Origin of the sequence: Brevibacterium metallidurans, from assembly GCF_037101285.1 — a bacterium.
Classification (GTDB): Bacteria; Actinomycetota; Actinomycetes; order Actinomycetales; family Brevibacteriaceae; genus Brevibacterium; species Brevibacterium metallidurans.
The window spans coordinates 173,014-230,684 of sequence record NZ_BAAAAF010000006.1; the positions used below are offsets into that span (position 1 = coordinate 173,014).

The following is a 57,671-nucleotide window of genomic DNA, read 5'->3' on the forward strand; positions in this document are numbered from 1 at the left end:
CAGTGTCGGGCGTGCGGCGCCGACCTCTTCCCCTCGGACACGAAGTTCGCCTCCCACTGCGGGTGGCCGTCGTTCTACGCCCCTCTCGCCGAGGATCGGGTGCGCTACATCAAGGACTCGTCCCTGGGCATGGACCGCATCGAGGTCCGGTGCGCGAACTGCGACTCCCACCTCGGTCACGTGTTCTCCGGTGAGGGCTACGACACGCCGACCGATCAGCGCTACTGCATCAATTCGATCTCCCTGCGGCTCAACGAGGAGGGCTGAGTGTCCGACCTCGTCCTCAAGCGCTTCGCGGAGCTGACGACGACGGAGCTCTACGGCCTGCTCCAGCTGCGCTCGCAGGTCTTCGTCGTCGAACAGGACTGCGTCTTCCTCGACCTCGACGGCGTCGACACCCTCGAGGGCACACTCCATGCGTTCTATCCCGGTGAGGGAAGGATCATGGCCGATACGCACGGTGAGCAGGGCGGTCGCAGTCTCATGCCGGCCGCGTACGCACGGGTGCTGCCCGCCGACTTCACCGACGGGCCGGCGGCGGAGCCCGGCGCCCGCAGCATCGGACGGGTCGTGACCGATCCGGACCTGCGCGGGGGCGGCTGGGGCAGGCGACTGCTCGCCGACCTCGTCGCCGCCTTCCCCGGTGAGCCGCTCACCCTCAACGCGCAGTCGCACCTCGAGGGCTTCTATGCGGGGTTCGGGTTCTCGCCGAACGGTCCGCGCTTCGACGAGGACGGGATCGAGCACACGCCGATGTCGCGGCCCATCGTCGCCGAGGTTCGCTGAGCGGGTCGGCTCAGGGCTTCCCCGCCTCGGCGGCAGATTCCGTTGCGGCAGCCTCGGCGGCGTTCGAGGCGTCGACGGCGGCGATGAGGTCGGTCATCGTCGCATGGAGCGCGCGCAGGCCGGCCTCGTCCATGTCGAGCTTCTTCATCATCGCCGGCGGGATCGCCTCGGCCTGCGCGCGCAGCGCGGCCCCGGTCGCAGTGAGGTCGACCTCGACGATGCGCTCATCGGCGGCGCTGCGCGTGCGGGTGACGTAGTCGAGGGCCTCCAAGCGCTTGACGAGCGGCGAGACCGTGGCCGGTTCGAGGCGCAGCATCTCCGCGATCCTGCGCACCGGCAGGCGACCGTGCTGCCAGAGGGCGAGCATGACGAGGTACTGCGGATGGGTGAGGTGCAGCGGGTCGAGCACCGAACGGTACGCGCCGATGACGCTGCGCGAGGCCACCGCGAGGGCGAAGCAGATCTGGCTCTCCAGATCGAGTGGATCGTGGTCGGTCATCGTGTCATTCCCCCAATTAGTTAGTGCACTAATATTCAGTGTACTATTGAACTGTCGGAGCGTCCGTGCACACCGGGATCCACCCGGTCGGAGAGCCCGAGGAGGACAGCCCCATGACCGAGGAACACGATCCCCAGCGCCACGTCGCGTGGCTCAATCGATTCTTCCGCAAGATCGTCGGACCCGCCCAGGTCGACAGCACCCGTCCCGGCGGCTACTTCGAAGACGCCGACCGCAGCGCCGAACGACTCGAGGCCCTCGGCCTCGAAGTCCGCACGGACGCCGCCGGCCATTCCTACGTCGTCAAGCGCACAGCGCAGACCGAGTGAGCGCTTGAGCAGCACCCACGGTGAGCGCGTGAGCACCGCCTGAGCTGAGTGCGAGGCAGATCAGCTGAGAAGGGGGCCGAAGCCATGATGGCTTCGGCCCCCTTCGTCGTCTCCGCCGGCGCGAACCCTCAGCGCCAGTCGGTGATGATGTCTACGAGCTCGCGGCGCGGTCCCGTGTAGAACGGGATCTCCTCGCGCACGTGGAGGCGGGCCTGCGTGTTGCGCAGGTCGCGCATGAGGTCGACGATGCGGTGGAGCTCCTCGGCCTCGAAGGCGAGCAGCCACTCGTAGTCGCCGAGCGCGAACGCCGAGATCGTGTTCGCCTTGATGTCCTTGTACGGTGCCGCGGCGATGCCGTGGTCACGCAGCATCTGCGACCGCTCCGCCGGGTCGAGGACGTACCAGTCGTAGGAGCGGACGAATGGGTACACGCAGATGTAGGAACCGGGTTCGTCGTCGGTGAGCAGGGCGGGCAGGTGGGCCTTGTTGAATTCGGCGGGACGGTGGAGTCCGACGACCGACCACACGGGTTCGAGGACTCCCCCGAGCAGGGTCCTCCGGAGTGCGGAGTACGCGGCCTGGACGAGTTCGATCGTCGGCGCGTGGTACCAGAACATCACATCGGCGTCGGCGCGCAGGGCGGAGACGTCGTAGATGCCGCGGACGACGAGTCCCTGCTCACGCAGGGGCGCGAGCGCCTCGTCGACCTCGGAGGCGAGTTCGGCCCGGTCGGCGTCGCCGAGTTCGGCGGCCGCGGCGAAGACCGAGTACGCGATGTAGCGGGTCTCCTGGTTGGCGCGTTCGATCTGCTCTTCGGTGGGCTGCGTGTAGTCGCTCATGGCGTCTCCTTCGTCTCGTGTGTCTTCTCTGCGGTGGTCGGGTCGGTGTTCGATTGTCGGGTCGGGCTCGATGGTGCTCAGGCGGTCGGGGCGAGCGTCAGGCGCTCGGCGACGGTGTGTGCGCGGGCGATGCAGGCGGGGATGCCGACACCGGCGTAGGCGGATCCGATGAGTTCGAGGCCGGGGATCCCGGCGATCTGCGCATCGAGGTCGTCCATCGCGCCGAGGTGGCCGGGCACGTACTGCGGCAGCGCGCGGTCCCAGCGCTTGACCTCGGAGACCGCGATCCGGTCGCCGGGGCGTCCGGTGATGCGCTGCCAGTCGGCGAACGCCCGGGCGGTGAGTTCGGCGTCGTCGAGGTCCTGCCACGTGCCCGGCGCATCACCGAAGCGTCCGATGCTCATCCGCACGAGCGCGGTGTTCGCGGGGAGGCGATCGCGCATCCACGGCCATTTGTTCGAGGCGAACGTCGACGCCTTGATGAAGGCCTCCTCGGTGGGAGGAACGAGGAACCCCGATCCTTCGAGGTCACCGTCGCCGAGTTCGACGAGGGCGACGACGAGGGCGGTCGAGGCGTAGGGCACCTGACCCAGCGTCCGGGCGGGTCCGGGGGCCGCCTCGGCGAGGAGACCTGCCGTGACGTCGGCGGGGGTGGCGAGGATGACGATGTCGGACTCGATCGGACCGTGGTCGGTCTCCACGCTCCAGCCGTCCCCGGGCCGGTGCAGCCCGGTGACCAGGGTGTCCGTGCGGATCCGACCGCCTGCCCCGGTGATCGCCTCGGCGAGGGCGGGGATGAGGGCCCCGATGCCGCCGACGAGGCTGAGGAAGACCGGTTCGGGTTCGGGGCTACCGGACTCAGTGCGGGATCCCTCGGTCCGAGCTGCCTCGGCACGCGCGGCGAGCAGGGTCGCCGCCCGGTCGAGCACGGAGGTGCCGTCGAGGGCTGCGGGCAGCAGGGCGGGGACGGTCGCTGCGAGGGAGAGGTCACGGCAGCGGCCGGCATAGACACCGGCGAGCAGGGGGTCGACGAGCGTGTCGACGAGGGCGTCGCCGAGGCGGTCCGCGAGGAACTCCCCGACCGAGGTGTCCTCACCGGGGATCGGTGCGGTGAGCTCCTCGGCGGCGACGCGGGCGGTGGCCTCCGGGCCGAGGAGCTCGGCGACGGTCTCGGGATCGCCGGGCACACCCATGATCGTGGCCCGCGGGATCGGCTGGAGTCGACCGTGACTGAGCACCTGCGAGCCGTGCTCCAGGGACGGGAAGACCGGGTCGAGTCCGAGTGCGGCGACGAGCTCCCGCGTCTCGGGACGGCGGAAGAGGCTCGCCTCGGCGCCGAGGTCGATGCCCTCGGTCACGGATCCTCCCAGCGTCGACGATTCCAGGCACCCGCCGAGGCGGGAGGCGGATTCGAGGACGAGCACCTCATGGTCGGGCGCGAGTCGGTGAGCGGCGACGAGACCGGAGACTCCGCCGCCGACGATCGTGATGCGGCTCATCGGTTCGCGTTCGCCTCCCCGAGGATCTCCGCGGACACGCGGTGGACCTCGGCGACGACGCGGCCGGGCACCTCGGGGTCGGTGTCGGGCAGGACGCCGTGACCGAGGTTGAAGACGAAACCGGGGTCGTGGGCGAGCCCGGCGCGCACGATCTCTCCGATGCGCGGGGCCAGTGCCTCCCAGGGGGCGAAGAGCAGCGCGGGGTCGAGGTTGCCCTGGAGGGCCTGGTCGGGCTTCACCCGGGTTGCGGCGTCGGCGAGGTCGACGCGGAAGTCCACGCCCATCGCCGTCGATCCGGCCAGTGACATCGAGGTGAGCAGCTCACCGGTCTGGACGCCGAAGTGGATGCTCGGCACATCGTGGCCGGACAGTGCGTCGAAGACGGCGGTCGAGTGCTCGAGGACGTGCTCGTCGTAGTCGCGGCGGCTGAGGTAGCCCGCCCACGAGTCGAAGAGCTGGAAGGCTCGGGCGCCGGCGGTCAGCTGCACGTCGATGAAGGTCGCGGAGATCCGGGCGAGCTTGGACAGGAGGAGGGCGAAGGTCTCCGGGTCGGCGATCATGAGCGACTTCGTCTTCTCATGGTTCTTGCTCGGCCCGCCTTCGATGAGGTAGCTCGCGAGCGTGAACGGGGCTCCGGCGAAGCCGATGAGCGGGGTGGCCTCGCCGAGCTCTGCGACGATGCGGCCGATGGATTCGGCGATGTCGGGGATCTGCGCGGGATCGAGCTCCGGCAGGGCCTCGACGTCGGCACGGGTCCGGATGGGTGAGGCGAGGACGGGCCCGCGTCCGGCGACGATCTCGACCTCGACCCCGGCAGCCTGGAGGGGGACGACGATGTCGGAGAAGAAGATCGCGGCGTCGACGCCGTGCCGGCGCACCGGCTGGAGGGTGATCTCGGTGACGAGTTCGGGGTCCCGGCACGAGGCGAGCATCGAGGTGCCTTCGCGCAGCTGCCGGTACTCGGGAAGCGAACGTCCGGCCTGCCGCATGAACCAGACGGGGGTGTGGTCGATCGGCTCTCCGCGGAGGGCAGGCAGCAAGGTTGAAGTCATGGCCCCATCCTCCCATTCCAGGTGCCTCGTCGCCCAACCGCGCGCGGTTTCAAGACGCAGCGTCTTGCGTCTGTCGGGCCGGGCCTGGCGCACGGGGGCAGGCCCGGCCGGTGCGGCGTCGCACGATGACTTCGTCCCGCCTCGGCGTGGATGATTCCGCAGGCTCGCACGCTGTTCTATCGTGTCGAGTGTGGTCAACACCTCGCCTCTCAACCGCATTCCGGCGGAGTTCAGCGCAGTGACATCGGTCCTGCGCGAAGCCCGGGACACGAACAACGTCTCGATCTCGGAGATCCCGGCTCCCGCGAAGCTCGCCCCCTACTCCTACGCCCTCGGCGCCGAGGTCACGGCCGATGAGAACTTCATCGCCGCGAGCGGCGAATCCATCGAGGAGCTCGCCACGGGACGCATCGTCGTCCTCTTCGACCCCGACGCCCCCGAGGAGTGGGAGGGGTCGTTCCGGATCGTGTCCTACATCCGGGCCGAACTCGAACACGAACTCGGCAACGAGACGATGCTCGGTCATGTCGCCTGGTCGTGGCTCGAGGACGCCCTCGAAGCCAACGACTGCGAACTGCTCGCCGCGGGCGGGACGACGACGCGAGTGCTCTCGGAGAGCTTCGGCACCTTGGCCACGCGGCCGGCGACGATAGACTTGGAGCTGCGCGCCTCGTGGACCCCGATCATCACGGAACCGGAGATGATCGGCGATCACCTCGAGGCGTGGATCGACCTGCTGTGCACCGTCGCAGGTCTCCCACCGCTTCCTGAAGGAGTATCAGCCCTGCCCGGGCGCCGTCGATGACTACCGAACCACCGCTTCTCACCGCGCCCGCCCACGGCGTTCCCCCTGTCGTCGACTCCCCCGCGGCCTTCGCCGCGGCCCGGGAAGCTCTGGCCGCAGGGACCGGGCCGATCGCGATCGACGCCGAACGCGCGTCAGGCATCCGCTATGGTCAGCGCGCCTTCCTCGTCCAGCTGCGCCGGGAAGGCTCGGGCACCGTGCTCCTCGACTCCGAGGAGCTCGGCGACCTCTCCGGTCTCAATGCCGCCCTCGGGGACGACGAGTGGGTCATCCATTCCGTCACCCAGGACCTCCCCTGCCTGCGGGAACGCGGCATGGTGCCTGCGGTGCTCTTCGACACCGAACTCGCCGCGCGGCTCCTCGGGTGGGAGAAGTTCGGGCTCGCCGCCGTCGCCGAACGCACCCTGGGCGTGCGTCTGGCCAAGGAGCATTCGGCGGCGGACTGGTCGACCAGGCCCTTGCCCGAGGAGTGGCTCAACTATGCCGCCCTCGACGTCGAGGTGCTCCTGCCGATCCGCGACGTCCTCGCCGCCGAACTCGTCGAGGCCGGACGGTGGGAGTATGCCAAGCAGGAGTTCGACCATCTGCTGTCCTTCCAGCCGAAGGTCCACGCCGAGCCGTGGCGGCGCACGCACGGTCTGGCGAAGCTGAGCACTCGTGCGGAGTTGGCACGGGTGCGGGAGCTCTGGCAGACCCGCGACGATATGGCCGCGGAGACCGACATCGCGCCCTCGAAGGTGCTGCGCGACCGGGAGCTCATCGACCTCGCCCGGTCCCGTGCACGGTCGAGCGATGACATCCTCGCCCGCTGGCCCAGGCTCTCACGCGCCGATTCCGCGAGGCTCTTCCGTGCCCTGCGCCGGGCCGGACGGCTGACCCCCGAGGAGCTGCCGCCCAAGCGCGAACCGAGCAGGCTGCCCCGGTCGCCGTTCAGTCACACGGAGATCAAGGAGCGCACCGCCGCCCTCAAGGCTTCCGTCGCCGAGGTGGCCGAGACCGAGGAGATGCCCCACGACGTGCTCCTCCAGCCGGCGCTCGTGAAGTCGTTGGCGGCGTCTGGGCGTACGGATGTCGAGGAGTTCCTCACCGAGCACGGTGCCCGCCCGTGGCAGGTGGGACTCACCGCACCGGCGCTGAGCGCGGCCCTGGACTCCCTGCCGAACGGCTGAGACTCAGACGGCGCGACGGCTGCCGTGTTCGGCGCGTCCGCGGACCTCTGCGGGCAGGGCGTTGACGATCTCGGAGACCATCGAGTCGACGTCGAGGCCGATGTACTCGAGGATCTCGTCGCGGGTGCCCTGCGGGAGGAACTCGTCGGGCGCACCGAGTTCGACGACGCCGATGCGCGAGTCCGCGGCCCGCAGGTCGCTGCGGATCCTCGAGCCGATGCCGCCGAGGCGCACCCCGTCCTCGATGACGGCGACGAGACTGTGCTCGCTCGCGAACTCGATGACGCTGTCCGGGACCGGCAGGACCCACCGGGGGTCGACGATCGTCGAGGACAGACCCTTGGCGGCGAGCACCTCGGCGACCTCCTGGGCACGGGCTGCGAAGGGTCCGACGGAGACGATGAGGACGTCCTTGGCCGCCCCTGCGGGGATCTCGCGGATGACGTCGACGCCGTCGGCGGTGCGGGACAGGGCCGGGATGTCGGCGCCGACGCTGCCGCGGGGGAAGCGGATGACGGTCGGGGCGTCGGTGACGGCGACGGCTTCGCGCAGCTCCTCGGTCAGGCGGGCGCCGTCGCGAGGGGCGGCGAGCTTGAGGCCGGGGACGATGCGCAGCATCGCCATGTCCCACACGCCGTGGTGGCTGGCGCCGTCGGGACCGGTGATGCCGGCCCGGTCGAGGACGAAGGTCACGCCCTGCCCGTGGAGGGCGACGTCCATGAGGATCTGGTCGAAGGCGCGGTTGAGGAAGGTCGCGTAGATGCACACGATCGGGTGGAGTCCGCCGTAGGCGAGGCCAGCCGCCGAAGCGACGGCGTGCTGTTCGGCGATGCCGACGTCGAAGACCCGATCCGGATACGCCTCGGCGAACTTCGCGAGTCCCACGGGCAGGAGCATGGCCGCGGTGACGGCGACGACGTCGTCGCGGTCGCGGGCGATCTCGAGGACTTCGTCGCCGAAGACCGAGGTCCACGAGGTCTGCTTCGACGGGGTCGAACGACCGGTGACGGGGTCGATGACGCCGACGGAGTGGAACTGGTCGGCGTCGTCATTGACGGCCGGGTCGTAGCCCTGGCCCTTCTGCGTGATCATGTGGACGATGACGGGGCCGCCCTCGTACTGCTTGGCCAGGGTGAGCGCCTTCTCGACGCTGGTGAGGTCGTGGCCGTCGACGGGGCCCAGGTACTTGATGCCGAGTTCGTCGAACATGCCGGTCTGCTCGGCGCTGACCATGTCCTTCAAGCCCTTCTTCACCCCGTGGATCGCGGAGTAGGCGGCGCGGCCGGGGGCACCGGACTGCTGCAGGGTCGACTTGCCCCAGGACAGGAGCTTCTCGTAGCTCGACATCGTCCGCAGCTCGTCGAGGTGGGCGGCGAATCCGCCGACGGTGGGCGCGTAGGAACGGCCGTTGTCGTTGACGACGATGATGAGTTTGCGCGGCGGGGTCGAGGTGTCCGCGGCGATCGTGTTGAGCGCCTCCCACGCCATGCCGCCGGTCAGGGCTCCGTCGCCGATGACCGCGACGACGTGACGGTCGCTCTCCCCTTTGAGCTGGTGGGCCTTCGCGATGCCGTCGGCCCAGGACAGGGACGCCGAGGCGTGCGAGTTCTCGATGACGTCGTGTTCGCTTTCGGCCCGGCTGGGATAGCCGGAGAGGCCGTGGCGCTGGCGCAGGCTGGAGAACTCGCTCATCCGCCCGGTGAGGAGTTTGTGGACGTAGGTCTGGTGGCCGACGTCGAAGAGGATCGTGTCGTGCGGGGAGTCGAAGACCCGGTGCAATCCCATCGTCATCTCGACCACGCCGAGGTTGGGGCCCAGGTGGCCGCCCGTGCCCGCGACCGTCGTGACGAGGAAGTCACGGATCTCCTTCGCAAGGACCTCGCACTCGGCCGAGTCGAGTCCGCGCAGGTCCGCAGGGCTCTCGATCGACTCAAGGAATGTCATGCGGCCTCGCTTCTCGGGTTGGACGGCGATCGACGATCGGTCGACCGCTTTGGTGCGGGTGTTTCCACTCGGAACATTTTAGCGCGTTCGCTTGTCTCCACCCATCCCACCCGGCAGGATGTTCGCCCCGTCACACATTCCGCGCTCGTCTGCGCCGGCGATGCCGCGCACAACGCACCCTGCGTTAAGCGCGGGAAGAACCCCCACCTCGGCGAACGTCCGCAGCAACACACACCACCCGGGGCTCCACTCACCACCCGGAGCACCACAACCTCGGTGGCGCTCCGCATCTCCTACCCGCAGCTCCACACACCACCCGTGCACAGGTGGTTTATGTCGCTAAGCATGACGGTTGCGATCGTGCGCCCGCCACAGGCCCACCCCGCCGAGGCGGTCGTCCGTCCCAGCGTCAGCCCGCCGAGCCCAGGGGTTGCGTTCCATCACGCCGCCCGCACACGCGAACGTCCCCCGCCCGGGCCAAGGGCCTGGACGGGGGACGTCGGTGGAGCGGATCAGGCAGTCGCGAGCTGGCGCAGCACGTACTGGAGGATGCCGCCGTTGCGGTAGTAGTCGGCCTCACCCGGGGTGTCGATGCGGACCACGGCGTCGAAGTCGACGGTCGTGCCGTCGTCCTTGGTCGCCGTCACCTTGACGGTCTTCGGGGTCGTGCCCTCGTTGAGCTCGGTGACACCGGAGATCGAGAAGGTCTCGGTGCCGTCGAGGCCCAGCGACTCGGCCGATTCGCCGACGGGGAACTGCAGCGGCAGGACGCCCATGCCGATGAGGTTCGAGCGGTGGATGCGCTCGAAGCTCTCAGCGATGACCGCGCGGACTCCGAGCAGCTTCGTGCCCTTGGCTGCCCAGTCGCGCGAGGATCCCGAACCGTACTCCTTGCCGCCGAGGACGACGAGCGGAATGCCCGCCGCCTGGTAGTTCACCGAGGCGTCGTAGATCGTCGTCTGCGGACCGTCGGCCTGCGTGAAGTCACGCGTGAAGCCGCCCTGGACTCCGTCGAGGAGCTGGTTCTGCAGGCGGATGTTGGCGAACGTGCCGCGGATCATCACCTCGTGGTTGCCGCGACGCGAGCCGTAGGAGTTGAAGTCCTTGCGCTCGACGCCGTGCTCGACGAGGTACTTGCCGGCCGGGGTGTCGGCCTTGAACGAACCTGCGGGCGAGATGTGGTCGGTCGTCACCGAGTCGCCGAGCTTCGCGAGCACCCGGGCGCCCTCGATGTCGGTGACCGGAACGGTCTCGAGCGTCATGCCGTCGAAGTAGTTCGGCTTGCGCACGTACGTCGAGTTCTCGTCCCACTCGAAGATCGCACCCTCGGGCGTCTGCAGCGCCTGCCAGCGCTCGTCACCGTCGAAGATCCGACCGTACTCGGTGTCGAACATGTCCGTCGAGATCGAGGAGTCGATGACCGACTGGACTTCCTCCGGCGACGGCCACAGATCCTTGAGGTAGACGTCGACGCCCTCGGAGTCCTTGCCCAGGGGCTGGTTCTCGAAGTCGAAGTCCATCGTTCCGGCCAGCGCGTAGGCGATGACGAGCGGAGGCGACGCGAGGTAGTTCATCTTCACATCGGGGCTGATGCGGCCCTCGAAGTTGCGGTTGCCCGAGAGCACCGCGGTCACCGCGAGGTCGTTGTCCTGGATGGACTCGGAGATCTCCGCGTCGAGGGGACCGGAGTTGCCGATGCAGGTCGTGCAGCCGTAGCCGACGACGAAGAAGTTGAGCGCCTCGAGGTCCTCGATGAGCCCGGCCTTCGTGTAGTAGTCGGTGACGACCTTCGACCCCGGTGCGATCGAGGTCTTCACCCACGGCTTCGAGTTCAGTCCGCGCTTGCGGGCGTTGCGGGCGAGGAGGCCTGCCGCGAGCATGACCGAGGGGTTCGAGGTGTTCGTGCACGAGGTGATCGAGGCGATCGCGACGGCACCGTTGGCGAGTTCGAAGTTCCGTCCGTCACCGGTGGACACGGGCGCGGACTTCGACTCCTCGCCGGGGGCGGCGTAGTTGTGGATGTCCTTGGCGAACTGGTTCTTCGCATCCGTGAGCTCGATGCGGTCCTGCGGGCGCTTCGGTCCCGAGATCGAGGGCACGACCGTGGAGAGGTCGAGCTCGAGGTACTCGGAGTAGGCGACCTCGTTGGCCGGATCGTGCCACAGGCCCTGGGTCTTCGCGTAGTCCTCGACGAGCTGGATCTGCTCGGGCGAGCGACCCGTGAGCTTGAGGTAGTCGATCGTGACGTCGTCGATCGGGAAGATCGCGGCGGTCGAACCGAACTCGGGGCTCATGTTGCCGATCGTCGCACGGTTGGCCAGCGGCACCGAGGCCACGCCCTCACCGTAGAACTCGACGAACTTGCCGACGACGCCGTGCTGACGGAGCATGTCGGTGATCGTGAGGACGACGTCGGTGGCGGTCACGCCCGAGGGGATCTCCCCGGTGAGCTTGAAGCCGACGACGCGCGGGATGAGCATCGACACGGGCTGGCCGAGCATCGCGGCCTCGGCCTCGATGCCGCCCACGCCCCAGCCGAGCACGCCGAGGCCATTGACCATCGTCGTGTGCGAGTCGGTGCCGACGAGGGTGTCGGGGTAGGCGCGGAGGACTCCGCCGACCTCGCGCGGCATGACGACGCGGGCGAGGTATTCGATGTTGACCTGGTGGACGATGCCCATGCCCGGGGGGACGACCTTGAAGTCGTCGAAGGCGGTCTGGCCCCAGCGGAGGAACTGGTAGCGCTCGCCGTTGCGCTGGTACTCGATGTCCATGTTGCGCTCGATCGCATCAGCGGTGCCGAAGGCGTCGATCTGGACGGAGTGGTCGATGACGAGCTCGGCCGGGGCGAGCGGGTTGACCGTGTCCGGGTTGCCGCCGAGTTCGGCGACCTTCTCGCGCATCGTGGCAAGGTCGACGATGCAGGGCACGCCGGTGAAGTCCTGCATGACCACGCGGGCCGGGGTGAACTGGATCTCCGTGCTCGGGTCAGCGCTGGGATCCCACGAGGCGAGGGCCTTGATGTGGTCCTCGGTGATGTTGGCACCGTCCTCGGTGCGCAGCAGGTTCTCCAGCAGCACCTTGAGGCTGAACGGAAGCTTCTGCGACCCGTCGACCGCGTCGAGGCGATAGATCTCGTAGTCCGTATCGCCCACGGTCAGGGTGCTCTTCGATTTGAACGTATCGACGTTGCTCATCGTGATTCTCCTGTTTCATTCGACACTCATCCAAGAAACCGGGCACAGCCCTGCGCGCGCACCGATTTACGCGACACAAATGTTTCCAAAAGTATCTTGACGTCAAGATAAATTCTAGCGCATCGTCGTGCTCTTGACCACCTCGGCGAGTCGCCATTCGGACAGTGCGGAATCGGGTTTTCCTCCCCCGAGTCTCCGGTTCGCACGAGCGCGCGGACCGTGGTCGCGCGCCTACGCTGGAGGCAGATCCTCACACCGTCCGCCCCCTCGCAGGACCCGATCAAGGAGAGACCATGGATCCGTTCACCCTCGGCGCCGGCTTCGGCTTCGGCGCCCTGCTCGTCGGCATCATCTTCGCCGTCATCTGCAGCACCATCGCCAAGGAGAAGGGCCGCTCGGGCGGCTGGTGGGGGCTGTGGGGCTTCCTCACGACGTTCATCGCGCTCATCGTCCTGGTCCTCATCCCCCGCCGGTCCCGGGTGCACTGAGACCCACCCTCGCCGAGGCGGTCCCGGGACTGCGGTTCATCGCCGCCCCAGGTGCGCAGGGGTCCGCCGAGGCGGTCGCTGGGATCCTCTCGGTCACCGCCTGAGCACGGTGACCGTTTCGACGTGCGCGGTGAGCGGGAAGAGGTCGAGCCCCTCGAGGCTCTCGATCCCGTACCCGCCGGCGGTCAGCGCGGCGAGGTCGCGGGCGAGCGTGCCCGCATCGCATGAGACATAGACGATCGTCTCCGGACCCTCATCGATGAGACGTTCGGTCACGGCCGGACCGGCACCTGCGCGAGGCGGGTCGAGGAGGACGACGTCGGAGGCCGGCACGGGCACCGCATCGACGCGACCGGCGGCGAACTCGGCATCGATGCCCACCGCATTCGCGCGTGCGTGCTCGATCGCCGGTCCCACTCCTTCGACCCCGTACAGCGACGCTCCGGTCGCCGCTGCGGCGCCGATGCCGAGGAGCCCGACCCCGCAGTAGAGGTCGGTGATGGTGCGCACATCGCTCGGCAGGGCAGCAGTGACAGCACTGCTCAGCAGTCCGGGGGCGGCCCGGTGCACCTGCCAGAACCCGTCGGCGGAGACCCGGAAGTCCCGTCCGCCCACGGTCTCGAGGAGGCTGTCCTGTCCACGGACGACGCGCAGTCCGCGATACTCATTCCCGCCTCGGCGGGCGACGCGGTGCCGACGACCGCGACCCCTGCCTCGGTCGCCGCCTCGGCGGGCGGTCGAGCGCGCCGGTGCGCTGGACCCGGTGAGCAGCGACCAGTCGGCCGGCAGCCGGGCCGCGAAGTCCTCCAGTGCCGCCGCCTCGACCGCGCCGCGGACGATGACGGCCCCCGACTCCCCCGCCGAGGCGAACTCGACGCGATCGGCACCGCGCAGACGCAGCGAGCGCAGGTCCACCTCGGCGATGGGATCGACGGCGAGCGGAGCGGAACTCACGGCGACGACGTCGTGGCTGCGGGCCCGGAGCATGCCGAGCGCACCATCGGGGCCGACGGCGAGCTGGACACGGGTGCGCCAGTCCATGCCCGTCGTCTCCCCCGGCGCCGCGGCGACGCTCACCTCACGTTCGATGCCGCCGATGCGCTCGAGCTGATCGGCGATGACGCGGGCCTTGAGCTCACGACTGTGGGCGAGGTCGACGTGGGCGTACTCCATGCCCCCGAAGAGGACATCCCCGGCAGACTCCTCTGCGGCTCGGCCGGAAGGGTCGACCGCCTCGGCGAGGAGACCGGCGCGCCGGTCGGGCACCCGGTGGGGCGAGGGTTCGAGCACCTCGGTCACCTCGGCCCGGAGCACCTTCCCCGGCCCCGGCACGGTGCGGGCCCGGACGAGTTCGCCGGGCAGGGCATCGGAGACGAAGACGACGCGGCCCTCGGTCCGGGCGATGAAGGCACCTCCGGCGGCAGGACCCTCGATGCGCAGACGGAGGTCCTCCCCGCTGGGATGTTCGGGGTGGGCGGTCATCTCATACCTGTCCGTAGAGGGGGAGCTCGGAGTCGGGGCCGTTGCCGCGGTGCTGGCGCGAGAACGACCGCAGCCGCCACGGCACGGAGACGACGACGACGTTGGGCACGAGCAGCAGCCTGGTGCGCAGCTTGATGGCGACCTGGTTGTGGAGGATGTGCTCCCACCAGCGGCCGACGATGTACTGCGGGATGTAGACGATGACGAGGTCGCGCGGGGAACGCCGGCGGATCGCGAAGACGTGCGCGAGCAGCGGCCGGACGAGTTCGCGGTACGGGGAGGCGAGCACCGTGAGCGGCACAGGCAGCTCCATCTCATTCCACCTCCGCTGCAGCTTCTCAGCGGCCTCCTCGTCGACGGCGACGGTGACGGCCTCGAGCTGGCTCGAGCGGGTCACCCTCGCATACGCCAGCGCCCGCAGGGTGGGCTTGTTGATGTCGTTGACCACGACGATCGCGTGCGTGTTCGACGGGATCGTACGCGAGTCGATCTCCGCGTCGGGGGCGAGTTCGCTCGCGACCCGCGCATAGTGGCGGTGGATGGCGCCCATGACGATGAAGAGCACAGCCATCGCGGCGACCGCGATCCACGCGCCGGCGAGGAACTTCGAGACGATGACGACGATGAGGACGCCCGCGGCGATGATGCAGCCGGCGCCGTTGATGAGTCGGTTGACCCGCATCCGCAGCCGCGCCTTCGGGTCGATGACCAGACGCAGCCGCTTGTTCCAGTGGAGCACCATGCCCAGCTGACCGACGACGAAGCTCGCGAACACGCCGACGAGGTAGAGCTGGATGAGGGTCGTCGCCGAGGCGCGGGTGGCGATGACGAGGACGATCGCGGCGACGGCGAGGAGGAGGATGCCGTTGGAGAACGTCAGCCGGTCGCCCTTGCTCGCAAGCTGCCGCGGCAGGAACCCGTCGCGGGCCAGGCGGGAGGCCAGACCCGGGAAGCCCTCGACGGCGGTGTTCGCCGCGACGATGAGGACGAGGGCGGCGACGAGGACGACGATGAAGAACATGATCGGGGTGTCGGCGAAGATCGTGTGGGCGAGCTGCCCGAGCACGGGCTCCTGCTCGTACTCCGCGGACACCGGGCTGCCGTCGGCGCGGACGAGGTAGAGGTGCGGGTCGTCGACGTACTTCACCCCCGTCACCGAGGCGAGGTACGTCAGCCCCGTGAGCATGATCGCGGCGAGGAACCCGGAGAGGACGAGCGTGTTGCCCGCGTTCTTCCCGCGCGGCTTCTCGAACGCGGGCACCGCGGTGGCCACGGTCTGGACGCCGGCGAGGGCGACCGAACCGGAGGAGAACGCGCGCAGGACGATGAGGACCGTGGCCAGTCCCAGGGTCGCCTGGTTGGTCACGGCGTCGTGGACGATCGTGTAGTCCGCGGTCTCCGCCTGTGGGACGTCGCCGAGGGCGACCATGACGAGGCCCACGATCATCGTGAGGAAGACCGCGCCGAGGAAGAGGTACGTGGGGATCGCCAACAGCACGGGCCTGGCCCGCGAACCGCGCAGACCGAGCAGGGAGATGACGACGATGCCGACGATCGCCACCGGCACCCGGTAGGGGGCGAGCAGCGGGAAGGCCGTGGTGATGTAGGCGGCGAAGACCGTCATCGACACGGCAAGGGTGAGCACGTAGTCGACGAGGAGGGCGGCGGCGACGATGAGTCCGGCCTTGGACCCGAGGTTCTTCGACGCGACCTCGTAGTCGCCGCCCCCGGACGGGTAGGCGCGGACGTTGAGCCGGTAGCACGCGACGATGACGAGGATGACCGCGCCGACGGCGATGCCGATCCACGGGGCCGCCGTGATCGAGACCAGCGTCGTCAGCGACAGGGCGAGGAGGATCTCGTCGGGGGCGTACGCGACCGAGGAGAGCATGTCCGAGGCGAAGACGGGCATGGCGATGCGCTTCTTGAGCGCAGGCGCTCGCCTGTCCTCACTGCGGAACGGCCGTCCAACGAGTAGTCTTTTGACGGCATCAGAAAAACTGCTGGCCACGAGCACCAATGGTAGAGCACATGCCAAGAAGGGATACCCATGCACTTCGTCATCATGGGCTGCGGCCGAGTCGGAGCAACGCTGGCCAAAGCACTCGATGGCAATGGTCACTCGGTCGCCGTCGTCGACCGTGACCCCGACGCCTTCCTCAAGCTCGGACCCGACTTCAAGGGTGCGACGATCACGGGCCTCGGCTTCGACCGGGAGACCCTCACCCAGGCCCGCACCGCCGATGCCTTCGCCTTCGCCGCCGTCTCGAGCGGAGACAATTCCAACATCCTCGCCGCGCGTGTCGCCCGGGAGACCTTCGGGGTGCCCAATGTCGCCGCCCGGATCTACGATCCCGACAGGGCCCAGGTCTTCGAACGTCTCGGCATCCCCACCGTCCCGACGGTGCGGTGGACGGCAGAGCAGGTGATGCGCAAACTCGTCCCGCAGGGGTCGATCACGGAGTACCGGGAGCCCTCGGGCAACCTCGTCCTCGCAGAGGTCCACCTCGACCCCGGCTGGGTGGCCCGACCGATCGAGGAGATCGAAGAGGCCACCGGGGCCAGGGTCGCCTACGTCACCCGCCTGTCCGAGGGCATCGTCGCCGCCGACGACCTGCTCATCCAGGACGGCGACCTCGTCCACATCATGTGCCCGGTCGACCGCCTCGCCGAGATCGAACGCATCCTCGACAAGCCCGTGACCGCCAGGGAGGAAGAAGAATGAGAGTCGTCATCGCCGGCGCCGGATCCGTCGGCCGCTCCGTGGCCAGGGAACTGCTCGACAAGAACCACGACGTGCTGCTCATCGACCAGAGCAAGGAGGCCCTCGGGCACGAGAAGATCCCGGGCGCCCAATGGCTGCTCTCCGATGCGTGCGAGCTCTCCGGCCTCGGTGAGGCTCACCTCGAGGAGGCCGACGTCGTCGTCGCAGCGACCGGTGACGACAAGACCAACCTCGTCCTGTCCCTGCTCGCGAAGACCGAGTTCGGGGTCCCGCGCACCGTCTCGCGCGTGAACAACCCGAAGAACGAATGGCTCTTCGACGACAACTGGGGCGTCGACGTCGCCGTGTCCACGCCGAGGCTGATGACCGCGCTCGTCGAAGAGGCCGTCGAGGTGGGCGGGCTCGTCCACCTCATGAGCTTCGAACGCGGGCAGGCCGGGCTCATGGAGTTCACCGTCAACGAGACCTCCGAGCTCGTGGCCTCCCGGATCGGCAGCATCAGCTTTCCCGTCGACACCGTGCTCGTCGCCGTCATCCGCAATGCGAGGGCGTTCGCTCCGAGCCCCGACGACGTCATCGAGGCAGGCGACGAGCTCTTCTTCCTCTCCTCGCCCGATCAGCAGTCGGCGCTGCTCAGCCTGCTCCAGGCCACCGCGAAATGAGCTGAGACCCGAGCCCGCAGACGACGCAGCCGTGACCTCACTGGTCACGGCTGCTCTGCTATTCAGTGTCGACGTGCACCTGCGGAGGATGTGTTCGTCGCGTGCGCGGGGTCGTCAGTCGTGGTCGTCGCGGGCCGCGACGAGTTCGTAGACCGGGTTGTAGGCCCGCAGCACCCCGTCGCGGTCGCAGAAGCGGCCTTCCAAGACGATGAGCGCCCCGGGCTTGACGCCGCTGATCTCCCGGCGTCCGAGGAACTGCGCCTCGACGTCGCCGGTGCCGTCGGAGACGGTGATCGTCAGTCGCGGATTGTCCAGGTTCGTCGACCGGGTGAGTGCGCTGACAACGCCGGCCACCCTCACACTCGACCGGGCAGGGACCGTGTCGATGCACGAGACGCCGGGGATCTGGCTGGCGGTGCGCAGATCCTCACGGGCGTCGTCGTCGCGGGAGCCGAAGCCGTGGGAGAGACGGGAGATGAGTCCGTGCATCGGAATCAGCGGACCTCGGTGATCTCTGGTCCGCGGGCGAAGGGGTTGATGTCCTCGGTCTCGTCCGCGGTCTCCTCGGCGGCCTCGACCTCGGGGGCGGTGAGGACGATGAGTTCGCGGGGAGCCATCGCCTCGCTTCCGCGGTCGACGACGACGCCGCGGACGAGGGCGCTGAGTTCGGCCCGCACCTCGGTGTCGGTGACGGCCTTGCCGGAGAACACGGCGCGGATGAACCACCGGGGCCCGTCGATGCCGGCGAAGCGCATCGCGCGCTTGCTCGGGCGGCCGTCCTCGCTCTTCGCGGGCACCTCGACGGCGAGTTCGCGGCCGAGGCCGGTGTGCAGCTCCGTGCACTCCCCGCCCTGGGATTCGACGCTCGTGGTCAGCTGCTGGCGCACCGTGTTCCACAGCCCTTCGGACCGGGGGGTCGCGAACGCCTGGAGCTGGACTCCGCCGCCGTCGTGGATGAGGGTCACGGCGAGCACCCGCTCGGATTCGTCGTCGGTGTCGAGACGGATCTGCATGCCGTCGACGACGGGGACCTTGAGCGCGCCGAGGTCGAGGCGATTGAGCTCGGGGTAGTCCTCGGCCGCATCGAACGGACCCTTCTCGGCCCGGTCGAAGGGAGCGGACTTCTCGAGCATCTCGTCCTCGTCGAGATCCTCGGGGTCGACCTCGGTCTCATCGACCGTCAACGTGTCATCGCTGTCGTCGGAGGCGTCATCGCCGACGCTGCTGTCGGAGAGTTCGGTCTCATCGACCTCGGTCTCATCGACCTCGGTCTCATCGACCTCGGTCTCGTCGACCTCTGCGGTCTCGTCGGTGCTCTTCTTGGAGAATCGTGAAAACAGTCCCATGGTCCTTCACTCCACTGTATTGCCGAGGCCGGACACGACTCCACCGGTGGAGCCGAAGCCGCCGACGCCGCGATCGCTGTCGTCGAGGCTCTCGACGACGCGGAAGTCGGCCTGTCTGACCTCTTGGATGATGAGCTGGGCGATGCGGTCTCCGCGGGAGATGCGCATCGGCACCGTCGGGTCGAGGTTGATCAGCGGCACCTTGATCTCACCGCGGTATCCGGAGTCGATGGTCCCCGGCGCGTTGACCACGGTCACCCCGTGCCTGCTCGAGAGACCCGAGCGGGGGTGGACGAAGCCCGCATGTCCGGCGGGCAGTGCGATCGCCACTCCGGTGGGCACGACTCTGCGCTCGAAGGGTTCGAGCGTGAAGTCGATCGCGGAGCACAGGTCCGCTCCTGCGTCCGATGCGTGCGCGTAGTTCGGCGGGGTCATACCCTCGTCGACGAGTGTAATGTCGATCTGCAAGCCTTCTGTCACAAGGATGCACTCTAGTCCCCCAGCCTGAACGCTTCAAAAACCTGCCCTGTGGGACAATGGAGCACATGGCTCAGACTCATACCGAACCGCAGGTCGCCTACCAGGAGAAGGTGCGCCCCTCCGTCGGCGCGTGGGTGCTCGTCGCGATCGGCGCAGGCTCCACGGCCCTCATGGTCCTTCCCGTGTGGACGCTCGGCGCCTTCGTCCTGCCCGTCATCACCTTCGCGCTCCTGGGCTGGTGGATGCGGTCCCTGACCGTGACGATCATCGTCACCGCACAGAGGCTCTACGTCGGCGAGGCCCATATCGACCGCGCCTTCATCTCCGCTGCCCGGGCACTGGACACCGAGGCGGCCCGCACCGCCAGCGGCACCGGCCTCGACGCCCGTGCCTTCCTCGTCACCCGCCCGTGGGTGAAGACGTCCGTGCGCATCGACATCGACGATGTCAACGACCCCACTCCGTACTGGCTCGTCTCGAGCCGTCACCCGCGCGAACTCGCCGCCGCCCTCGGGTCCTGACGATCCTGCGGGCGCGGCTGCCTCAGCCCGGACGGACTCCCCCGGGAAACGAAAACGCGCCCCGGAAGGGCGCGTTCGTGACGTCGTGAAGTGAGGCTCAGCCTGCGCAGTCGGTGCAGATGAGAATTCCGCCCTCATCGCTGGCCAGCTGCGAGCGGTGACGGACGAGGAAGCACTCCATGCACGTGAACTCGTCGTTCTGCTTCGGCAGCACGCGGACGGAGAGCTCTTCGTTCGACAGATCGGCACCCGGGAGTTCGAACCCTTCGGCCGCCGCCGTCTCGTCCTCGTCGATCTTGCTTGCCTGCGCCTGCGAGCGCTGCGCCTTGAGCTGCTCGATCGAGTCGCTCTTGATTTCGTCGTCGTGCTTGCGAGGTGCGTCGTAATCGGTTGCCATATGGCCTCATCGCTCTCTGTCGGGTGTGCTGAAAAGGAGATTCAGCCCCTGTCGCCTATCGTGTCCCCAGCATTGTGCACTGTATGGTACCCATTGGCAAGGGCAGATGATACCCTGTCGCAGTGATTCTCGTCACCATGTGACGGACACACATACGACTCTCGAAAAGCTCTGCGACAATGCAGAAGCCGATGCTGTGCGTGCGCGCCGGTCTCGGAGAGCTACGAACACACGTCGGCGATGACTCAACCCCATCCCCGACCGCCTATCCCCGGAAGGACGGATGCACGATGAGTGAATTCGCAGACCAGCTGGACAGCAGGATCGACGATGTTCGTCACCGCTTACAAGACGCCAGGTCCGCCGGAGACGACTACCTCGTCGAGAACCTCATCGACGACCTCGAGAACCTCCTCGAACTCGCCGATCGCAACGATGTCGACACCGGACCCATCGTCGAGGTCATCAAGGCCGAAACCGGCGCTCTGCCGATCATCCCGGAACCCGAGGATCCGCGCATCCAGGGCTGACGCCCGCCGAGGCGGCAGCACAGAAGGCGGGAGCCCTCCGAAATCGGAGGGCTCCCGCCTTCGTTCGTGCGCGGCGCGGCCGGTCGGCTCAGGCCCGCGCCCAGTCCGCTGCCTCAGGCACTCGCTCGGTCGATCACCTCAGGCACTCGCCCAGTTCGGCAGGGTGGGCTTCTCGACGCGTCCGCGGCAGCACGCGATGCTGCAGGCCCCGCTGCCTGGGCTCAAAGCCGTCGTCCCGGCGATCGCCGGTGTCTCGACGCTGACTCCGCTCAGCTGCGCGATGCGCTCCTCGACGAGGTCGACGAGACCGGCGACGAAGGTCGGGTGCGTGCCGACCGTGGCCACTCGGGTGAACGCGAGTCCGAGTTCGGCCGCGGTCTCCTTCGCCTCGGTATCGAGGTCGAAGGCGACCTCCATGTGGTCGGAGATGAAGCCGATGGGCACGAGGACGACCCCGGTGACGCCCGCCTCGGCGAGCTCTGTCATGCGGTCGTTGACGTCGGGTTCGAGCCACGGCACCGACGGCGGGCCGGACCGGGAGCAGTAGACGAGTTCGGAGGGCAGCCGCTGCCCGTCGTCGAGGCGCTCGAGCAGCCAGCCCATGAGCTCCTCGTGCTGCGCCTGGTAGCCGACGGTCGAGGTCGCCGAGGCGTCCTGCATGACGTCGGGGATCGAATGGGTGACGAAGAGGATGCGGTGGCGTTCGGGATCGAGCTCGCCGACCTGGGCGGCGAAGTCGGCCATCCCCTCGGTGAGCAGGGCGGCGCACGCCTCCGCATAGCCGGGGTGGTTGTAGAACTGGCGGATCTTGTCGAAGCTCACCTCGACCCCCTCCTCGGCGAGGGCGGTCACGGTGCCCGCGAAGTCCTCGCGGTACTGCCGGCACGAGGAGTACGACGAGTACGCGGAGGTGTCGATCGCGAGAAAGCGGCTGCGGCCGTCGGCCGCCTCGGCGCGGGCGACGTCGGTGAGGTACGGGGCCCAGTTCCGGTTGCCCCACACGAGCGGAAGGTCGAGGTCACGGCGGGCGAGCTCGTCGCGCAGTGCGGCCAGCAGGGCCTTGTTCTGGTCGTTGATCGGGGACTTGCCGCCGAACCCGTAGTAGTGCTCACCGACCTCCACGAGCCTCTCCTCGGGGATGCCGCGTCCCGCGGTGACGTTCTTGAGGAAGGGGACCACCTCCTCGGGAGATTCCGGTCCGCCGAAGGACATGAGGACGATGGTGTCGATGGGAGCTGTCGTATTCACGACAGCGATTTTACAGGCTGTAGAGATCCCCTGCCCGTTGTCCGCACCCTGAGCGGAAACGACTCACGGGCGGCCCGGATTTCGCGACTCGCGAGGAAATCTGCGGGCCTGCGCGGCCTGGACGTGACACGATGCAGGGTGAGACGCGATGACAAGGAGCGAAGGCGAATGCGTGAACTGATCTTGCACGGGGTCGACGCCGACGGCACCCATCTGCTCCTCGGCGATGACTCCGGGGCGCAGTACCGATTGGCAATCGACGAGTCGCTCTATGCGGCTGTGCGCAGGGACAGGGCCGTGGTGCGCTCCGACGCGCCCGTGCGCCCCCGCGACATCCAGGCGATGATCCGCGGCGGAATGAGCGCCGAGGAGGTCATCGCGGCCACCGGTGCCGACGCCGAGCAGGTCCGCACCTACGAACGCCCGGCGCTGGCCGAACGCGCCCACATGGCGCACACCGCGAGCCGCCACCCCATCTACTCCGACCACGACCCCAACGGGGATCCGACCCCGCTCGTCGAACTCGCCCAGACGCGCCTGGCGATGCGCGACGTCGACATCGAGACGATGGACTGGGATGCGTGGAAGCAGCAGGACGGCAACTGGTATGTGGAGCTGAGCTTCATCGCCGCCGACCGCAAGCGCACCGCCGGCTGGAACTACTACCGCGGCTCGCTCACCGCCCTCGACGACGAGGCGAAGTGGCTGGCCGACTCCGGCCCGACGGACACCGGTCCGATCCCCGGCTACAGCTCCAACGGGTCCCGCCGGACGACCGAGGAGATCGAGACTCCGCAGGCGGAGGCTCCCGCCGAGGCGCGGACTGAGCGTCCCGCCACGCTCAGCGACCATCAGGCCGAGACCGGCCGCATCCTGGAGAACCTGCGCCGCCGTCGCAGCCGCTCCGAGGACGACGACGAGCCGCGGGGACGCCTGCGCGCGGTCACCGAGGATCCCGAGACGCACCCGCAGGGCGCCCACAACGCTCCGGGACGTCCCGAGGACGCCACCGATGACGAGGTCATCGCCCTCGAGGATCGCGCTTCGGCCTCCTCCTCGGGCTCCGGTGACGACGGTGCCTCCGGTGACGACGAGCAGGAGCCGACTCAGGAGGTCGGAACCTTCGACGACGACAACCAGCTCTCCCTGCTCAATGAGCCCGGCGTCAGCGACGGTGTCGATGCGCCCAAGGAGAGCGAGTCGCGGTCGAAGAAGAAGAGCAGCCGCGCCTCGATCCCCAGCTGGGACGAGATCATGTTCGGATCGAAGCGGGACTGACCTCGGCGCCGAGGCGGATCACCCGGTCGGCGGGCGCGATGAGGCTGCGATCGTGGGTGACCATGATGACCGTGCGATCGTTCAGGCTTGCGCGCAGATCGCCGATGAGGCGGTGCGCGGTCTCCGCATCGAGGTGAGCGGTCGGTTCGTCTAGGACGATAACCTCGGCGCCGGTGAGCAGCGTGCGCGCCACGGCGAGGCGCTGCCTCTCTCCGCCTGAGATCTCGGAGCCGTGGTCGCCGACCCAACGGTCGAGCCCGGCAGGCGTCGCCCAGTGTCCGAGTCCGGCCGCCCGCAGTGCCGCGAACATCGCCGCATCATCGGGGACCGTCCGTGAGGCCAGGGCGAGGTTGCCGCGCACCGTCGAGCGGAACACGTGTGCTTCCTGCGGGCACCACGCGACCCGACCGGCGAGCTCTTCGGGTCCGAGGTCGAGGACGTCGATGCGCTCTCCGCCCCTCTCCCCTGCCTCGTAGCTTCCCGCCCACGGGTCGAGGAAGCGCAGGAGGACGCTCACCGTCGTCGTCTTCCCGCTCCCGCTGTCACCGCACACGAGCGTCCACGCGGAGTCGTCGGCGGTGAGGTCGAGGTCCTCGAGCACGGGCACACCGTCCCAGCCGACCGTGATGTCGCTGAGTTCGAGGTCGGTGAGGGGCTCACGGGCCTGCGCCGAGTGGTCGATGCGCGTCACGTCGGGGTCAGACTCGGCCTCGGATTCGGCCTCGGCGACGGCGGTCCCGGGTTCGCCGGTGACCGGGGGCAGCCGGTCGAGGGCGATGCCGAGCGCCGGCATCTGCCGCCACGCCCCGAGCGCGGAGGCGAAGACATCGGCGAGGCCGAAGGTGATGAGGACGACAACGGCGAGGATCTCCGTCGCGGCGTTCGAGGTCAGGGCGATGACGATCGCCGCCAGCACCGTCGACGCCTCGATCCACAGCTGGGCGAGTCCGAGGTGGCGTGCCGAGGCCCGCTGTGCCGATTCGAGTTCGTCCTCTGCCGCGGCGAGACTGCGGCTCACGGCGGCATCGGCGCCGTTGGCCCGCAGATCGGCCTTCGCCGAGAGCGCACGGGTGAGCAGGGAGAGGATCCGGGCTCGACCGGAGTGGATGCGGGCCGACAGGGGCGCCTCGGCGCGGACGTAGACGAGCGGGACCACGACGACGTTGACGAGCGCGAGGAGCAGGAGGAACGGCACCGAGTTCGGGTCGAGGATCGCTGCGGCGATGATGACTGCGGTGACGACGAGCACGGTGACCACGGGTGGGAAGAGCGTGCGCGGCACGAGATCCCGGACCTCGTCGGCGTCGGCGACCATCGTCGTCAGGGCCGAGTCGGACGAGAGCATCTTCCGGTCGCTCATGCCCGCCCGCTCGAAGTGCGACCACAGCACCGTGCGCAGGCGCCCGAGCGAGCCGAAGACCGCCGAATGCAGATTGAGTCGGCTGGCGTAGAGGAGCACCGAGCGGCAGAGACCGAAGAAGCGGACGCCGACGATGGCGACGAGCAGGGTCATGATCGGCGGCCCGTAGGAGGCTTCGACGATGAGCCACGCGGAGACCGCGGTCAGGGAGATCGCGGCGAGGCTCGCCGCGCACGCGGTGAGCAGGGCGATGACCATCGTCCTGGTGAACAGAGGCAGGGTCGCGTGCAGCTTCCGCCAACGGTTGCCCCAGGTGTCCGGGTTCGCCGAGGCGGCCGGGAGCGGATGCTCAGGCGCGACGTTGTCGCTGCGGTGGACCGGGTCCATGACGGCTGAACCTGCGGAGACGTGCCCGGCCTCGGAGGCGGCAGTCGTCGCGACCGGTACGGGATCGGTGCCGATCCGGCCGGGGGCCGACGACCGGACTTCGGTCGGGACCGACGCGGTCGAGGACTGCCCGGCCGCGGACTGCCCGGCCGCGGAGACATCAGCCTCGACGGTGTCCCCGACGGAGGAGAGCACCGGGGTGATCGTGTCGTCGGCCAGCGCGAGGACCCGGGGATCATGGCTGGCGAGCACGACACGGGTGTGCGCGGCCGCCTCGGCGATCATGCTGATGATGATCTCGGCGTTGTCGTCGTCGAGGTGGGCGGTGGGTTCGTCGAGGACGAGGAGGTCGGCGTCGTCGCGCATCCGGGCGAGCAGACGCACGAGTGCCAGCCGGCGCAGCTGTCCGGGGCTGAGCGCCGCGGTCGCCGCGGACGTGTCGAGGGGCAGCCGAGCCGAGGCGAGGGCGGGGGCGGCCTCATGCTCGCCCACCCCGAAGGCTGCAAGCTCTTCGGCCACGGTCGTCCCAAAGGTCCGCGGGCTCTGCGGGACGAGGGCGGAGGGCACTGGGGCGATCGTCGTCTCGGCCCCGGCGGGCAGGCTGCCGGTGAGCGCGGAGAGCAGGGTCGTCTTGCCTGCGCCCGAGGGTCCGAGCACGGCGGTGATGCCGGGGGTCCTGGGCAGGTTCTCCGACCACGAGACACTCGTCCCGTCGGCGTAGACGACCCGATGATCGGCCTCGGCGGCGGTCGAAAGGGACCCGGCGGAGACCTCGGCAGGGCGGTCGGATCCGGCACCGTCAGCGTCGGAAGCAGCGTCGGAAGCAGACGTGTCGCCGTCTCCAGCCGTGTCACCGTCGGCGATGAGCGTCTGCGCCCGGTCGAAGGCCTCCCGACCGTTCTCGCTGGCATGGAATCCGGCGCCGAGCGCCCGCAGCGGGATGAAGCATTCGGGGGCGAGCAGCAGGGCGAGGAGTCCGGCGCTGAGATCCATCGACCCGGAGACGAGGCGGACGCCGATGACCACGGCGACCAGCGCCACGGAGATCGTGGCGATGAGTTCGAGGGCGAGACTCGAGAGGAAGGCGATGCGCAGCGTGGCCAGGCTCGCCGAATGGTAGTCCGAGCTCAGCCGGCGCAGGGTCCGGGCGTGCTCGCGGGAGCGCCCGAGGCCGATGAGGACGGGCAGGCCCTCGGCGAGTTCGGCGAGATGGTCCGAGAGCCTCTCGAGGGCGCGCATGCTCTGCTGCGTCGTCTCCTCGGTGTAGCGGCCGATGAGGACCATGAACAGCGGCACGAGCGGGAGGCAGGCGACGATGATGATCGCGGAGAGGACGTCGGCGAAGACGATGCGCACGAGCAGGACCACGGGCACGACCGCGGCCTGCGCGAGGGCGGGGACGACGGTGGTGAAGTAGTCGTCGAGGTCGTCGATGCTGCGGGTCACGGTGACCGCGGCCTTCGCCCGCGGCTGGCCGGGCCGGCGCATGAGGGCGCCGAGGATCCGGGCGCGCAGGCCCCGCTTCGTCTCAGCGGCCTGCGCGGTGCCCAGACTCTGATCGGCCCACAGGCTCGCCCCTCTCAGGCAGGCGCCGAGGACGCCGAGGACGACCCAGAGCGAGACGTCACCGAGGTCGAGGATGGTGCGCACGAGCGCCTCGGCGATGAAGACGATGCCGATCGCCCGGGCACCGGCGGAGGTGACTGCGAGAAGGAGCGACCTCCTGCCCCTGGGCAGGGACAGGAGGATCGACAACGGCGAGCTCACGAGCGGATCGCCACCGGCACCCGATGGGCGTCGGGGATGTGCGATTCGGTCAGCCTGCCGAGGAACTGGCGGTAGCTGTAGATCTGGTAGCCGAGGACGATCGGCAGGAAGATCACCGTGACGACGAGCATGACGCCGAGCGTGTAGTCCGAGGACGACGCGGTGGTCACGGTCAGCGAGAACGCCGGGTCGAGCGACGACGGCAGCACGTTCGGGTAGACGCCGGCGAACACGGAGGCCATTCCCGCGAGCAGGAAGAGCCCGTGGAGGAAGAACGCCCGCTTCTCGGCTCCGGCCCGAATCGAGACGTAGCCGGCGATGAGCGCTGCCAGCGCGATCCCGACCGGGATGACGAGCCAGGTGCGGCTGAAGATCGAGAGCGCGAACCAGATGAGCATCGGCACACCGCAGACGAGCATCGCCTTCGTCGCCCAGCGGCGCGCCTTCTCCCGCAGCTCGCCGTCGGTCTTCAGCGTGAGGAACAGCAGTCCGTGGACGAAGCAGAAGGTCACTCCGGCGAGACCGCCGAGGACGGCGGGCCAGCCGAACCACGCGAACGCTCCGCCCTCCATGTCGCCGTACTCATTGAGCGGGAGACCGGTGGTCGTGATGACGAGGAGCGCGCCGACGAGGAAGGCGGTGACGAACGAGCCGATGGCCATGGCCCACGTCCAGAACGTCAGCCACCTCTGCGAGTTGCCCTTGCCGCGGTATTCGATCGCCACGGCACGGAAGATCAGCCCGAGCAGGGCCAGGGTGAGCGGAATGTAGAGGGCGCTGAAGAGCGAGGCGTACCAATGCGGGAACGCTGCGAACATCGCCCCGCCGGCGGTGATCAACCACACTTCGTTGCCGTCCCAGACCGGACCGATCGAGTTGAGCAGGACGCGCTTGCCGCGCTCGTCCTTGGTGAAGATCGGCATGAGCATGCCGACGCCGAGATCGAAGCCGTCGAGGAAGAGGTATCCGATCCACAGGACTGCGATGAGGACGAACCAGATCGTCGCAAGAATCTCCATCTGTCTTCTCCTCCTCAGTACGCGAACGACAGCACGTCGTCGTCGTTTCCGGTGATCGTGGGCTTCTTGTTGGTCTCAGCGAGTTCGGGCATCGCCGAGGCGACACCTCCCCTGATGTACTTCGTCAGCAGCTTGAGCTCGACGACCATCAGACCTCCGTAGACGAGGGTGAGGCTGATCAGTGAGAACAGCAGCATCGCGGGTGTCACCTGCGGAGAGATCGCAGCTTGGGTGAACATGTACACCCCGTCGAGCTGAGCCGGGTTGGGGGCGACGACGAAGGGCTGGCGGCCCATCTCGGTGAACACCCAGCCGGCGGAGTTCGCGATGAACGGCGCGGTGATCGCCAGCAGCGCTCCCCGCATCATCCAGGCGGATGCGGGCACGGTGCCCTTGCGGGTGATCCACAGGGCCAGGGCGCAGACGCCGGCGGCGATGATGCCGAAGCCGATCATGGCGCGGAAGCCCCAGTAGGTGACGATCATGATGGGCTGGTAGTTGATCTCCTCGCCGGCCCTGTCGCCGTAGCGCGGATCATCGGGGATGGTCGTGCCGTAGCGCTCCTGGTATTCCGGCAGCAGGGTCGTCACGCCGTGGACGGGCGTGGTGAAGTCGCCCTTGGCGAGGAACGAGAGGAGACCGGGGATCTCGAGGACGTTCTGGACCTGCGAGCAGCTGTTCGACGCGGGGTCGCCGATCGTGAGCACGGAGAACTCGGTGCCGTCGTGGCATGCGCCCTCGGCCGAGGCCATCTTCATCGGCTGCTGCTCGAACATGAGCTTGGCCTGGACGTCGCCGGTGATCGCGACGCCGGCGAAGGCGATGATGCCGGTGATCGCGCCGATGCGCAGCGACTTGATCCACACCTTGTAGTCGATCTTGTCGCGGCCGGGGACGTCGGGGGCGGAGCCGACGACGACTCGACCGTCCTTGCCGACGGTGTCGATGCCGTCCTTGCGGCGCCGGTAGAGGTGGTACCAGGAGATGCCGACGAGGAAGCTGCCGCCGACGGCGACCGCGCCGAAGAGGGTGTGGGTGTAGGCCGCGATCGCGGTGTTGTTGCTCAGCACCGCCCAGACGTCGGTCATCACGGGTTTGCCGTCGACGAGTTCGACGCCGACGGGATGCTGCATCCACGAGTTCGCGACGATGATGAAGAACGCGGAGATCCACGAGCCGATGACCGCACACCACAGGACGGTCAGGTGCACGGGACGGCTGAGCTTGCCCCAGCCGAAGATCCAGAGTCCGAGGAACGTCGATTCGAGGAAGAAGGCGATGAGCGCCTCCATCGCCAGCGGAGCGCCGAAGACGTCGCCGACGAAGCGCGAGTACTCGCTCCAGGCCATGCCGAACTGGAACTCCTGGACGAGGCCGGTGACCACGCCCATGATGAAGTTGATGAGGTAGAGCTTGCCGAAGAACTTGGTCGCCCGCAGGTAGACCTCGTTGTCGGTCCGGTGATACATCGTCTGGAGGATCGCCACGAGCATGCCGAGCCCGAGCGTGAGGGGAACCATCCAGAAGTGATAGACCGTGGTGATGCCGAACTGCCAGCGACCGATGAGCACCGGGTCCAGTTCCATGGGCTTCTCCATTTCTGTCGTCGAGGGGAATATTTCTACAACACGTAGAATTCTACGCCTGGTAGAAGTCTGACAATCACCGTCTCACAGTGCGACTCGTCACGTCCCGCCATCTGCTCCGGCGGCGGAGGACACTCCGCGGGACCAGGCGGAATCCCGCCCGCGCCGAGGGCGACCTCACATGGAATTCGACATTCTGTAGAGGTAGAATGGCAGGGCAAGTCGGATGGTCGGCACAAAGGACAAGGACACCGTGGGAACACTGGGCGAACTCGAACGCAGCGTCATGGACGCCATCTGGGTGCATGACGACGGCTTGAGCGCCGCTGAGCTGCGTGACGCGTTCGCCGATCGCGACCTCGCCCTGACCACGATCCACACCGTGCTCACCCGGCTGGAGAAGAAGGGCTTCGTCACCCGCGACCGGAGCATCCGCCCGCACCGCTACCTGGCCGTGTCCACGCGCGAGGACCACGTCGCCGAACTCATGACCGAGGTGCTCTCTCAGGCACCCGATCGTCAGGCCGTGCTCGCCCGCTTCCTCGGCACCGTGACCGAGGCCGATGAGAAGACCCTGCGCAACCTCCTCGGACGCAACCACACCTCCCGTTCCTGACAGCGGGGCGGGTTCCACCATGATTCTCGTGGGATGCCTTCTGGCGATCCTCGCTTTCCTGCTGGCCTGGCCCGTGCCGGCGCTGCTGCGACGCTTCCGCAGCGACCCCATCTCCGAGGTCATCCTCTGGCAGGCCGTCGGCCTCTCGGGTGGTCTCTCGCTCATCGGCACGGCACTCGCCTTCGCCGTCGACCCGGCCGCATCGAGTCTGCCCCAGGGTCTGTGGGATCTGGTGCGCGGCGAGGCCCACGCGAAGCTGTCGATCTTCGCGTGGATCTTCCTCGTCATCGCGCTCGTGCTGATCGGACGCCTCCTCGGGTGCCTCGCGCTGACGTTCTTCTCAGCGCGGCGGACTCGACTCCGTCATGCCGAGATCCTACACCTGCTCAGCGAGCCGTCCCAGAACTATCCCGACACGCGCATCATCAGTTCCGACGAGGCCGTGGCCTACTGTTTGCCGCAGGGTCCGCGGAAGGGCACAGCCGTGCTCTCGACAGGGCTGCTTGAGGTCCTCAGCGAAGACGAGCGCTCAGCGGTGATCGCCCACGAGAAGGCGCATCTCGATTTTCGTCACGATATCCTTGTCATTCCCTTCGCCGCCTGGCACCGGGCGCTGCCGTTCTTCTCGGCCACGGCGATCGGGCTGAATTCGGTCAATCGGCTCATCGAGTTCATGGCCGACGATCAGGCCAGGGAGCGCATCGACCCGGATGTGCTCGCCCGGGCCGTGGCAGCGGCCGCCCGGATCAGCCCGGACCATCGCGAGGCGCTGAGCGCGGAGCGGATCATGCGGCTCTCGCAGCCGCGCCACCCGGCGCGGGCGATGGTGAGGCTGTTCTCGTGCATGGCGGCCGCCGGGCTGCTCCTCATCCCGACGGTCCTGCTCTTCGTTCCCGTCCCGTCCCTGCCCTGAGGCCTCCCGTACGGAGGTGACGCCGCCGAGGCGGTGCCTCAGCTGTCGATGCGTTCGGCGTCGAGGATCGCAGCACCGGAGACGATGAACTCCTTCCGGGGGCCCACCGAGGAGCCCATGAGGAGTTCGAAGGTCCGCTCCGCCGCCTCGGCGTCGGCCATCGTCACCCTGCGCAGGGTACGGTCGGCGGGATCCATCGTCGTCTCGGCCAACTGGTCGGCGTCCATCTCACCGAGTCCTTTGTAGCGCTGGATCGGCTCCTTGTACGTCTTCTTCGACTTGTCGAGCTTCTTCAGCAGCGCGTGGAGCTCGGCCTCGGAGTACGTGTAGACGATCTCGTTGGGGGTGCCCCGCTTCGTGACGATCTCGACGCGGTGCAGCGGGGGGACGGCGGCGAACACGCGGCCCTCCTCGACGAGGGGCTTCATGTAGCGGAAGAAGAGCGTGAGCAGCAGCGTGCGGATGTGCGCGCCGTCGACGTCGGCATCAGTCATGATGATGACCCGACCGTAGCGCGCGGCTTCGAGGTCGAAGCTGCGACCGGAGCCGGCGCCGATGACCTGGATGAGGGCCGCGCATTCGACGTTGGCGAGCATGTCGGCCAGCGACGCCTTCTGCACATTGAGGATCTTGCCGCGGATCGGGAAGAGCGCCTGGTAGTCGGAGTTGCGGGCCGCCTTCGCGGTGCCCATGGCCGAATCACCCTCGACGATGAACAGCTCGGTGTTCTCGACCCCGCTGTCGCGGCAGTCGTAGAGCTTCGCCGGCAGGGACGAGGCTTCGAGCGCGGTCTTGCGCCGTTGGTTCTCCTTGTGGGTGCGCGCGGAGATCCGGGACTTCAGCTCCGCGACGACCTTCTCCATGAGGACGGCGGCCTGCTGCTTCTCCGCGCGTTTGGTCGAGGAGAGGATGCCTCCGAGCTGCGTCTCGACGGTCTTCGCGACGATCTGGCGGACCGCGGCCGTGCCGAGGACCTCCTTCGTCTGACCTTCGAACTGCGGTTCGGCGAGCTGGACGGTGACGACGGCGGTGAGACCGGCGAGGACGTCGTCCTTCTCGAGGCGGTCCTTGCCGAGTTTGAGCTTGCGGGAGTTGGCCTCGACGGCCTTGCGCATCGCTTTGAGCGTCGCCTGTTCGAACCCGGCGAGGTGGGTGCCGCCGTGCGGGGTCGCCACTACGTTGACGAAGCTCTTGATCTTCGTGTCGTAGCCGGTCCCCCAGCGCAGGGCGACGTCGACGCCGACTTGGCGTTCGACCTCCTTGGACACGAGGTGTCCGGAGGAGTCGAGAACGGGGACGGTCTCCTTGAACGACCCGGTCGACTGCATCCGCCACGTGTCGGTGATCGGCGGGTCGATCGAGAGGTGGTCGACGAACTCGGTGATGCCGCCGTCGAAGCGGAAGTCCTCGACGCGTTCGGCGATGACCGCTCCGGTCTCGTCCCGGGCGACCCCGCGGCGGTCGACGATCGTGAGTTCGAGGCCGGGGACGAGGAACGCGGTCTGGCGGGCGCGTTCGACGAGGTGCTGGTAGTCGAACTGGGCGCTGCCGAGGAAGATCTGCGGATCGGCCCAGTAGTGGACCTTCGTCCCGGTCACACCGCGCTTGGCCTTGCCGACGATCTCGAGGCCGGTGGCCTCCTGGAACTCCTCGAAGGGATTGTCGGGGCCGGGGGTGCCGGAGGAGTCGTCGAAGCGGCCGGGCACACCTCGGCGGAAGGACATCTTGTGGATCTTCGATCCGCGGGTGACCTCGACGTCGAGGCGGGCGGAGAGGGCATTGACGACAGATGCGCCGACGCCGTGGAGGCCGCCGGAGGCCGCGTAGGAGCTGCCGCCGAACTTGCCGCCGGCGTGGAGCTTGGTCATGACGACCTCGACGCCGGTCAGTCCGGTCTTCGGTTCGATGTCGACGGGGATGCCGCGGCCGTGGTCGGTCACAGCGACGGAGCCGTCGGGTTCGAGCTCGATGAGGATGGAGGACCCGAACCCGCCGAGGGCCTCGTCGACGGCGTTGTCGATGATCTCCCACAGGCAGTGCATGAGCCCGCGGGAGTCGGTCGTGCCGATGTACATGCCCGGCCGCTTCCGCACGGCCTCAAGGCCGGACAGCACGGACAGATGGCGGGCGCCGTAGCTTTCCTCTTCCACACTCTTCCTCTCGTTCGATTGAATTCTAATCGCCTGCCGCCCGCTCACGCGGGTGCGGGGCCGCCGTGTCGGCGATCAGGCGCAGCATCGGGGGCAACCTCGGCGGCGCGGACACGGTCTGCGGAGACTCGATCCCTGGGACAATGGAGCCCATGACCGATCGACGGCCGACCCTGCGCGCGGCACTCGCCCTGTGCGGCTGCGGTGTCCTCCTGCTCACCGGCTGCTCCTCCCCCACCCCTGCTTCGAACGAACCGACCCAGGTCTCCCCCGAGACCGTGGGCACGAACGCTTCGGCGAGTTCGACCGCCTCGGCCGGCGTCGTCGGGGCGGACCTGTCGGGGAAGACGATCGCGATCGATCCCGGCCACAACGGCGGCAACGCGAAGGATCCGGAGGCGATCGCGAGTCCCGTGCCCGACGGCCGGGGCGGGACGAAGGCGTGCAACACGACCGGCACGGCCACGGACTCCGACTACGAGGAGTCCGAGTTCGCGTGGTCGGTGGCGGGATTCCTCAGAGACGATCTCGAAGCCGCGGGGGCGGCGGTGATCCTCAGCCGCAGCGGCGACGACGGCGTCGGGCCCTGCGTCGACGAGCGCGGAACCTTCGCCGATGACGCGGACGTGCTCGTGAGCATCCATGCCAACGGCAGCGAATCGACGAAGCCCAAGGGCTTCCACATCATCGTCGCCGACCCAGGGAAGTCCCGGAAGCTCGAGGACGAGTCGACTCGCCTCGCGAAGTCTCTGAGTGGGTCGATGGCCGCGGAGTTCACCCCGAACACAGCCTATGGGAAGGATGCGATCAGTGCGCGTCCCGACCTTGCGGGCCTCAACAACGCCTCGGTGCCCGCGGTGATCGTCGAGTGCGGAGAGATGCGCAATCCCGACGAAGCGGCGGTCATGGAGTCCGAGGACGGGCGACGGCGGTACGCCGAGGCGATCGCCGTCGGCATCGGCGACTGGTTCTGAGCGCGTCGCCGGGACGATTCGCTCGTCGGCATGGGCGGGGCCGGAGGCGGGTCCGCGGCTGCGCCTGCGCCGGCAGGTGACATTCTCGTCCGCACATGCGACGACGTCGGGCACGGCACCGATAAGCGCTGTGCCCGACGTCGTCGGTCGGCTGAGGGTGATCAGTCGAGGTAGTCGCGGAGGACCTGCGAGCGGGACGGGTGGCGCAGCTTCGCCATCGTCTTCGACTCGATCTGGCGGATCCGCTCACGGGTGACCCCGTAGACCTTGCCGATCTCGTCGAGCGTCTTCGGCTGACCGTCGTTGAGTCCGAAGCGCATCGAGACGACTCCGGCCTCGCGCTCCGAGAGCGTGTCGAGCACCGAGTGGAGCTGCTCCTGGAGGAGGGTGAAGCTCACGGAGTCCGAGGGCACGACGGCTTCGGAGTCCTCGATGAGGTCGCCGAACTCGGAGTCGCCGTCCTCGCCGAGCGGGGTGTGCAGGGAGATCGGCTCTCGGCCGTACTTCTGCACCTCGACGACGCGTTCGGGCGTCATGTCGAGTTCCTTCGCGAGCTCTTCGGGGCTCGGTTCGCGGCCGAGGTCCTGGAGCATCTGTCGCTGGACGCGGGCGAGCTTGTTGATGACCTCGACCATGTGGACGGGGATGCGGATCGTGCGCGCCTGGTCGGCCATTGCGCGGGTGATGGCCTGGCGGATCCACCACGTCGCGTAGGTCGAGAACTTGAAGCCCTTCGTGTAGTCGAACTTCTCGACGGCGCGGATGAGACCGAGGTTGCCTTCCTGGATGAGGTCGAGGAAGAGCATGCCGCGGCCGGTGTAGCGCTTCGCGAGTGAGACGACGAGGCGGAGGTTCGCCTCGAGCAGGTGGTTCTTCGCGATGCGCCCGTCGTGGATGATCCACTTGTAGTCCATCGTCACGCGCGGGTCGCTGACCTCGCCCTCCTCGAGGAGGTGCTCGGCGTACATGCCGGCCTCGATGCGCTTGGCGAGGTCGACCTCCTCGGCGGCGTTGAGCAGGGCCACCTTGCCGATCTGCTTGAGGTAGTCCTTGACCGGGTCGGCGGTCGCACCGGCGGAGACGACCTGCTGGGCGGGGGCGTCGTCCTCGTCGGCATCGGAGACGATGAAGCCGCCGGCCTCGGTGACCGCGGCGTTCTTCTCCTTCTCTTCGGAGTTCTTCGTCTCCGTCGACTCGGAGGGGCTCTGCTCGGTCGCGAGCGCATCCGCGGTGGGCTCGACCTCGTCGGTCGACTCGATGTCCGCGTCGGACTTCTTCTTCGTGCTCGCAGCTGCGGAGTCGGCCTTGGACTCAGCCTTCTTCGCCGTGGTCTTCTTCGCGGTGGTCTTCTTGGCCGCGGTCGTCTTCTTCGCGGGAGTCTTCTTCGCCGGCTCGCTCTCCTCGGCGGCCGCCTTCGCCGTCGTCGACTTCGCGGTCGTCTTCGCTGCGGTTGTCTTCGCGGTCGCGGACTTGGTCGTCGAGGCCTTGGCGGTCTCTGACTTGGTCGCCGTCTTCTTCTCCGTCGTCGACTTCTTCGCCGCGGTCGTCTTGGCTCGCGTGGTCGACGACGCCTTCGTCGTCTTCTTTCCCTTCGCCGCTGTGGTCGTGGATCCACCCGTGGACGCCGTGGCGGACGATGCCTCCGACTCCTCAGTCACCGTTTTCCTGTCGACTGTCGGCACGTGTTCACCTTTCGCGAGCGTTCAAACTTCCCGATTGCACCAGGACATTACTAAGACCCTTGTCAAGGGGGCGCAGAGTTCGTGCCCGTTGGGGCGAGCGCACAGCTCTCCCAATATGCAATGACAGGGTCAACGCACAATCCTCGCACGTTATTCCTTGCCCTGTCCATTCCTTCGGGACACATCGACATAGTGTGCAGACGGTGCCCAGTCGGTGCGCGACTATTCATACCTCCAGCAGGACGTCCCACCTTCCGCGCGACTCCCCACGTCTGGCACGACAACCTCGGCGGAGCTCGGCACACACCACCCCCGGCAGCAATTCATACCCTTGCAAAGGTAGGAAATGCGGCTGGGGGTGGTGTGTGGTGGTGGGGCCCGCGCCGAGGTGGTCCCGCCGGCCGGGCGTCGCGCAGGCCGCACGACGTCAGCGGTCCGGGTCGCGGCGGCGCAGCCTCGGTGCTGGGCGCAGCGCCGTGTGACGTCAGTGCCGGAGAGGGCGGGCGCCGGTGCGCTTGGACATCAGCCACTGCGGCAGATAGCCCTGGCTGACGGCGGAGATGATGAGCTGCGCCATCGCATGGTCCGGTTCGAGGGCGAGCGCGGCGAGCGCATACTGCTCGGCCATCGTCGACCCGCCCAAGGTCCAGTGGAACCACGCGATGACCCCGTAGGCGGTCGGAACGACCGCGGGATCAGCCCACCGCACGTACGCCTCGAGGAGGTCGATGGAGAGCAGGAGGTCCCGCGTCTGCGGGGCCCGGGGCGAGAGGCCGATCATCTGCTCGGCCGCCAGCCGTGAGGTGCCGCAGCGCCGGGCATGTCGGGCGAGCTCACCGGGACCGAACCGACACATCCGCTTGGGCAGGAAATCGGGATGGTCGAAGCTGAGGATCATCTCGAGCACATCGCGCGCCCATTTCGCCGCGAGCAGCCGATCGAGGGCACGGACCGCATCCGGGGTGACCAGCGACCTGAGCCTCTCCCGGTCGATCGTCTCCTCCCTCCCCCGCAGCTCGAGCAGTTCAGGGTAGAGCTCGCCGAGGCGGTCGAACGCGGCTGCGATGCTCAGCTCTTCCCCGTGGCTCAGCTCTCCCCCGTGTCCGGCGGACCGGAACGCCGCGGCCTCGGCGGCATCGGCCGGCTTCACGACGAGGGCGTCGGGCCCGGCGGCCGGGGCCGATCCGGTCGAGACGAGTTCGGTCGCGCACGCCGAGGACTGAGCGAGTCCGATGTCGGTGCCCCTGTCCTCGCTGTCGTCTATGCGCCCGAAGAGACCCCCGCTCACCCACCATGCGCACAGCGTGGTGATCCCGCCGTCGGCGAGCGCCGTCGCCATCTCATCCGTGGCCGCGCGCACTAGACCGCGGTGCATCTGCGCATAGTCGTCCCCGGTGCCGTCCTCGTCGAGGTCGGTCCAGTCCCGTTCCGGTCCGGCCGGGGTGTACCCCTCGTCGTAGAGGATGAGGAAGACCCCGCTGGGTTCGCAGGCCCGGCACACCAGGTCGCGCAGCCACTCACCTCCCTCCGCAATGGTCATCGCCGCCGTCTCGAGGTCGAAGTCGACGCGCAGGGTGGTCCCGCAGGACTGCACGCCGTCATCGTCGGTGACGACGAGAATCGCGACGAGGCTGCTCTCCGGGGTGTATCCGAGGGTGTGCGGCACGATCCCGATGAGATCTTCGGCCGTCTTCGCTGGAGTGTCCATGCCACCAGTCGACGCCCGCACCACCGACGCACACCAGACCTCGATTCGGCCCTGTGGACACCGCCGGTGCATGCACAGCCAATCCGCACACGAGTGGGCGCCGTTGTCCACACGGCCCACCGGGGCGAATTGCCCTTGGGACCGATCTGACATAGAAGTGTGGGGTGGCGAAGAGACGGATATTCACAGCACCGAGCGCACAAGTCGTCGACATCGCGACCGGACAGGCGCGCCTGGAGAAGGTCGACGGCGAACCCGACAGCTACGTCCTCCACGTCAACGGCGTGCCCTCGTCGTCGATCACGCTCAGCGACCCCGCACGCCTCGACTTCGAATACCTCGACTGGATGGCGCGGATCATCGACGCCGTCACCGACGGCTCTCTGCGGGCCATCCACCTCGGCGCCGCCGGGTGCGCCCTGGCCCGCGCCCTCGATGCGACGCGTCCCGGCTCACGGCAGACGGCCATCGACATCGATCCGATCCTCATCGACTGTGTCCGGCAGTGGTTCGACCTCCCCCGCTCCCCCGCGCTCGCCCTGCGGGCAGGCGACGCGGCCGCAGAGATCGCGACGTTCCGGGACGACACCGCCGACGTCATCGTCCGTGACGCCTTCTCCTTCGACTCCGTCCCCGAGCAGCTGCAGACGGAAGAGTTCTACGCCGACTGCGCCCGGGTGCTCAGACCGTCGGGCCTCTTCCTCGCCAATGTCCCCGACTCCGGTGACCACCGGGTGCTGCGCGAGGAGATCAGGGCCGCCGCCGCGGCGTTCAAGCATGTCGCCGCCGCCTCCGAGTCCGGGGTGCTCAAGGGCCGCCGCCGCGGCAACGTCGTCGTCGCGGCCGCACAGGAGCCCCTGCCCGATGCCGCCCTCGATCGGAGCCTGCGGACGGCTCCGACGATGGCGGTCTGGCTCGACGAGGCCGCGCTGCTCAGTCGGATCGGGCGGTGAGCGGATCCGCGAGAGAGGCCACGAGCCAGTCGGGACACCGACCGCGGCTTCGGCGGCGACGCGTCCGAGTGACGGCTCGACTACTCCCCTCGACGAAAGTTCGGCATAATTGAATGCCGATTGGAAGGTGAGATGAGCGAGACTTCAGAAATCCACGTCGAGCAGAACAAGCTCGACGAACTCTACGCCCGGCTCGACGAACTGCGCGATGAGACGACCGCCCGCTTGGGGACCGTCCGGATCTCCGAGGTCGGAGGGAACCACCAGCACCGCAGCGAACGCGACGCCTTCGCCACCATGTACGAGGACCAGCTCATCCGCCTCAACAGCGCCGAAGACGGACTGTGCTTCGGTCGCCTCGACTTCAAGGACTCCGCCGAGCCGAGCTACATCGGCCGCATCGGCCTCACCGACGCCGACCGCAAGCAGATCCTCATCGACTGGCGCGCACCGGCCTCGGAGCCCTTCTACCAGTCGACTGCGGCGAACCCCGAGGGCGTCGTCCGCCGCCGCCACCTCGTGACGAAGAACCGCCAGGTCACCGATGTCGAGGACGATGTCCTCGACATCGACGCCCTCGACGATTCGCAGCGCTCGGCCCTGCAGGGCGAGGGTGCGCTCATCGCGGCGCTGACCACCCACCGCACCGGTCGCATGGGCGACATCGTCGCCACCATCCAGGCCGAGCAGGATGCGATCATCCGGCAACCGCTCCAGGGCGTCCTCGTCGTCCAGGGCGGACCCGGCACCGGCAAGACCGCGGTCGCCCTGCACCGCGCCGCCTACCTCCTCTACCGCCACCGCGAGCGGATCGCGAAGTCCGGCGTCCTCCTCGTCGGGCCCTCCCCGGTGTTCCTCAAGTACATCGAGAAGGTCCTGCCCAGCCTCGGCGAGACCGGAGCGCTGCTGCTCACCCCGGGTCAGCTCTACCCGGGCCTCGACACGGAGATCTCCGACGACCCCGCGGTCGCCGAGGTCAAGGGCCGCTCGGTCATGGCCCGGGTGCTCGCGAACCACATCGCGAACTACGAACGCGTCCCCGACCACGACGAACGTCTGCGCGTGGGGTCGCACACTGTGCTGCTGCGCCGGCGCGATGTGCGTTCGGCCCGCGAGCGGGCCCGCCGCAGCGGAGATGCCCACAATGCGGCGCGCACCGGCTTCGTCTCCGGCCTGCTCAAGACCCTCGCCGAGGATCTCGCCCAGCAGATGGGCCTCGACGGCGCAGGCGAACGCCTCCCTGAGCTCATGGACGAGCTGCGCTCGAGCGTCGACGTCCGCCGGGCGCTCAACCTCGCATGGTTCCCCATCAGCCCCGGTGACGCGCTGCGGGCCCTGCTGTCGAAGCCGCACAAGCTCGAGGCCGCGGCCGCCCGCCTGCTCACCCCGGCCGAGCAGGCGCTCATCGTCCGCGCCCCGAACGCACCGCTGACCATCGAGGATGCGCCGCTGCTCGACGAACTCGCCGAACTCCTCGGTTCGACCCCGCAGCAGACCGCGGCCCGCGACGAATCGGCTCGCGAATACGCCGAGGCGGTCGTCGACATGACCGAGACCTCCGCGATCGTCAGCGCCGAGACGCTGGCCGCCCGCTGGGAGGAGGCGGGACCGGCGACGACCCTGGCCGAACGCGCGATCGAGGACCGCGAGTGGACCTACGGCCACCTCGTCGTCGACGAGGCCCAGGAGCTCTCTCCTATGCAGTGGCGTGTGCTCTTCCGCCGGGTGCCCTCGAAGTCGGCGACCCTCGTCGGCGACCTCGCCCAGGCCTCGCACGCCGACAGCTCGCGGACCTGGTCGTCGATCCTCTCCGAGTTCGTCGGCGACCGCTTCGCCCTCGAGGTGCTCACGGTCTCCTACCGCACCCCGCAGGCCGTCATGGATCTGGCCAACCGCTACCTCCACCGGCACTTCCCGCAGCTCGAACTCGTCGAATCCGTCCGCCAGGGCGGCCATCCGCCGACGCTCACGCGCTTCGCCGACTCCCCCGCCCTGCTCGCCGCGCTCTCTGCGGCGACCGCCGAGGAGGTCGCCGCCGTCGAGGGCGGGAAGATCGCCGTCATCGCTCCCGAGGTCCTCATCGACCCCGTCGCCGAGGCGCTCGCAGGCTTCGACATCGGACGTTCGGCGGCCGGCCTCGACCACCAGATCGCCGTCATCACCCCGCAGCAGGCCAAAGGCCTCGAGTTCGATTCGGTGCTCCTCGTCGAACCCGGTCTCATCGCCCCGCCCGGCGGTGACGACGGGGTGGGCGCCCTCTACGTCGCGCTCACCCGCACGACCGATCGCCTCGGTGTCCTCGCCTCGGCGCCGACCGAGCTGAGCGAGCTCGGACTCGACTGAGCGAACTCGGACTGAGCTGACGCTCTGACCTCCCGGCGCGGCTGCGACCGCTCGCAAGAAGTCCCCCTGCCACGGACAAGTGCCGTGCGCTGGGACCTCCTGCGAGCGGTCGTCCGCATTCAGGGTGTCTCACCAGGGCCGACGGTGAATACTCCGGAGACGTAGAAGGCCGCTTGACGGTTCGGCTTCCCCTCCGAACCGCAAGCGGCCACGCGCCATAAGCACGCACTGACAATGGTACACAACTATGGGCGTAATCGAGGAATTTCGTCAGAGAATTTCCGCGGAGATCTCAGTCCGCGAAGTCCTCGGGCACCGCTTCGCGCGAATCACCCGAGCGCAGAGCGGCATCGGCGCGCAGGGAGTCGATCGCCGCTTCGAAGTCCTCGAGCGAATCGAAGCCCTGGTAGACGCTCGCGAACCGCAGGTAGGCGACCTGGTCGAGCTCACGCAGCGGCTCGAGGATGGACAGGCCCACCTCGTCCGCGTCGATCTCCGCGATGCCCTTCGACCGGATGTCCTCTTCGACCTTCTGCGCGAGCTTCGCGAGGTCGTCATCACCGACCGGACGCCCCTGGCAGGCCTTGCGCACCCCGGACATGATCTTCTGGCGGGAGAACTCCTCCGTCACGCCCGAGCGTTTGATGACGGAGAGGCTCGTGGCCTCCATCGTCGTGAAGCGGCGCCCGCAGTGCCGGCACTGCCGCCGGCGGCGGATCGCCGCACCGTCTTCGCTCGTCCGCGAATCGACCACCCGGGAATCGGACTCCCGGCAGAATGGACAGCGCATATCACTCCTCGAAGCGGATGCTCACGGCACGTCCGTGAGCCGGAAGGTTCTCGGTCTCCGCCAGTGCGGCGACGTGGCCGGCGACCTCGCCCAGGGCGGGAGCCGAATAGTCGATGACCTGGCTGACCTTGAGGAACGAGTGCACCCCGAGCCCGGAACCGTGTGCGGCGGTGCCCATCGTCGGCAGCACGTGGTTGGATCCGGCACAGTAGTCGCCGAGCGCCACGGGCGAGTACGGTCCGACGAAGACCGCTCCCCCGTTGACGATCCGCGCGGCCACGGCACGGTCATCGGCCGTGTGGATCTCGACGTGCTCACCGGCGTACGCGTTGACCACGGTCACGGCGTCGTCGAGGTCGTCGACGAGGACGAGCGCCGACTGCGCACCGGAGAGCGCCGTGCGGATCCGTTCGGCGTGCGCGGCCTCGGGGGCTTGGCGGTCGAGCTCGGCGGCGACGGCCTCGAGCATCGTCTCGGAGTCGGTGACGAGCACCGAGGCGGCGAGCTCGTCGTGTTCGGCCTGGCTGATGAGGTCGGCTGCGACATACGCCGGGTTCGCGCTCGCGTCGGCGAGCACGATGATCTCGGTGGGTCCGGCCACGGCGTCGATGCCGACGTGGGAGCGCACGAGGGACTTCGCAGCGGCGACGTAGGCGTTGCCGGGACCGGTGATGAGGTCGACCGGTTCGAGGACCTCAGCGTCGTCGAAGCCGTAGGCCAACGCCCCGATCGCCTGGGCTCCGCCCATCGCCCACACCTCGTCGACGCCGAGCATGTGCGCGGTCGCGAGCACCACCGGGTGCGGCAGACCCGAGGCCTGCGGGGGGCTGGCGATGGCCAGGGACGACGATCCGGCTGCCTGGGCGGGCACGACGTTCATCACCACGGTCGACGGGTAGACGGCGAGGCCGCCGGGCACGTAGAGGCCGACGCGTTCGATCGGCAGGCTGCGGGTCGTGACCCGGGCGCCGGGGGCGAGCTCGGTGACGACGTCGGCGGGTCGTTGGGCCTCGGCGACCGTGCGCGTGCGGGCGATGGTCTCCTCGAGCGCCGCCCTCACCACAGGGTCGAGTTCGGCGGCCGCCTGTTCGAGGGCCTCTGGGGGCACCCGCAGCGCCGCCGGCCGCACCCCGTCGAAGCGCTCCGTGAGGTCGAGGACCGTCGCGGACCCGCCGGCGGCCACCTCGGCGAGGAGGTCGGCGACCCGCCGTTCGACGTCGGCATGGGTCTCCGCCGCCCGAGGCAGTCGCTGCCTCAGGAATCGTCTGCTCAGGGTCTCACCGCGGAAGTCGAGAATATTCACCAGACCATTCTAGTCCCGGGCCCAAGAGCCCCTGACGCCGCCTCAGGCGCTGAGACAGCGGGAGCCCAGCAGCGCTTTGAGGTCGCCGTAGAGGCTCGGGTTCGGGTCGACCCGGATCGACCGGTCGAGGCGCATCACCGTGTGCCGTCCCGGCTGGGTGAGGACGAGATGGACATCGGTGTGCCCCTTGTTCGCCTCGAGGATCCGGCGCAGCTTCTCCGCCATCTCCTCCGTCGCCTTCTCCATCGGCACGATGAGGTTGAGCGGCCGGTCACCGGGGTCGGTGATGTCGGGGATCGTCATCGACATCGCCATGAGCGAGGTCGGCCGGTCATCGGACTGACGGATCCGCCCGGTCAGAGAGATGACGAGGTCGGTCGCGAGCAGGCTCGCCACCGGCTCGTACGTATCTCCGAAGAACATGACTTCGACCTCCGCGTCGAGGTCCTCGAGCGTGACGATCGCGTACGGTTTGCCCGAGTTCTTCGACACCTTGCGCGTGACCTGCGTGATCATGCCGCAGACCTTGATCTGCGAACCGTCGGGGCGATGCGATTCGGGGTCGACCACCTCGGCGATCGAGGCATCGGATTCCGCGGCGAGCACCCCTTCGAGCCCGTTGAGCGGGTGGTCGGAGACGTAGAGGCCGATCATGTCGCGTTCGAACGCGAGCTTCTCCTTCTTCTCCCATTCGGGCCGGTCGGGGATCGCGACGGAGAAGCTCGGTCCGTCGTCGCCGGCGTCGAGACCCGCGAAGAGGTCGAACTCCCCGATCGCCTCCTTGCGCTTGACGCCGATGACCGAGTCGACGGCCTCCTCGTGGACTTCGACGAGGGAGCGCCGGGAGTGCCCGAGCGAGTCGAAGCCGCCGGCCTTGATGAGCGATTCGATCGTGCGCTTGTTGCACACGTGGCTGGGCACCTTGTCGAGGAAGTCGGTGAACGAGGTGTAGGCGCCCTTCTCGTCGCGGGCCTCGACGATGCCGTCGACGACGTTGGCGCCGACGTTGCGCACCGCCCCCATGCCGAAGCGGATGTCCTCCCCGACCGGGGTGAAGTGCAGGGCGGAGTCGTTGACGTCGGGCGGCAGCACCGTGATGCCCAGGCGACGGCACTCGTTGAGGTAGATCGCGAGCTTGTCCTTGTTGTCGCCCACCGAGGTGAGCAGGGCGGCCATGTACTCCGCCGTGTAGTGGGCCTTGAGGTAGGCCGTCCAGTAGGAGACGACGCCGTAGGCCGCCGAGTGCGCCTTGTTGAACGCGTAGTCCGAGAACGGCAGGAGGATGTCCCACAGCGCCTGGGCGGCGGCCTCCGAATAGCCGCGCTCCTTCATGCCGCCGAAGAAGCCGACCTGCTGCTTGTCGAGCTCGGACTTCTTCTTCTTGCCCATCGCACGGCGGAGGATGTCGGCCTGACCGAGCGAGTATCCGGCGACCTTCTGCGCGATCGCCATCACCTGCTCCTGGTAGATGATGAGGCCGAAGGTCGTGTCGAGGATGTCCTTGAGAGGCTCCGCGAGCTCCGGGTGGATCGGGGTGACCTCCTGGAGTCCGTTCTTGCGCAGCGCGTAGTTCGTGTGCGAGTCCGCACCCATCGGACCGGGACGGTAGAGGGCCAGAGTCGCCGAGATGTCCTCGAAGTTGTCGGGCTTCATCAGCCGCAGCAGGGCGCGCAGTCCGCCGCCGTCGAGCTGGAACACACCGAGTGTGTCACCGCGGGTGAGGAGTTCGTAGGCTCCCCGGTCGTCGAGTTCGAGGTGTTCGAGGTCGAGGTCGAAGTCGCGGTTGGCTTTGATGTTCTCCACCGCGTCGGAGATGATCGTGAGGTTCCGCAGTCCGAGAAAGTCCATCTTGATCAGCCCGAGGCCCTCGGAGGTCGGGTAGTCGAACTGGGTGATGACCTGGCCGTCCTGGAAGCGGCGCATGATCGGGATGACGTCGATGATCGGGTCCGAGGACATGATGACGCCGGCCGCGTGGACACCCCACTGGCGCTTGAGCCCTTCGAGGCCCTTCGCGGTCTCGAACGTCTCCCGTGCTTCGGCTTCGGTGTCGACGAGCTCGCGGAACTCCCCGGCCTCCTTGTACCTCTTCGCCTCAGGATTCTCGATGTCGGCGAGCGGGATGTCCTTGGCCATCTCCGCCGGCGGCAGCGCCTTCGTCAGCCGTTCGCCGAGCGAGAAGGGCTTGCCGAGCACGCGGGCGGAGTCCTTGAGCGCCTGCTTCGTCTTGATCGTGCCGTACGTGACGATCATCGCCACGCGTTCGTCACCGTACTTGCGGGTGACGTACTCGATGACCTCGCTGCGGCGGCGATCATCGAAGTCGACGTCGAAGTCGGGCATCGAGACGCGGTCCGGGTTGAGGAAGCGCTCGAAGTAGAGCCCGTGCTGGAGCGGATCGAGGTCGGTGATGCGCATCGCGTAGGCGACCATCGACCCGGCGCCGGAACCGCGGCCGGGACCGACCCGGATGCCGTTGTCCTTCGACCAGTTGATGAAGTCGGCGACGACGAGGAAGTAGCCGGGGAAGCCCATCGAGATGATGATGTCGAGTTCGTAGTCCGCCTGCTTGCGGACGTCGTCGGGGATTCCGTCGGGGTACCGGTACTCGAGCCCCTTCTGCACTTCCTTGATCAGCCACGAGGTCTCGTCCTCGCCGGGCGGGCACGGGAACTTCGGCATGTAGTTCGCCGAGGTGTCGAAGGAGACCTCGCACATCTCCGCGATCCGCAGCGTGTTGTCGCACGCCTCGGGCATCTCCTTGAACAGTGCTCGCATCTCCGCGGGCGTCTTGAGGTAGTAGCCGGACCCGGAGAAGGCGAAGCGGGAACCGCCCTGATCGTAGGTGGGTTCGATGAGCTTCGAGCCCGACTGGATCGCCAGCAGCGCCTCGTGCGCCTTCGCATCGGATTCGTGGGTGTAGTGGAGGTCGTTCGTGGCCACGAGCGGGATGTCCATCTCACTCGCCAGGCGCAGCAGGTCCTTCGTCACCCGCTTCTCGATCGACAGACCGTGATCCATGAGCTCGCAGAAGTAGTTCTCCGCACCGAAGAGATCCCGGTACTTCCCGGCCGCGGCCTTCGCCTCCTCGTACTGGCCCAGACGCAGCCGGGTCTGGATCTCGCCCGACGGGCAGCCGGTCGTCGCGATGAGGCCCTCGGAGTAGGTCTCGAGCAGGTCCATGTCGAGCCGGGGCCATTTCGCGGTCACCGAGTCCAGCGAGGCGTGGGAGGAGGCCTTGAAGAGGTTGCGCATGCCCGTGTTGTTCTTCGACAGCAGGGTCATGTGCGTATACAGCCCGCCGCCGGAGAGGTCGTCGGACTTCTGCGATTCGTCGGTGCGCCACTTCACGCGGGTCTTGTCGTCGCGGGCGGTGCCGGGGGTGACGTAGGCTTCGACGCCGATGATGGGTTTGACCTCGGCCTTCGTCGCCTGCGACCAGAAGTCGAAGGCCCCGAAGAGGTAGCCGTGGTCGGTCGTCGCGATCGCCGACATCCCTGAGGCCTTCGTCGCCGCCATGAGATCGCCGAGGCGGGCCGCACCGTCGAGCATGGAGTACTCGGTGTGAACGTGGAGATGGACGAAATCGTCGTTCGGCACTGACTGCCTTCCCTCGGATGCGGGCCTGGTTGCCCACTCAGCATAGACCATGCCGCGGACACGGCAGCGGTGATCTTCCCGACCCCGGATCGGGCCCCCAGCTCAGCCCGGTCAGGTGTGATCCGCGTCCCGGATCACGAGCCTGCGCGGATGGTGTCGAGCGCGTGCTGGAGGTCCTCGGGATACTCGCTCTCGAACTCGACCCACTCCCCCGACTCCGGGTGGTGGAAGCCGAGTCTGACGGCGTGGAGCCACTGCCGCTGCAGTCCGAGGTCCTTCGCGAGCACCGGGTCGGCACCGTAGGGCAGGTCGCCTGCGCACGGATGCTTGAGCGCGGAGAAGTGGACGCGGATCTGATGCGTCCGACCCGTCTCGAGGTGGATCTCGAGCAGGGCGGCCCGCCGGTGGGCTTCGAGCACCTCGTAGTGGGTGATCGCATGCTTGCCCTCGCTGTGGACGGCGTAGAGGCCGTCATGGCGCGGATGCCGAGCGATGGGGGCGTCGATCGTGCCGAGCACGGGATCGGGCAGCCCCTGGACGAGCGCGTGGTAGGTCTTCGACACCGTGCGCTCCTTGAACGCACGTTTGAGCACGCTGTAGGCGTATTCGCTCTTCGCGACGACCATGAGGCCGGAGGTGCCGACATCGAGCCGCTGGACGATGCCCTGCCGTTCGGAGGCTCCGGAGGTCGCGATCCGGTACCCGGCGGCGGCGAGCCCGCCGACGACGGTGGGACCGGACCAGCCCAGCGCCGGGTGCGCGGCCACGCCGATGGGCTTGTCGACGACGACGAACGAATCGTCGTCGTAGACGATGCGCATGCCGGGCACCGGGTCGGGGACGACCTCGAGGGGTCGCCTGGGTTCGGGCATCTTGACGTCGAGGCGGGCACCGGCGACGACGCGGTCGGACTTGCCGACCGGGCTGCCGTCGAGTTCGACTCCCCCATCGGCGCAGATCTCGGCGGCCGCGGTGCGGGAGAGGCCGAGCAGCTTCGAGAGCGCGGAGTCGACCCGCTGCCCCTCAAGTCCTTCGGGGACGAGTATCGAACGCTCAGTCATGCGTCTCCTCCTTGGTCCGCTCCGCGGTCTGCCGGTGCGATCCGTCGAGTTCGATGCCCCGCAGGCTGGCGATGACGAGGGTCACGGCTGCCGCGGAGATCGCGATGTCGGCGAAGTTGCACACGAAGAGCGAGAGATCGATGTAGTCGACGACGGCACCGCGGAGGAATCCCGGCTGGCGGAAGAGCCGGTCGACGAGGTTGCCGAAGAGTCCCCCGAGCAGCAGGCCCAGGCCGACCGCCCAGACCCGAGAGCCGATCTTGCGGGAGAGGACGAGGATGGCGATGAAGACCGCGATCGCGATGAGCGGGAAGATCCATGTGACGCCTGAACCGAGTCCGAGGGCGGCCCCCGGGTTGCGGTAGAAGGCGAAGCCGGCGAGCGAACCGATCACGGGGATCGCCGGCTGCCCTTCGAGGAAGGTCACGGCGAGGAGCTTGAGCACCTGGTCGATGACGAGGATTCCTGCGGCGAGGCCGAAGAGGATGACGAGCAGCCGCCGTCGCGGCTCCGGGCGGTGGTCGTTCATTCGGATCATTCTAGCCGACCTGGGACACCGGATAGTGCCGTCAGTGTGTGTCGAGCATGTGTCTCAGCTGGGAGTACGACGATGGGGCCGGACGACCGCGGTCGTCCGGCCCCATCGGGGTGATCGGTGATCAGAGCTTGCTGCTCGAGGATCCGAAGGAGTTGCCGTCGAGGGTCTCGGGAGCCAGGCTCGTCGAGTTCTCGAGGTCACGCAGCTGATCGTTGAGGTAGCTCTTCAGACGCGTGCGGTACTGGCGTTCGAAGTTCGAGAGCTGGTCGATCGAGCGCTCGAGCTGCGACTTCTGGGTCTCGAGGCTCGAGAGGGTCTCGTCCCGCTTGGCTTCGGCCTTGGTGACGATGTCGGAGGCTTCCTTCTCCGCACCCTTGATGAGTTCGGCGCGCTTGCGCTCACCTTCGGCGACGTGCTCGTCGTGGACGCGCTGGGCCAGGGCGATGAGGCCGTGCGAGTCGTTCTCACCGGCAGCGGCTCCGGCACCGGCGACGGCGGCCGGGGCGGCGGCGGAGACGGCAGGAGCGGACTCGTTCGACTTCGGAGCGGGGGCGGCTTCCTTGACGACGGGAGCCTTGGGCTCTTCGGCGACGGGAGCCGACGGTGCCTCGGGGGCCTTCTCGGCCTTGGGCGCAGGAGCGTCCTTCGAGGTGTCCGGGGCAGGCACAGCGGCAGGCATCGCCTGGGTGGCGTCGATGTCAGCGGCGGGAGCGGCCTTGGCTCCACCGGACTCGAGTTCCTTGACGCGCTGCTCGGCGGCCGAGAGCTTCTGACGCAGTTCGTCGTTCTCCTGGTAGAGACGGCGGAGTTCGACGACGACCTCGTCGAGGAAATCGTCGACCTCATCCTGGTCGTACCCGTCGCGGAACTTCACATGCTGGAACCGCTTGTTTACTACGTCTTCAGGCGTGAGCGCCATGAGGTCACCTTTGGTCGATCTGCATTCATTTCACTGCCGCCCGCACGGGACGGCTTCAACGTCACATTAGCGTAACACCTGCCGTTTTGTCGTGCAGAGATGCTGCGCCACGCCGATCCGGGGCAAGTTTTCTTCGAGTCAGGTTCCCTGCCGTCGACGGAGAGGTTCTCGACTCAGACGCCCGCGCGGGAGAGTCCGAAGAGGAACGAGGCGAGGATCTGGATGCCGATGAGGAGGACGATGAACCCGAGGTCGAGGGAGATCTGCCCGAGTCGCAGCGGCGGGATGATCCTGCGCAGAAGCTTGAGCGGCGGGTCGGTGAGCGTGTAGACGATCTCGGCGAGGACGAGGAAGAACCCCTGCGGCTTCCACTCACGTGAGAACACCTGCACGAGGTCGAGGACGACCCGGGCGAGGAGAACGTACACGTAGAGGCTCAGTGCCGTGCCGAGGATGTAGAAGATGATGGCCACGTGGGATCCTCGTGCCTTTCGTCGTTGCGGACCGGTGGACCACCAGACTATACACCCGACCTGAGCATCAGCTCAGACCGGTTCAGCTCTGGTTGAAGAAGCTCGCCTGCGAGTCGGCGTCGGACTCGTTCTCGCCGCTGACCTCGATGTTCTCCGGGGTGAGGAGGAACACCTTGTTCGTCACCCGTTCGATCGAGCCGTGGAGGCCGAAGATGAGTCCCGCGGAGAAGTCGACGAGGCGCTTCGAGTTGTTCTCGTCCATCTCCGAGAGGTTCATGATCACCGGGGTGCCCTCGCGGAAGGCGGCGCCGATGACCATGGCGTCGTTGTAGCTGCGGGGGTGGATGGTCTTGATGCGATTCATGGAGGTTCCTGGCGCCGGAGTGTCAACGGGACGAATCGGTGTCGGGTGGATCGGCGTCACCTGGGCGGGCGGACGCTCGTCGACCGGGGCGGACTCGTTGACGCGCTCGGGCTCGTCATAGGTCTCGACGACCTCGCGGTTGCGGCGCTCGGGCGTCTCGTCGTCCTCTTCGACGAATCCCAGGTACTCGAGAGTTTTCTTGATTGCTGACATTCTCACTGCTCCTCAGGCCTGCGGCACTTCGACATCTGCGGCCAAACTATCGCACTCGGGCCGACAGGCCCGGGTGTCTGTGCGGTGTGTCGTGCGGAAATCTTGACTCGTACGCCGCGCAACGGTCACTGGAGCCAGATGACCCCGGCGAACCGTCCGGTCCGCCGGTTGCGCCGGTACGAGTAGAGGTCCTCGGATTCGCGGGTGCAGGTGCGGGAGAAGTGGTCGATGACGACGCCTTCGCGGCGCAGTTGTTCGGCGACGGCGCCGGCGACGTCGAGGGCGGGAGTGCCCGACACCGACACCGAGGCGGCGACGGGTTCGAGAGCTGCGACCTCGTCGCGCAGCTCGGCCGGGACCTCGTAGCAGCGCGGACACACGGACGGTCCGATGACGGCGTGGATGTCGGCGGCACCGAGCTCGCGCATCGCCTGCAGGGTCGCGGGGACGACGCCTGCGGCCATGCCCGGTCGCCCGGCGTGGACGGCGCCGATGACACCGGCCTCGGTGTCGGCGAGGAGGACGGGAGTGCAGTCGGCGACCATGATGACGAGCCCGACTCCGGGTTCCGCGCTCACCTGGGCGTCCGCCTCGGCGCCGGACCGCGCATCAGCCGGACCGGTATGCGTGTGCACGGCGGTCCCGTGGACCTGGGAGACGAAGCTGAGGCGTTCGGCGCTCAGCCCGAGCACCTGGGCCAGGGCCGACCGGTTCGCGGCGACGAGCTCCTCGTCGTCGCCGACGTGGCGGGCCAGGTTGAAGGAGGAGAAGTCCCCGCTCGAGTATCCGCCGTGCCGGTCGGTGAACGCGACGTGCGCGGTCGACCGACCGGGGACGACGAACCTCGAGTGCAGCATGTTATTTGAGGAAGTCCGGGATGTCGAGGTCGTTGTCGAGACTCGACGTGCTCCGCTCGTTCGGCAGCGAGGTGGGGATCTGGTGCTCCTCACGACGCGGCTCGTCGCGACGCGGCTCGTCGCGACGCGTGTCCGTCTCCGGGGCGGCGGGTTCGAAGGACTCGTCGCGCTCGGACTCGGCGTCGACGGCCGGCGCCGAGGTCGAGGCGGCGACGCCTGCGGGAACCGCTTCGACGACGGTCGACTCCTGGTTGGGCACCGTGTTGTCGAAGCCGGCGGCGATGACCGTCACGCGGCATTCGTCGCCGATGTTGTCGTCGATGACGGCGCCGAAGATGATGTTCGCCTCGGGGTGCGCGGCCTCCTGGACGAGGCGGGCGGCCTCGTTGACCTCGAAGAGGCCGAGGTCGGCGCCGCCCTGGATGCAGAAGAGCACACCGTGGGCGCCGTCGATGCTCGCCTCGAGCAGCGGGGAGGCGATCGCGGACTCGGCGGCCTGGACGGCGCGGTCGTCGCCGGTCGCAGCGCCGATGCCCATGAGCGCGGTGCCCGCGTCCTGCATGACCGACTTGACGTCGGCGAAGTCGAGGTTGATCAGCCCGGGCACGGAGATGAGGTCCGTGATGCCCTGGACGCCGGAGCGCAGGACCTCGTCGGCGGAGCTGAAAGCTTCGACGACGGAGACGCTGCGGTCGGAGATCGAGAGCAGGCGGTCGTTGGGGATGACGATGAGGGTGTCGACCTCTTCGCGCAGCGCGGCGATGCCGGCTTCGGCCTGAGCCGAACGGCGGCGGCCCTCGAAGGTGAAGGGGCGGGTGACGACGCCGATCGTCAGTGCCCCGAGCGACCGGGCGACCCGGGCGACGACGGGAGCCGCACCGGTTCCCGTGCCGCCGCCCTCGCCGGCGGTGACGAAGACCATGTCGGCGCCTTCGAGGGCGTCGCGGATCGCGTCCTCGCTCGACTCGGCGGCCTTGCGGCCGATCTCCGGGTCGGCTCCGGCGCCGAGACCGCGCGTCTGGTCGCGGCCGATCTCGAGCTTGACGTCGGCGTCGGAGAGGACGAGCGCCTGCGCGTCGGTGTTGATGGCGATGAACTCCACGCCCCGCAGGCCGACGTCGATCATCCTCTGCACAGCGTTGACACCGCCGCCGCCGGTACCGGCAACCTTGATGTCCGCTCCGGATTGTGGGAATTCAGCCAAGTCGGTTCCTCGTCTCACGTGCATCGTCCACGCTGTCTCAAGCGTGCATTGTTCGAAGTCTTAGCCCAGAGGCTATTTGCCCGGGCGCTGCCACTGCAACCATTCTCCCCGGAGTGTCGGACATCGGAAAGTCTCAGCCTCGGTGTGTCGGGGCCAATCGCGCCAGTCGGCGCGTCGGTCGGCGCGCCAGTCGACGCGTCTGTCGGCGTCCCAGTCGGCATCTCGGTCGGCTTCTCAGTCGGTGACCGGCACCGAGGGCACGGAGACATCGATCTCCGACCGGCCGTCGGCGGCGAGCTGGATCGCCGTCTGCATCTTCAGGCTCGCATTCGCGCTGTCGCCGAAGATCACCGAGGCCTTCGCTTTGCCCGTGTCGATCGTCCCGGACAGGCCCTCGCTGCCCGTGGCCGCGACCGTGCTCAGCTGCCCGCGCAGCTGCGGGCTGAGCGCGGACATGAAGCGGACGACGGCGGCGATCGTCTCCTCGTTCGGCGCGGCGGTCTCGAGCACGGTCAGCCCTTTCGGGGCCTTCTCGACGGTCCCGAGGTCGACCGCCTCGGCGTCATAGAGGGTGAACCCGCCGGCTTCGGCGATCGCGATGACGGGGGTGCGGTCGGTGATGTCGATCCGGATGCCCCGCGGGCCCGAGTAGTGGACGGAGGCGTCCTCGGCGCGGGGGAACTGCTTCTCGACCTCGGCTTCGATCCGGCCCGGGCGCAGCTGCGGCAGCGGAGTGCCCTGGTGTTCGGCGAGGACGAAGTCGGAGACCTCGGCCCCGGAGACGAGCTCGGAGTCCTTGACCGTGACCGTCTCGAGCGCGAGCAGCGGGGAGAACCAGGCGACGGCGGCCACCGCGGCAAGCAGGAGCACGAGGCCCGCGGCGATGAGGCGGCGCTTCCAGACCTCACGGCGGCGCAGCCGGATGACCTCGGTGAGGTCTGCCGTGGACTCGTCGCCGACCCGCGGGGGTGAGAGCGGCACGGGGCTCACTTCTCCAGGACGGCGAGGAGTTCGGGTCCGAGGATCGTCACGTCGCCGGCGCCGACGGTGAGCACGAGGTCGCCGGGGCGCACGCGCTCGGCGACGAACGGCACCGCGTCGGCGAACGATTCGAGGAAGGTGACATGGGAGTGCGGCACGCGTTCGGCGATGAGGTTGCCGGTCACCCCGGGCACGGGGTCCTCCCGGGCGGGGAAGACGTCGAGGACGACGACCTCGTCGGCGAGCCCGAGGGCCTGCCCGAACTCCTCCTTGAACTCCATGGTCCGCGAGTAGAGATGCGGCTGGAAGATCGCCCACACCCGACCCTCCTCGGCGACGACTCCCCGGGCGGCGGAGAGCACGGCGCGCAGTTCGGTGGGATGGTGGGCGTAGTCGTCGATGACGCGCACTCCCCCGGCCAGGCCCCGCTCCTCGAAGCGCCGACGGGTCCCGCCGTAGCCGGCGAGTCCGGCCGCGGCCTTCTCGACGTCGGCGCCGAGGCTGAGCGCCACCGCGATCGCGGCCGTCGCGTTGCGGGCGTTGTGGGCTCCCGGCTGCCGCAGGGTCACCGGCAGCGGGGTCTGACGACCGGGGAGGGCGAGTGAGAACTCCGAACCGAGCCCGGAGACGAGGTCGAGGATGCGCACGTCGGCGCCCTCGGAGGTGCCGTAGAGGAGGACCTTCGTGCCGGCGGCGCGGGCGTGTTCGGCGACGTCGAGGGATCCGGGGTCGTCGGCGCACGCGATGACCGTGCCCCCGCGCGCTCCGATCCCGTCGCAGAACTCGATGAAGGCAGCCCGGACGTTCTCGGCGGTGCCGTAGTGGTCGAGGTGGTCGGCTTCGACGTTGGTGAGGATGCCGATGGCCGGTTCGTAGAGGAGGAACGAGCCGTCGGACTCGTCCGCCTCGGCGACGAAGACGTCCCCGGTGCCCAGGTGGGCGTTCGTCCCCGTCGTCGAGAGCACTCCGCCGATGACGAAGGAGGGGTCGAGCCCGCAGGCCTGGAGGGCGACGGTCGTCATCGACGTCGTCGTCGTCTTCCCGTGGGTGCCGGCCACGGCGACCCCGGTCGAATCCGCCATGAGCGAAGCGAGCGCCCCCGACCGGTGGAGGATCCGCAGGCCGCGCGCTCGGGCGGCGACGAGTTCGGGGTTGTCCTCCCGGATCGCCGAGGAGACGACGAGGGTGTCGGCGTCGCCGAGGTGGTCCGCGGAGTGGCCGATGCTCACCCGGGCGCCGAGGGCCCGGAGGATGTCGACGACGGCGGACTCCTTCGCATCGGAACCCGAGACCTTCACCCCGTTCATCGCCATGATCCGAGCGATGCCTGACATGCCCGAACCGCCGATGCCGATGAAGTGGACGGCTCCGAGTTCGGCGACGGGGACGATCTGCGCTGTGCTCATAGTCAACCTCTCAGGGCGGAAACGGTGATCTCGGCCATTCTGGCCGCGGCATCGGTGGGGTAGGCGAGGTCGGCGGCGGCGCGGCTCATCCGGCTCAGGGCCGCAGGATCAGCCAGCAGGGGCAGGACGACCTCGGTCACGGTCGCCTCGGTGAAGGCCGCGTTGTCGACCACCTGCGAGGCCCCGGCCTCGAGGCTGCCGGAGGCGTTGAGCCGCTGCTCGCCGTTGCCGATCGGCAACGGGACGTAGATCGCGGGCACCCCGGCGACCGTCGTCTCCGCGACCGTCGCGGCCCCGGAGCGGGCGACGAGGAGGTCGGCGGCCGCGTACGCCCGGTCCATGCCGTCGACGTAGTCGACGACGTGATAGTCGGGCAGATCAGCGGTCGCGGCCTGCAGCGCCTCGCCCTTGCCGGCGCCGGTGATGTGGAGGACCTGGACTCCGGCGGCCTGGCACGCGGCGGCGGCTGAGAGGAACGCCTCGTTGATCCGCTGTGCTCCCGAGGAACCGCCGGTGACGATGAGCACGGGCTTGCCCTCAGCCAGACCGAGTGCCTGCCGGGCGGCTGCGCGCACGGCCTCGTCGCTGCGGTCGAGTCCCGTGATCGAGGAGTGCATGGGCATCCCGACGAGGGCGGAGTTGCGCAGCTTGGTCCCGGGGAACGTCACCCCGACCCGGCCGGGTTTCGTCAGGGTCGCGCCGAGGCGGTTGGCCATGCCCGGTTTCGCGTTCGCCTCGTGGATGACGATGGGGACCTTCGCCTGCTTCGCGGCGAGGTAGGCGGGCGGGCAGACGTATCCGCCGACGCCGACGACGGCGGTGACGCCGCGGTCAGCGATGATGCGGCGCACGGCTGAGATGTTGCCGGCGAAGCGCTGCGGGAAGCGCAGCAGGCCGCCCGAGAGCGAACGCGGCATGGGGACCTTCTCGATCGTGAGCAGCTCGAAGTCCGCGGCGGGCACGATCGTCGTCTCGAGGCCGTCCTCGGTGCCGAGCGCGAAGACGTCGACATCGGGGAGGCGGTCGCGCAGCTCACGGCCTATCGCGAGCATCGGCGAGATGTGGCCGGTGGTGCCGCCGCCGGCGAGCAGGATGCTTCTCACGTCATTTCCTCACTTTTCTGGCGAGTACGCCGAGGGAGGACCGCACACGGTCCTTGTGGGCACGGATCGCCTCGGCGGCGCCCTCCTCGGTGCGGGCGAAGGAGAGGATGATGCCCACGGCGAGCAGGGAGGCGATGATCGAGGAGCCGCCGTAGGAGACGAACGGCAGGGGCAGGCCGATGACGGGCAGGAGACCCGCGACGACGCCGATGTTGATGGCCGCCTGGCCGATCAGCCACGCGAAGAGACCCGCGGTCGTGATCTTGACGAACAGGTGCTGTGAGCGCAGCATCACGCGCAGCAGCCCGAAGGCGAGGATCGCGAAGACGAGGATGACGGCGATGGTGCCGAGGAGTCCGAGCTCTTCGCCGATGATCGCGAAGATGAAGTCGTTGTGCGCCTCGGGCAGCCACGACCACTTCTCCCGGCTGGCACCGAGGCCGACGCCGAACCAGCCGCCGGAGGCCAGGGAGAAGAGCCCGTGGTTGGACTGCCACGCCTGGCCGGTCGTGTCGATGGCCGCCTGGTCGGCGTGCCCGGTCAGGGCCAGGGTGAGCCGGTTGAGGCGGTTCTCGGAGCTGAGGACGAAGAACGCGGTGACCGCGGCCAGACCTGCGGCGAGCAGGGCGAAGTACTTGCCGGGGAAGGCGCCGACGAACAGGCAGGCCAGGGCCATCGCCATGAGCACGAGCGCGGTGCCCAGGTCGTTGCCGGCGACGACGAGTCCGATGGCCGCGGCGATGCCGGGGACGACGGGGATCATCGCGTGGGTGAATGTCGTCATCTTCCCGAACTTGTTCGCCAGCACGCAGCCGAGCCACACGGCGAGTGCCACCTTGAGGAACTCCGAGGGCTGGAGCTGGAAGGCCCCGATCTGGATCCAGTTCGCGTTGCCCTTCGTCGATTTGCCGAGGCCGGGGAGGAACACCGCGGCCTGCATGAGCAGGCCCAGCCCCATGGCCGGCCACGCGAGCTTCTTCCACAACGAGAGCGGCACGAGGGAGGCTGTGACAAGGAGGACGAGGCCGATGCCGACGAATCCGGCCTGCTTGTTGAAGTAGGCGAACGAGGAGCCCTCTCCCCCGTCGTACGAGGTGATCGAGGATGCCGAGAGGACCATGACGAGTCCGAGCCCGGTGAGTAAGAGGACGGAGAGGAGGATGATGTAGTACGTCGCCAACGGGTGGGCGGACACGCGTGAGTACTCGGAGCCGATCGCCCGCAGCAGGGCCCGGCCGGGGAACCGCTTCCGTGTCGTCGATCCCGCCGAGGCGGTCGGGCCGGCCGTCTGAGCGCTGGTCCTCGCCTTCGCCGAGGCTGCTTTCGCCGTCGCGGCGTTCGACGTCCGCGGCTTCGCCTTCGAGGCGGAAGTCTTCTTCGCGGGCGACTTCTTCGCAGGGGCCTTCGCCTTCGCGGTCGCCTTCTTCGCAGGGGCCTTCGCCGTCGTCGTCGCGGCGGCCGCAGAGGACGTCGGTCGGCGGCGTGCTCCCGGGTTCGCGGTGCTCTGCCGGCCCATGTCAGCGATCCTTGACGGCTCGGGCGAAGAGATCGCCTCTCGTGGTGTAGTCGAGGAACTGGTCCATGCTCGCCGCGGCGGGGGCCAGGAGCACGGTGTCACCGGGTTCGGCGAGGTTGGCGGCGGCATCGACGGCGGCGGCCATGACGGCGGCTCCGCGGTCGCGCGGATCCTCAGGGTCCGCCTCGGCGAGGGCAGGATCGATCCGGACGATCCGCAGATCGGGCGCGGCCGCTGCGGCAGCGGTGCGGAACGCGCTGTCGTCGGCGCCGATGAGGACGAGCGCCTTGAGCCGCTGCCCGTGGTCGGTGAGGAGCTCGGTGAAGTCGGCGCCCTTGGGCAGTCCGCCGGCGATCCACACGATGTCGTCCAGACTGCCCAGAGAGGCGTCGGCGGCGTGCGTGTTCGTCGCCTTCGAGTCGTCTACCCAGCGGATCCCGCCGGAGTCTGCGACGGTGACCATCCGGTGCGCCCCGGGTGCGTGGTCGCGCAGCCCCTGCGCGATCGCCTGCCCGGGCACGTCGATGCTGCGGGCCAGGGCCGCGGCGGCCAGGGCGTTGGCGATCTGGTGGTTCGCAGGCCGCACGCCGGGAGTGCCGGCGGCCTGGG

General features: G+C 68.5%; 50 protein-coding genes (2 of these 50 only partly in view). 16 read left to right on the forward strand and 34 right to left on the reverse strand.

Going from position 1 to position 57,671, the window contains the following annotated elements:
* Positions 1-267: the 3' portion of a peptide-methionine (R)-S-oxide reductase MsrB gene (gene msrB, locus AACX88_RS09860; RefSeq protein ID WP_339392832.1), read on the forward strand. 150 nt of this gene lie to the left of the window's left edge; 267 of the gene's 417 nt are visible here — the last part of the coding sequence; its start codon lies beyond the left edge, outside the window; the stop codon is at positions 265-267.
* Positions 268-786 carry a GNAT family N-acetyltransferase gene (locus tag AACX88_RS09865; protein ID WP_339392833.1) on the forward strand — a complete coding sequence of 173 codons (519 nt, stop codon included), beginning with the start codon at positions 268-270 and terminating at the stop codon, positions 784-786.
* Between the two features lie 10 nt (positions 787-796).
* Here the strand turns inward: AACX88_RS09865 and AACX88_RS09870 are convergent, their stop codons facing one another.
* Positions 797-1,285, reverse strand: coding sequence for a MarR family winged helix-turn-helix transcriptional regulator (locus tag AACX88_RS09870; protein WP_339392834.1), 489 nt, complete (start codon positions 1,283-1,285; stop codon positions 797-799).
* 113 nt (positions 1,286-1,398) lie between these two features.
* On the opposite strand from AACX88_RS09870, the gene AACX88_RS09875 reads away from it, so the two are divergent.
* The gene (locus tag AACX88_RS09875; RefSeq protein WP_339392835.1) at positions 1,399-1,614 is read left to right on the forward strand and encodes a hypothetical protein; all 216 of its coding nucleotides are present in this window, start codon (positions 1,399-1,401) and stop codon (positions 1,612-1,614) included.
* A gap of 128 nt (positions 1,615-1,742) precedes the next feature.
* Here AACX88_RS09875 and hemQ read toward each other — a convergent pair whose 3' ends face one another.
* From hemQ to hemE, 3 genes are all read right to left on the reverse strand, one after another.
* Entirely contained in the window at positions 1,743-2,453 is a 711-nt protein-coding gene (gene hemQ, locus AACX88_RS09880; protein WP_339392836.1) for a hydrogen peroxide-dependent heme synthase, read from the reverse strand.
* A gap of 77 nt (positions 2,454-2,530) precedes the next feature.
* Entirely contained in the window at positions 2,531-3,952 is a 1,422-nt protein-coding gene (gene hemG / locus AACX88_RS09885; protein ID WP_339392837.1) for a protoporphyrinogen oxidase, read from the reverse strand.
* Positions 3,949-5,004, reverse strand: a complete 1,056-nt coding sequence (gene hemE / locus AACX88_RS09890) for a uroporphyrinogen decarboxylase (RefSeq protein ID WP_339392838.1) — start codon at positions 5,002-5,004, stop codon at positions 3,949-3,951. The genes hemG and hemE overlap by 4 nt, the downstream gene beginning before the upstream one ends.
* Before the next feature lie 190 nt (positions 5,005-5,194).
* On the opposite strand from hemE, the gene AACX88_RS09895 reads away from it, so the two are divergent.
* Both AACX88_RS09895 and AACX88_RS09900 read left to right on the forward strand, forming a co-directional pair.
* A complete protein-coding gene (locus tag AACX88_RS09895; RefSeq protein ID WP_339392839.1) occupies positions 5,195-5,809 on the forward strand; it encodes a DUF3000 domain-containing protein in 615 nt (204 codons plus the stop codon).
* The gene (locus AACX88_RS09900; RefSeq protein ID WP_339392840.1) at positions 5,806-6,978 is read left to right on the forward strand and encodes an HRDC domain-containing protein; all 1,173 of its coding nucleotides are present in this window, start codon (positions 5,806-5,808) and stop codon (positions 6,976-6,978) included. The genes AACX88_RS09895 and AACX88_RS09900 overlap by 4 nt, the downstream gene beginning before the upstream one ends.
* A 3-nt stretch (positions 6,979-6,981) precedes the next feature.
* Here the strand turns inward: AACX88_RS09900 and dxs are convergent, their stop codons facing one another.
* Both dxs and acnA read right to left on the reverse strand, forming a co-directional pair.
* Complete coding sequence (gene dxs / locus AACX88_RS09905) at positions 6,982-8,922, reverse strand: 1-deoxy-D-xylulose-5-phosphate synthase (protein WP_339392841.1); 1,941 nt, start codon at positions 8,920-8,922, stop codon at positions 6,982-6,984.
* 512 nt (positions 8,923-9,434) lie between these two features.
* Complete coding sequence (acnA, locus tag AACX88_RS09910; RefSeq protein WP_339392842.1) at positions 9,435-12,119, reverse strand: aconitate hydratase AcnA; 2,685 nt, start codon at positions 12,117-12,119, stop codon at positions 9,435-9,437.
* Positions 12,120-12,412: 293 nt separating this feature from the next.
* Between acnA and AACX88_RS09915 the strand changes: the two genes are divergently transcribed.
* Positions 12,413-12,607: a hypothetical protein gene (locus AACX88_RS09915; RefSeq protein WP_339392843.1), complete on the forward strand. Its 195-nt coding sequence runs from the start codon at positions 12,413-12,415 to the stop codon at positions 12,605-12,607.
* 93 nt (positions 12,608-12,700) lie between these two features.
* Here the strand turns inward: AACX88_RS09915 and AACX88_RS09920 are convergent, their stop codons facing one another.
* Both AACX88_RS09920 and AACX88_RS09925 read right to left on the reverse strand, forming a co-directional pair.
* Entirely contained in the window at positions 12,701-14,089 is a 1,389-nt protein-coding gene (locus AACX88_RS09920) for a class I SAM-dependent RNA methyltransferase (protein WP_339392844.1), read from the reverse strand.
* A 1-nt stretch (position 14,090) separates the two neighbouring features.
* Positions 14,091-16,001, reverse strand: coding sequence for an APC family permease (locus tag AACX88_RS09925; protein WP_339392845.1), 1,911 nt, complete (start codon positions 15,999-16,001; stop codon positions 14,091-14,093).
* A gap of 138 nt (positions 16,002-16,139) precedes the next feature.
* Between AACX88_RS09925 and AACX88_RS09930 the strand changes: the two genes are divergently transcribed.
* Together AACX88_RS09930 and AACX88_RS09935 are read left to right on the forward strand one after the other, a co-directional pair.
* Complete coding sequence (locus AACX88_RS09930; protein ID WP_339392846.1) at positions 16,140-16,814, forward strand: potassium channel family protein; 675 nt, start codon at positions 16,140-16,142, stop codon at positions 16,812-16,814.
* A complete protein-coding gene (locus AACX88_RS09935) occupies positions 16,811-17,476 on the forward strand; it encodes a potassium channel family protein (protein WP_339392847.1) in 666 nt (221 codons plus the stop codon). Before AACX88_RS09930 ends, AACX88_RS09935 begins: the two co-directional genes overlap by 4 nt.
* Positions 17,477-17,590: 114 nt before the next feature.
* On the opposite strand, the gene AACX88_RS09940 is transcribed toward AACX88_RS09935, so the two are convergent.
* The 3 genes from AACX88_RS09940 to dut are packed head-to-tail and all read right to left on the reverse strand — an operon-like array spanning position 17,591 to position 19,302.
* Entirely contained in the window at positions 17,591-17,965 is a 375-nt protein-coding gene (locus AACX88_RS09940) for a single stranded DNA-binding domain-containing protein (RefSeq protein ID WP_339392848.1), read from the reverse strand.
* A gap of 5 nt (positions 17,966-17,970) precedes the next feature.
* The gene (locus AACX88_RS09945) at positions 17,971-18,822 is read right to left on the reverse strand and encodes a DUF3710 domain-containing protein (RefSeq protein WP_339392849.1); all 852 of its coding nucleotides are present in this window, start codon (positions 18,820-18,822) and stop codon (positions 17,971-17,973) included.
* A gap of 6 nt (positions 18,823-18,828) precedes the next feature.
* Positions 18,829-19,302, reverse strand: a complete 474-nt coding sequence (dut, locus tag AACX88_RS09950; RefSeq protein ID WP_339392850.1) for a dUTP diphosphatase — start codon at positions 19,300-19,302, stop codon at positions 18,829-18,831.
* A 65-nt stretch (positions 19,303-19,367) separates the two neighbouring features.
* Between dut and AACX88_RS09955 the strand changes: the two genes are divergently transcribed.
* Positions 19,368-19,823: a DUF3093 domain-containing protein gene (locus AACX88_RS09955; RefSeq protein ID WP_339392851.1), complete on the forward strand. Its 456-nt coding sequence runs from the start codon at positions 19,368-19,370 to the stop codon at positions 19,821-19,823.
* 97 nt (positions 19,824-19,920) lie between these two features.
* Here the strand turns inward: AACX88_RS09955 and AACX88_RS09960 are convergent, their stop codons facing one another.
* Positions 19,921-20,220 carry a DUF4193 domain-containing protein gene (locus AACX88_RS09960; protein WP_009376994.1) on the reverse strand — a complete coding sequence of 100 codons (300 nt, stop codon included), beginning with the start codon at positions 20,218-20,220 and terminating at the stop codon, positions 19,921-19,923.
* A 290-nt stretch (positions 20,221-20,510) separates the two neighbouring features.
* On the opposite strand from AACX88_RS09960, the gene AACX88_RS09965 reads away from it, so the two are divergent.
* Entirely contained in the window at positions 20,511-20,750 is a 240-nt protein-coding gene (locus AACX88_RS09965) for a hypothetical protein (protein WP_339392852.1), read from the forward strand.
* 138 nt (positions 20,751-20,888) lie between these two features.
* On the opposite strand, the gene AACX88_RS09970 is transcribed toward AACX88_RS09965, so the two are convergent.
* Positions 20,889-21,998, reverse strand: a complete 1,110-nt coding sequence (locus AACX88_RS09970; RefSeq protein ID WP_339392853.1) for a ferrochelatase — start codon at positions 21,996-21,998, stop codon at positions 20,889-20,891.
* Between the two features lie 168 nt (positions 21,999-22,166).
* Between AACX88_RS09970 and sepH the strand changes: the two genes are divergently transcribed.
* Positions 22,167-23,276 (forward strand): septation protein SepH, encoded by a 1,110-nt coding sequence (gene sepH, locus AACX88_RS09975; RefSeq protein ID WP_339392854.1) that lies wholly within the window; start codon positions 22,167-22,169, stop codon positions 23,274-23,276.
* On the opposite strand, the gene cydC is transcribed toward sepH, so the two are convergent.
* The 3 genes from cydC to AACX88_RS09990 are packed head-to-tail and all read right to left on the reverse strand — an operon-like array spanning position 23,251 to position 29,395.
* Complete coding sequence (gene cydC, locus AACX88_RS09980) at positions 23,251-26,790, reverse strand: thiol reductant ABC exporter subunit CydC (protein ID WP_339392855.1); 3,540 nt, start codon at positions 26,788-26,790, stop codon at positions 23,251-23,253. The genes sepH and cydC overlap by 26 nt on opposite strands.
* Positions 26,787-27,809 carry a cytochrome d ubiquinol oxidase subunit II gene (cydB, locus tag AACX88_RS09985; RefSeq protein WP_339392856.1) on the reverse strand — a complete coding sequence of 341 codons (1,023 nt, stop codon included), beginning with the start codon at positions 27,807-27,809 and terminating at the stop codon, positions 26,787-26,789. The genes cydC and cydB overlap by 4 nt, the downstream gene beginning before the upstream one ends.
* A 14-nt stretch (positions 27,810-27,823) precedes the next feature.
* Entirely contained in the window at positions 27,824-29,395 is a 1,572-nt protein-coding gene (locus AACX88_RS09990; protein ID WP_422614428.1) for a cytochrome ubiquinol oxidase subunit I, read from the reverse strand.
* A 253-nt stretch (positions 29,396-29,648) separates the two neighbouring features.
* On the opposite strand from AACX88_RS09990, the gene AACX88_RS09995 reads away from it, so the two are divergent.
* Both AACX88_RS09995 and AACX88_RS10000 read left to right on the forward strand, forming a co-directional pair.
* On the forward strand, positions 29,649-30,011 hold the full coding sequence (locus AACX88_RS09995) for a BlaI/MecI/CopY family transcriptional regulator (protein ID WP_339392899.1): 363 nt from the start codon (positions 29,649-29,651) through the stop codon (positions 30,009-30,011).
* A 19-nt stretch (positions 30,012-30,030) separates the two neighbouring features.
* Entirely contained in the window at positions 30,031-30,924 is an 894-nt protein-coding gene (locus AACX88_RS10000) for a M56 family metallopeptidase (RefSeq protein ID WP_339392857.1), read from the forward strand.
* Positions 30,925-30,962: 38 nt separating this feature from the next.
* Here AACX88_RS10000 and AACX88_RS10005 read toward each other — a convergent pair whose 3' ends face one another.
* Positions 30,963-33,074: a DNA gyrase/topoisomerase IV subunit B gene (locus tag AACX88_RS10005; protein ID WP_339392858.1), complete on the reverse strand. Its 2,112-nt coding sequence runs from the start codon at positions 33,072-33,074 to the stop codon at positions 30,963-30,965.
* Positions 33,075-33,226: 152 nt separating this feature from the next.
* On the opposite strand from AACX88_RS10005, the gene AACX88_RS10010 reads away from it, so the two are divergent.
* Positions 33,227-34,048, forward strand: coding sequence for an N-acetylmuramoyl-L-alanine amidase family protein (locus AACX88_RS10010; RefSeq protein ID WP_339392859.1), 822 nt, complete (start codon positions 33,227-33,229; stop codon positions 34,046-34,048).
* A 161-nt stretch (positions 34,049-34,209) separates the two neighbouring features.
* On the opposite strand, the gene AACX88_RS10015 is transcribed toward AACX88_RS10010, so the two are convergent.
* Positions 34,210-35,706: an RNA polymerase sigma factor gene (locus AACX88_RS10015; RefSeq protein ID WP_422614429.1), complete on the reverse strand. Its 1,497-nt coding sequence runs from the start codon at positions 35,704-35,706 to the stop codon at positions 34,210-34,212.
* 508 nt (positions 35,707-36,214) lie between these two features.
* Entirely contained in the window at positions 36,215-37,438 is a 1,224-nt protein-coding gene (locus AACX88_RS10020; RefSeq protein WP_339392861.1) for a DUF4192 family protein, read from the reverse strand.
* Between the two features lie 164 nt (positions 37,439-37,602).
* On the opposite strand from AACX88_RS10020, the gene AACX88_RS10025 reads away from it, so the two are divergent.
* Both AACX88_RS10025 and AACX88_RS10030 read left to right on the forward strand, forming a co-directional pair.
* Entirely contained in the window at positions 37,603-38,391 is a 789-nt protein-coding gene (locus tag AACX88_RS10025; protein WP_339392862.1) for a spermidine synthase, read from the forward strand.
* Positions 38,392-38,523: 132 nt separating this feature from the next.
* Positions 38,524-40,734: a HelD family protein gene (locus AACX88_RS10030; RefSeq protein ID WP_339392863.1), complete on the forward strand. Its 2,211-nt coding sequence runs from the start codon at positions 38,524-38,526 to the stop codon at positions 40,732-40,734.
* A gap of 292 nt (positions 40,735-41,026) precedes the next feature.
* Here AACX88_RS10030 and nrdR read toward each other — a convergent pair whose 3' ends face one another.
* From nrdR to murD, 15 genes are all read right to left on the reverse strand, one after another.
* Positions 41,027-41,524 carry a transcriptional regulator NrdR gene (gene nrdR, locus AACX88_RS10035; RefSeq protein WP_339392864.1) on the reverse strand — a complete coding sequence of 166 codons (498 nt, stop codon included), beginning with the start codon at positions 41,522-41,524 and terminating at the stop codon, positions 41,027-41,029.
* A 1-nt stretch (position 41,525) separates the two neighbouring features.
* Positions 41,526-42,827 (reverse strand): histidinol dehydrogenase, encoded by a 1,302-nt coding sequence (gene hisD / locus AACX88_RS10040; RefSeq protein WP_339392865.1) that lies wholly within the window; start codon positions 42,825-42,827, stop codon positions 41,526-41,528.
* Positions 42,828-42,869: 42 nt separating this feature from the next.
* Entirely contained in the window at positions 42,870-46,478 is a 3,609-nt protein-coding gene (dnaE, locus tag AACX88_RS10045) for a DNA polymerase III subunit alpha (protein ID WP_422614430.1), read from the reverse strand.
* An 83-nt stretch (positions 46,479-46,561) separates the two neighbouring features.
* Positions 46,562-47,488: an RluA family pseudouridine synthase gene (locus tag AACX88_RS10050; protein WP_339392867.1), complete on the reverse strand. Its 927-nt coding sequence runs from the start codon at positions 47,486-47,488 to the stop codon at positions 46,562-46,564.
* Positions 47,481-48,017 carry a signal peptidase II gene (locus tag AACX88_RS10055; protein WP_339392868.1) on the reverse strand — a complete coding sequence of 179 codons (537 nt, stop codon included), beginning with the start codon at positions 48,015-48,017 and terminating at the stop codon, positions 47,481-47,483. The genes AACX88_RS10050 and AACX88_RS10055 overlap by 8 nt, the downstream gene beginning before the upstream one ends.
* A 130-nt stretch (positions 48,018-48,147) precedes the next feature.
* On the reverse strand, positions 48,148-48,945 hold the full coding sequence (locus AACX88_RS10060) for a DivIVA domain-containing protein (RefSeq protein ID WP_339392869.1): 798 nt from the start codon (positions 48,943-48,945) through the stop codon (positions 48,148-48,150).
* Positions 48,946-49,118: 173 nt separating this feature from the next.
* The gene (locus AACX88_RS10065; protein ID WP_339392870.1) at positions 49,119-49,418 is read right to left on the reverse strand and encodes a YggT family protein; all 300 of its coding nucleotides are present in this window, start codon (positions 49,416-49,418) and stop codon (positions 49,119-49,121) included.
* An 82-nt stretch (positions 49,419-49,500) separates the two neighbouring features.
* Positions 49,501-49,995, reverse strand: coding sequence for a cell division protein SepF (locus AACX88_RS10070; protein ID WP_339392871.1), 495 nt, complete (start codon positions 49,993-49,995; stop codon positions 49,501-49,503).
* Between the two features lie 125 nt (positions 49,996-50,120).
* Positions 50,121-50,852, reverse strand: coding sequence for a peptidoglycan editing factor PgeF (pgeF, locus tag AACX88_RS10075; RefSeq protein ID WP_339392872.1), 732 nt, complete (start codon positions 50,850-50,852; stop codon positions 50,121-50,123).
* Between the two features lies 1 nt (position 50,853).
* Complete coding sequence (gene ftsZ / locus AACX88_RS10080) at positions 50,854-52,056, reverse strand: cell division protein FtsZ (protein WP_339392873.1); 1,203 nt, start codon at positions 52,054-52,056, stop codon at positions 50,854-50,856.
* Positions 52,057-52,290: 234 nt separating this feature from the next.
* Positions 52,291-53,037: a cell division protein FtsQ/DivIB gene (locus AACX88_RS10085; protein ID WP_339392874.1), complete on the reverse strand. Its 747-nt coding sequence runs from the start codon at positions 53,035-53,037 to the stop codon at positions 52,291-52,293.
* A gap of 5 nt (positions 53,038-53,042) precedes the next feature.
* Entirely contained in the window at positions 53,043-54,443 is a 1,401-nt protein-coding gene (murC, locus tag AACX88_RS10090) for a UDP-N-acetylmuramate--L-alanine ligase (RefSeq protein ID WP_339392875.1), read from the reverse strand.
* A 2-nt stretch (positions 54,444-54,445) separates the two neighbouring features.
* Positions 54,446-55,546, reverse strand: coding sequence for a UDP-N-acetylglucosamine--N-acetylmuramyl-(pentapeptide) pyrophosphoryl-undecaprenol N-acetylglucosamine transferase (locus AACX88_RS10095; protein WP_339392876.1), 1,101 nt, complete (start codon positions 55,544-55,546; stop codon positions 54,446-54,448).
* A gap of 1 nt (position 55,547) precedes the next feature.
* Positions 55,548-57,062 (reverse strand): putative lipid II flippase FtsW, encoded by a 1,515-nt coding sequence (gene ftsW / locus AACX88_RS10100; RefSeq protein ID WP_339392877.1) that lies wholly within the window; start codon positions 57,060-57,062, stop codon positions 55,548-55,550.
* A gap of 1 nt (position 57,063) precedes the next feature.
* Positions 57,064-57,671: the 3' end of a UDP-N-acetylmuramoyl-L-alanine--D-glutamate ligase gene (murD, locus tag AACX88_RS10105; protein ID WP_339392878.1), read on the reverse strand. The gene runs 913 nt beyond the window's last position; only the last 608 of its 1,521 coding nucleotides appear in the window; the start codon falls outside the window, past its right edge; it ends in the stop codon at positions 57,064-57,066.

Excerpts from the sequence above, each read along its gene's own strand:
- AACX88_RS09960 (WP_009376994.1), bottom strand. The coding sequence starts at position 20,220 with ATGGCAACCGATTACGACGCACCTCGCAAGCACGACGACGAAATCAAG.
- AACX88_RS10070 (WP_339392871.1), bottom strand. The coding sequence starts at position 49,995 with ATGTCAGCAATCAAGAAAACTCTCGAGTACCTGGGATTCGTCGAAGAG.
- cydB (WP_339392856.1), bottom strand. The coding sequence starts at position 27,809 with ATGGAGATTCTTGCGACGATCTGGTTCGTCCTCATCGCAGTCCTGTGG.
- AACX88_RS09940 (WP_339392848.1), bottom strand. The coding sequence starts at position 17,965 with ATGCACGGACTCATCTCCCGTCTCTCCCACGGCTTCGGCTCCCGCGAC.
- AACX88_RS09870 (WP_339392834.1), bottom strand. The coding sequence starts at position 1,285 with ATGACCGACCACGATCCACTCGATCTGGAGAGCCAGATCTGCTTCGCC.
- AACX88_RS10000 (WP_339392857.1), top strand. The coding sequence starts at position 30,031 with ATGATTCTCGTGGGATGCCTTCTGGCGATCCTCGCTTTCCTGCTGGCC.
- hemE (WP_339392838.1), bottom strand. The coding sequence starts at position 5,004 with ATGACTTCAACCTTGCTGCCTGCCCTCCGCGGAGAGCCGATCGACCAC.
- AACX88_RS10030 (WP_339392863.1), top strand. The coding sequence starts at position 38,524 with ATGAGCGAGACTTCAGAAATCCACGTCGAGCAGAACAAGCTCGACGAA.
- hemQ (WP_339392836.1), bottom strand. The coding sequence starts at position 2,453 with ATGAGCGACTACACGCAGCCCACCGAAGAGCAGATCGAACGCGCCAAC.
- AACX88_RS09900 (WP_339392840.1), top strand. The coding sequence starts at position 5,806 with ATGACTACCGAACCACCGCTTCTCACCGCGCCCGCCCACGGCGTTCCC.
- dxs (WP_339392841.1), bottom strand. The coding sequence starts at position 8,922 with ATGACATTCCTTGAGTCGATCGAGAGCCCTGCGGACCTGCGCGGACTC.
- AACX88_RS10010 (WP_339392859.1), top strand. The coding sequence starts at position 33,227 with ATGACCGATCGACGGCCGACCCTGCGCGCGGCACTCGCCCTGTGCGGC.
- hemG (WP_339392837.1), bottom strand. The coding sequence starts at position 3,952 with ATGAGCCGCATCACGATCGTCGGCGGCGGAGTCTCCGGTCTCGTCGCC.
- AACX88_RS09925 (WP_339392845.1), bottom strand. The coding sequence starts at position 16,001 with ATGCCCGTCTTCGCCTCGGACATGCTCTCCTCGGTCGCGTACGCCCCC.
- AACX88_RS10060 (WP_339392869.1), bottom strand. The coding sequence starts at position 48,945 with ATGGCGCTCACGCCTGAAGACGTAGTAAACAAGCGGTTCCAGCATGTG.
- AACX88_RS09930 (WP_339392846.1), top strand. The coding sequence starts at position 16,140 with ATGCACTTCGTCATCATGGGCTGCGGCCGAGTCGGAGCAACGCTGGCC.
- AACX88_RS09990 (WP_422614428.1), bottom strand. The coding sequence starts at position 29,395 with ATGGAACTGGACCCGGTGCTCATCGGTCGCTGGCAGTTCGGCATCACC.
- acnA (WP_339392842.1), bottom strand. The coding sequence starts at position 12,119 with ATGAGCAACGTCGATACGTTCAAATCGAAGAGCACCCTGACCGTGGGC.
- AACX88_RS09915 (WP_339392843.1), top strand. The coding sequence starts at position 12,413 with ATGGATCCGTTCACCCTCGGCGCCGGCTTCGGCTTCGGCGCCCTGCTC.
- dnaE (WP_422614430.1), bottom strand. The coding sequence starts at position 46,478 with ATGGTCTATGCTGAGTGGGCAACCAGGCCCGCATCCGAGGGAAGGCAG.
- sepH (WP_339392854.1), top strand. The coding sequence starts at position 22,167 with ATGCGTGAACTGATCTTGCACGGGGTCGACGCCGACGGCACCCATCTG.
- AACX88_RS09935 (WP_339392847.1), top strand. The coding sequence starts at position 16,811 with ATGAGAGTCGTCATCGCCGGCGCCGGATCCGTCGGCCGCTCCGTGGCC.
- nrdR (WP_339392864.1), bottom strand. The coding sequence starts at position 41,524 with ATGCGCTGTCCATTCTGCCGGGAGTCCGATTCCCGGGTGGTCGATTCG.
- AACX88_RS09945 (WP_339392849.1), bottom strand. The coding sequence starts at position 18,822 with ATGGGACTGTTTTCACGATTCTCCAAGAAGAGCACCGACGAGACCGCA.
- AACX88_RS10055 (WP_339392868.1), bottom strand. The coding sequence starts at position 48,017 with ATGAACGACCACCGCCCGGAGCCGCGACGGCGGCTGCTCGTCATCCTC.
- ftsW (WP_339392877.1), bottom strand. The coding sequence starts at position 57,062 with ATGGGCCGGCAGAGCACCGCGAACCCGGGAGCACGCCGCCGACCGACG.
- pgeF (WP_339392872.1), bottom strand. The coding sequence starts at position 50,852 with ATGCTGCACTCGAGGTTCGTCGTCCCCGGTCGGTCGACCGCGCACGTC.
- AACX88_RS09920 (WP_339392844.1), bottom strand. The coding sequence starts at position 14,089 with ATGACCGCCCACCCCGAACATCCCAGCGGGGAGGACCTCCGTCTGCGC.
- murC (WP_339392875.1), bottom strand. The coding sequence starts at position 54,443 with ATGAGCACAGCGCAGATCGTCCCCGTCGCCGAACTCGGAGCCGTCCAC.
- AACX88_RS09955 (WP_339392851.1), top strand. The coding sequence starts at position 19,368 with ATGGCTCAGACTCATACCGAACCGCAGGTCGCCTACCAGGAGAAGGTG.
- AACX88_RS10050 (WP_339392867.1), bottom strand. The coding sequence starts at position 47,488 with ATGACTGAGCGTTCGATACTCGTCCCCGAAGGACTTGAGGGGCAGCGG.
- AACX88_RS10020 (WP_339392861.1), bottom strand. The coding sequence starts at position 37,438 with ATGGACACTCCAGCGAAGACGGCCGAAGATCTCATCGGGATCGTGCCG.
- AACX88_RS09965 (WP_339392852.1), top strand. The coding sequence starts at position 20,511 with ATGAGTGAATTCGCAGACCAGCTGGACAGCAGGATCGACGATGTTCGT.
- AACX88_RS09875 (WP_339392835.1), top strand. The coding sequence starts at position 1,399 with ATGACCGAGGAACACGATCCCCAGCGCCACGTCGCGTGGCTCAATCGA.